The organism is Streptomyces sp. NPDC026515 (genome assembly GCF_055567595.1).
Window position 1 is genome coordinate 186,311 of sequence record NZ_JBVHQD010000008.1, and the last position, 57,671, is coordinate 243,981.

Sequence of the window (57,671 nt, forward strand, 5' to 3'; positions counted from 1 at the left end):
GGGCGAAGAGGTGGTACAAAGAAGGGGGGGAACAAAGAGAAAGGACGACGACGGCCTGCTGCACGGTCCTCCCCCCCCTCTCCCCCCCCACGCCCGCTCGGCCCTACGCCGCTCCCACCAGGCCCTCGGCTGCCTCCACCGGCGATCGCGTCGCCGCTTCCCGCTCCGCCATGGCCCGCAACGGCCCGGCCACCGCGGTCAGTTCGGCGTACGTTCCGCGCTGCACCACCCGTCCCTCGTCGAGCACGATCACCTCGTCCACGGCCTCCAGACCGGCCAGCCGATGGGTGATGAGTACGGTCGTACGGCCCTCGGTGGCGGCCAGGAGATCCGCGGTGAGCGCGTCCGCCGTGGGCAGGTCGAGATGCTCGGCGGGCTCGTCGAGGACAAGCACCGGGAAGTCCGCGAGCAGTGCCCGTGCGAGCGCCAGCCGCTGCCGCTGCCCGCCGGACAGCCGGGCCCCGTGCTCGCCGACGAGGGCATCAAGGCCGTCGGGCAGCCCGTCCGCCCAGTCCAGCAGCCGGGCCCGGGCCAGCGCGTCCCGCAGCTCCTCCTCGGTGGCGTCCTTGCGGGCGAGCAGCAGGTTCTCGCGTACGGAACTGTCGAAGAGGTGCGCGTCCTGGGCACACAGCCCGACGAGCCGGCGTACGTCGTCGCTGTCCACGGCGTGCGCGTCCACGCCGCCGAACGTGTAGGAACCCGCGTCCGGGTCGAGGAAGCGCAGCAGGACCTGGGCGAGGGTCGTCTTGCCGGAGCCGGAGGGACCGACCACGGCGATCCGGCGCCCCTCGTCAAGGGTGAGGTCGAGCCCGGTGAGCGCGTCCCTGCGCTGGCCGCCATGGCGGGCGGACAGGCCCTTCAGGACGACGGGGAAGGGCGTCGCGGGCGCCTGGCGTGGACGCCCGGGCTCGCGCACGGGCTCGGGAGCGTCCAGTACCTCGTAGATGCGCTCCGCGCTCCTGCGCACCCGCTGCCGCTGCCGCACGGCGAGCGGGAGCCCCAGTACGGCCTCGAAGGCGGCCAGCGGAGTGAGCACGACCACCGCCATCGCCACCCCGCTCAGCCGGCCGTCGGCGACCCCCTGGGCACCCACCAGCGCCGTGGCGGCGACGGTCAGGCCCGTCAGCAGCGCGGTCAGTCCGTCGCCGAGCGCGGTGGCCGTCGCCGCCCGCGAGGCGATCCGGGTGAGCGTGCCGTCGGCTTGTCTGACCTCGTCGGTGCGGGCGGGCAGCGCCCCGGCGACGGTCAGTTCGGCGGTGCCGCTGAGCAGGCCGGTCACCCGGGTCGCGAGCAGGCCGCGGGCGGGCGCCAGCCGCTGTTCGGCGCGACGGGCCACGGCGGAGGTCACCAGCGGGACACCGGCGCCGGCCGCCAGCAGCCCCACGGCCAGAGCGGCCCCTGCCTCGGGCAGCAGCCAGGCGGTGAACCCCACGGCCCCGGCGGACACGGCCACCGCGGCCCCGGCGGGCAACAGCCACCGCAGCCAGTAGTCCTGCAGCGTGTCCACGTCGGCGACCAGCCGGCTGAGCAGGTCCCCGCGCCTGGTCGTCCGGAGCCCGGCAGGTGCGAGCCGCTCAAGGCGCCGGTACACGGCGACCCGGGTGTCGGCCAGCATCCGCAGCACGGCGTCGTGCGACACGAGCCGCTCGCCGTACCGGAACACGGCCCGCCCGATCCCGAAGGCACGGGTGGCCGTCACCGCGACCATCAGATAGAGCACCGGCGGCTGCTGCGAGGCCCGCGAGATCAACCACCCGGAGGTCGCCATCAGCCCCACGGCGCTGCCGAGCGCGAGCGCCCCCAGCAGCAGAGCGAGCGACAACCGCCCCCGCCGCGCACCCGAGTCCGCGCGCACCCGCCGCAGAACGCCCTCTCCGTGCAAGGCCTCGTGGACGCGGCGGCCTTGCACGGAGGGAGCAGCCTGCTCCGCGGGGTCGCTCTCCAGCAGAGCCGTCCGTCCGCCCGCCCTGCCGTCGGCCGGCTCAAGGCGCCGCAGATCCACGGGGCGGGGTCCCCCGGTGGCCTCGCCGCCGGAGAGCCTCACCACCCGGTCCGCCGCCGAGAGCAGCGCCGGCCGGTGCACCACCAGCAACACCGTCCGCCCGGCGGCCAGCCGTCGTACCGCGGCCACGACCTCCGCCTCGGTCGCCCCGTCCAAGGCGGCCGTCGGCTCATCCAGCAACAGCACGGGCCGGTCCGCCAGGAACGCCCGCGCCAGCGCCAGTCGCTGCCGCTGCCCGGCGGACAGCCCGGCACCGTCCTCGCCGAGCACGGTGCCCGCGCCGTCCGGCAAGGCATCCACGAACTCCAGCGCGCCCGCGTCCCGCAAGGCCCGCCGTACCGCTTCGTCGTCCGCGTCGGGGCGGGCGAGCCGTACGTTCTCGGCGATCGTCCCGGCGTACAGATGCGGCCGCTGCGGGACCCATGCGATCCGTGACCGCCATGCCTCCAGGTCCAGCGCGCCGAGTTCGGCTCCCCCGATCCGCACCCGGCCCGCTGCCGGCCGCACGAACCCCAGCAGCACGTTCAGCAGCGTCGACTTGCCCACTCCGCTCGGGCCGACCAGTGCGACGGTCTCTCCGGGTGCCACGGTGAACGACACGTCGCTCAGCGCGTCCGTCGAACGCCCCGGGTAGCGGACCGTCACTCCTTCGAAGACCAGGGCGGCCTCGGCGGGCGCCTCGCCCGCGCCGGACACCGGAACCGGCGTCTCCAGCACCGCGAATATCTCCTCCGCCGCCGCGAGCCCTTCCGCCGCCGCGTGGAACTGGGCACCCACCTGCCGCAGCGGGAGGTAGGCCTCCGGTGCCAGCACCAGGATGACCAGCCCGATGTACAGGTCCATGTCGCCGTGCACCAGCCGCATACCGATGGTCACCGCGACCAGCGCCACCGACAGCGTGGCGAGCAGTTCCAGCGCGAAGGACGAGAGAAAGGCGATCCGCAGGGTCCGCATGGTCGCCTGCCGGTACTCCCCGGTGATCCGGCGGATGGAGTCGGCCTGCGCCTTGGCCCGCCCGAACACCTTCAGCGTGGGCAGCCCGGCGACCACGTCCAGGAAGTGACCGGACAGCCGGGACAGCAGTTGCCACTGCCGGTCCGTACGGGACTGGGTGGCCCAGCCGATCAAGACCATGAACAGCGGGATGAGCGGCAGCGTGCCCACGATGATGGCCGCGGAGACCCAGTCCTCGGTGACGATCCGGGCCAGTACCGCGACCGGAACGACCACCGCGAGCCCCAACTGGGGGAGGTAACGCGAGAAGTAGTCGTCGAGGGCGTCGACGCCCCGCGTGGCGAGGGTGACCAGCGACCCGGTCCGCTGACCGCTCAGCCAGCCGGGGCCCAGCGCCACCGCCCGGTCCAGGAGCCGTCCCCGCAGTTCGGACTTGACCGCCGCGCTCGCCCGGTGCGCGGCAAGCTCGGTGAGCCAGGAGATCAGCGCCCTGCCGATGGCGACGGCCACCAACAGCAACAGGGGGGTGCGGAGTTCGGATACGGAGTGGCCGTACTGGAAGGCCCCGACCACCACTTCGGCGATGAGCATCGCCTGGGCGATGACCAGCCCGGCACCGACCGCGCCGAGGCCGACGACCGCGATCAGGAAGAGACGAGTGGCTCGGGCGTAGCGCAACAGGCGCGGATCGATTGGTTTCACGTGAAACATGCCCTTCGGCCCGGAGTGGGTGTTTCACGTGAAACACCCACTCCTTGGTCTCTTGCGGACTCAGTGCGCGGCTTCGGCTGCGATGTGCTGCGTGCCGATCCGCTTGCGGAACACCCAGTACGTCCACCCCTGGTAGAGCATGACGAGCGGTGTCGCGATCGCCGCCAGCCACGTCATGATCTTCAGGGTGTAGGGACTCGACGAGGCGTTGGTGACCGTGAGGTTCCAGTCGGCGTTGAGCGACGAGGGCATGACGTTCGGGAACAGCGCCAGGAAGAGCATCGCCACGGCGGCCACGATGGTGACGCCGGACAGGGCGAACGCCCACCCCTCCCGGCCCCGAAGGTTGGCCCCCAGGGCGGCGACCAGCGCGACGACCGCCACGACCAGAGCCACCAGGCTCTTGCCGTCCCCGCTGTCAACCTGGGTCCACAGCAGGAAGGCCACCGCCAGCGCGGCGGCGAGCAGCCCGACCCTGGTCGCCAGCGTCCGCGCCCGTACCCGGATGTCACCGACGGTCTTGAGTGCGGTGAACACCGTCCCGTGGAAGGTGAACAGGGTCAGCGTGACGAGCCCGCCCAGCAGGGCATGCGGGTTGAGCAGATCCCAGACGGTACCGACGTACTCGAAGTGCTGGTCGATCTTCACTCCCCGCACGATGTTCCCGAAGGCCACGCCCCACAGGAACGCCGGGATCAGCGAGGTCCAGAAGATCGCGGTCTCCCAGGTGCGCTGCCAGTTCTCCTCCGGCCGCTTCGCCCGGTACTCGAAGGCGACACCCCGGACGATCAGACAGACCAGGATGACCAGCAGGGGCACATAGAAGCCGGAGAACAGCGTGGCGTACCACTCGGGGAAGGCGGCGAAGGTCGCGCCGCCCGCGGTGAGCAGCCACACCTCGTTGCCGTCCCAGACCGGGCCGATCGTGTTGATCAGCACCCGCTTCTCCGTCCGGTCACGGGCGAGCAGCTTGGTGAGGATGCCGACCCCGAAGTCGAAGCCCTCCAGGAAGAAGTAGCCGGTCCACAGGACGGCGATCAGGACGAACCAGACGTCGTGAAGTTCCATGACTGCGTCTCCCTCGGCCTAGTACGAGAAGGCCATCGGCTTGTCGGCGTCACGCGCCTCGCCGCCGATCTTCGTGGGCGGGTTGAGGTCGTCCTCGGTGAGCTCGGGCGGGCCGGCCTTGATGTACTTCACGAGCAGCTTGACCTCGACGACGGCGAGGACGGCGTACAGCGCGGTGAAGGTGATCATCGAGATGAGGATCTCGGCCTGGGACACACCGGGGGAGACCGCGTCGCGGGTCTGCAGGACGCCGTAGACGACCCAGGGCTGACGGCCCATCTCGGTGAATATCCAGCCCCAGGAGTTGGCGATCAGCGGGAAACCCAGCGTCCAGATCGCCACCAGCCAGTACAGCCTGCCGAGCTTCGGGCTGAGGGCCTTGTTCTTGAAGAGGACCAGATGCGGCACCTCGTCCTCCCCGACCCGCAGATGCTCGGCCAGCATGAACTTCTTGCGGGTCAGCCAGAGTCCGGCCACGCCGACGGCGAAGGACGCCATACCGAAGCCGATCATCCAGCGGAAGGCCCAGAAGGTGACGGGGATGATCGGGCGGTAGTCGCCGGGGCCGTACTTCTGCTGTTCGGCCTTGTTGGTGTCGTTGATACCGGGGACGTACGAGTTGAAGTCGTCGTCGGCGAGGAACGACAGCACGCCGGGAACCGAGAACTCGACGGTGTTGTGGCCCTTGCTCACGTCGCCGTAGGCGAAGACCGAGAACGGTGCCGAGTTCTGGCCGTCCCACAGGGCCTCGGCGGCGGCCATCTTCATCGGCTGCTGCTTGAACATGACCTTGCCGAGGGTGTCGCCGCTGATCGAGGTGAGCAGGCCGGCGATGACGACGGTGACCAGGCCCAGCCGCAGCGAGGTCTTCATGACGGTGATGTGCTTCTTGCGGAACAGGTGGAAGGCGGCGATGCCGACCATGAAGGCGCCACCGGTCAGGAAGGACGCGGCCAGCGTGTGGAAGGCCTGGGCCAGCGCGGTGTTCTGGGTCAGAACGGCCCAGAAGTCGGTCAGCTCGGCCCGCCCCTTCGCCTTGTCGATCTTGTAGCCGACGGGGTGCTGCATCCACGAGTTGGCCGCGAGGATGAAGTACGCGGACAGGATCGTGCCGATGGAGACCATCCATATGCAGGCCAGATGGATCTTCTTGGGCAACTTGTCCCAGCCGAAGATCCACAGCCCGATGAAGGTGGACTCGAAGAAGAACGCGATCAGCGCCTCGAAGGCGAGCGGGGCGCCGAAGATGTCACCGACGAACCGCGAGTAGTCCGACCAGTTCATGCCGAACTGGAACTCCTGCACGATGCCGGTGACCACACCCATCGCGATGTTGATCAGGAAGAGCTTGCCCCAGAACTTGGTCGCCCTGAGGTACTTCTCCTTCTCCGTGCGCACCCATGCGGTCTGCAGGCCCGCCGTGAGGGCGGCCAGGGAGATCGTCAGCGGGACGAACAGGAAGTGGTAGACGGTGGTGATGCCGAACTGCCAACGCGCCAGCGTCTCCGGCGCCAGAGCCAGGTCCACGTCGTCAGTCTCCTTACGTCGCCGGGACACAGCGGCAATTGCCCCCTTTGCAGCGCACAGAGCGGGGCAAAGAGGACGAGCTTGTGAATGCATTCACATTCACAAGCCATTATGACGCACCGATTTTCGAAGAACCCAGGGGGGGCATGTCTTCTGCGTCACGTCGCCGTGCAGTCCCGGGTTCCACGTGAAACCCCAACGCAACGGGGCCGCCTCAAGGGCGGCCCCGTAGGTGTGGGACTGACCGACTGCCGGAGCTCCGGAGCTCCTCGGGCTAGAGCTCCTTGCGGAAGTTCTCCGCGGCCTTCAGGAAGATGTCGTTCGCCTCGGTCTCCCCGATCGTCACCCGGACGCCCTCGCCCGCGAACGGCCGGACGACCGCGCCGTGCTCCTCGCAGAGGCGCGCGAAGGCCGTCGTAGGCTCTCCCAGCCGCAGCCACACGAAGTTGGCCTGGGTCTCGGGCACCGTCCAGCCCTGGGCACGGAGGGCCCCGACCACCCGCTGCCGCTCGCACACCAGCGAGCCGACCCGGCCGAGCAGTTCGTCCTCCGCCCGCAGCGAGGCGATCGCCGCCTCCTGGGCGAGCTGGCTCACGCCGAACGGCACCGCCGTCTTGCGCAGCGCCGCCGCCACCGGCTCGTGCGCGATGGCGAAGCCGACGCGCAGCCCGGCGAGGCCGTACGCCTTGGAGAAGGTCCGCAGCACACAGACGTTCGGCCGTTCGCGGTAGATCTCGACGCCGTCGGGCACCTCCGGGTCGCGGATGAACTCGCGGTAGGCCTCGTCCAGGACCACCAGCACATCGCTCGGCACCCGGTCCAGGAAGCGCTCCAGCTCGGCCCGCTTCACGACCGTGCCGGTCGGGTTGTTCGGATTGCAGACGAAGATCAGGCGGGTCCGGTCGGTGATCGCGGCCGCCATCGCGTCCAGGTCGTGCACCTCACCGGACGTGAGCGGCACCTGGACCGAACGGGCGCCGCTGATCTGCGTGATGATCGGGTACGCCTCGAAGGACCGCCAGGCGTAGATCACCTCGTCGCCGGGGCCGCTGGTGGCCTGGATCAGCTGCTGGGCGACACCGACCGAACCGGTGCCGGTGGCCAGATGGCCGAGCGGGACACCGAAGCGGTCCGACAGCTCGTTCATCAGGGCCGTGCACGCCATGTCCGGGTAGCGGTTGAAGCTGGCCGCGGCGGCGGTCACGGACTCCATCACGCCGGGCAGCGGCGGATAGGGGTTCTCGTTGGAGGAGAGCTTGTAGGCGACCGGGCCGTCGGCCGCGGCAGGCCTGCCCGGCTTGTAGGTGGGGATACCCTCCAGCTCGGCGCGCAGCTTGGGGCTCGTCTCGCTCACCGCAGTCCTCCTCGCGACCACCGGCGGACCGTCCGCGCCGCCGGCATCCAATACTGCTCACCTTATGAGGATTCGGCGCCGCTGCGTACAGGAGCGGAGCGACCCGGTAGACGCGGACCTGACCTCATCCGTCCCACCGGCATCACGGGCATCACCACACGAAGGCGCATTTTTCGGGGGCGCGCCCTACATATATCTACGCGCCGGTGGCTCACGCCGTAGCGCGCATCACCCGTGAAGGTGAGTTGAGACCTCTTCGAAACATCGAGCACTTGGCAGGCCCATGCGTGCCGACAAGTCACGTCTCGCCATTGGATCGTTCAACTGACTTTCTTTCTAAGGTAGTTGACCCGCTTTGACCTTGCAGAAACGTGCCTGTCAACGCGTGCATATGCGTCCGCACTACCCCACCGCATGAGCCCTACTATCGGCTCGCCATGACAGCAGCAGGGAAGCACCAGGTGAGCCGCGCGGAAACCTCTCGGCGAGGCAGCCGGCCGGGCCGGGCGGGCATCAGAGACGTGGCCGCCGCCGCCGGAGTCTCCATCACGACCGTCTCCGACGCCCTGAACGGCAAGGGCCGGCTTCCGGATGCCACCCGGCGCCACGTCCGCGAGGTCGCCGACCGGCTGGGGTACCGCCCCTCGGCCGCCGCCCGAACCCTCCGTACCGGCAAGTCGGGACTCATCGGCCTGACCGTGACGACATACGGGGATGAACCTTTCACCTTCACCGAGTTCGCGTACTTCGCCGAGATGGCGCGGGCCGCCACCTCGGCCGCGCTCGCCCGCGGCTACGCCCTGGTGATCCTCCCCGCGACCTCACGCCACGACGTGTGGTCGAACGTCGCCCTGGACGGCACGGTCGTCATCGACCCGTCCGACCAGGACCCGGTGGTCAGCGAGCTGGTCCGGCAGGGGCTGCCGGTGGTCTCCGACGGCCGTCCGGCCGGTTCGCTGCCGGTCACCGCCTGGGTGGACAACGATCACGAGGCCGCCGTACTCGGCATCCTCGACCATCTCGCCGCCGCGGGCGCCCGCCGGATCGGCCTGCTCACGGGCACCACGACGGACACGTACACCCACCTGTCCACCACCGCCTACCTGCGCTGGTGCGAACGGGTCGGCCAGGACCCGGTCTACGAGGCCTACCCGGCGCACGACCCCTGCGCGGGTGCCGTCGCCGCCGACCGGCTGCTGGCCCGCCCGGACCGTCCCGACGCCGTCTACGGCCTCTTCGACCCCAACGGCACCGACCTGCTCGCCGCCGCCCGCCGCTACGGGCTGCGCGTCCCCGACGACCTGCTGCTGGTGTGCTGCAGCGAGTCGACCGTGTACGCCAACACCGAGCCGCCCATCACCACGCTCTCCCTGAAGCCGCGCCGTATCGGGACGGCGGTGGTGCAGCTGCTGATCGACGCGATCGAGGGAGTGGAATCGGACCAGCCGGTCGAGCAGGTGATACCGACCGAACTGATCGTGCGTACCTCCTCCCAGCGACGCCCGCCGCGCACCACGGTCAGCCCGCCACGGGCACCGGAGGAGGAGTAGAACGAACGGCCCGCACTCCCGGACGGACGCCCGGCACCCTCGTACGGCCGGTCCGCACTCACCCGCGGACGCTCCGTGCGCCCATCCGGGCCGTCCCTGCCCGCACGGAGGCCGCCGACGCGCCTGCCGGGCGTCGGCGAAAGACGGCCGGGGAGTGGGCGGCGGACGGCCGAACCCCTGCCCAACCGGGGCGAAAGCCGCGCTGAACCGGAGTCCTGTTCCGATTCACCACCCCTGGGTCATCACACGGCGCGACGGGCGTTCCTATGATGGGCGCACGACACCGCGGGCCGCTGCGACCAGGCAGTCCGAAGCGGTGCAGATGCGGCGCGATGGTGGAGGGGTCTGATGACTCAGGGGGCCGGTCAGGGACCCGAGGCGGAACGGACGGCGACGTTGCGGGACTTCCGGGTGCCCGCGTACGTCAACGAGACCGGTCCGTACGCCCAGGACACCCGCCCCGCCGACGCCGCCCCGCCGCTCGACGAGCCGTACCCCGACGGATATCCCGACGGGTACACGCCCACCCAGCGCGATCTGCCCGTCATCAACCGCGGCGACACGATCCAGCCGCCGGTCGACCCGGCCGCCGAACCGGCCGCCCGGACGGCGGCCGGTCCCGGCCCGCTGTTCGTCGTCGGCGACGTGCACGGCTACCTGGACGAACTGATCGGCGCACTGCGCGAGCAGGGGCTGATCGACGCGGAGGGGCAGTGGTGCGCGGGCACCGCCCGGCTCTGGTTCCTCGGCGACTTCACCGACCGGGGTCCGGACGGCATCGGCGTCATCGACCTGGTGATGCGGCTGTCCGCCGAGGCGGCCGCGGCCGGCGGCTACTGCAAGGCCCTCATGGGCAACCACGAGCTGCTGCTGCTCGGCGCGAAGCGGTTCGGCGACACCCCCGTCAACTCCGGCGCGGGCACCGCGACCTTCCAGGCGGCCTGGCTGCTCAACGGCGGCCAGAAGACCGACATGGACCGGCTCCAGGACCACCACCTCCAGTGGATGGCCCGCCTGGACGCGGTCGAGGAGGTCGACGGCTACCTGCTGGTCCACTCCGACACCACCGCGTACCTCGACTACGGCGACTCGATCGAAGCGGTCAACGACACGATCCGCGAGACCATCACCCGTAATGACGCGGACGAGGTCTGGGACCTGTTCCGTAAGTTCACCAAGCGGTTCTCCTTCCGCGACGAAGGGGGTGCGGACGCCGTCCGTTCCCTCCTCGATACGTACGGCGGCACCCGCATCGTTCACGGACACAGCCCGATTCCCTATCTGCTGGGGGAAGTCGGCTCCGAGGACGGCGAGGAGAACAAGGGCCCCGTCGTGGAAGGACCGCACGTCTACGCGGACGGACTCGCCATCGCCATGGACGGCGGAGTGACCATGGCCGGAAAGCTCCTGGTCAGGCAACTTCCGCTGGACGGCTGAGGGTTCGGCGCGCTGTCCTGTCCCCTGATGTCACACGCGGGCCACCCCCCAATTTCCGGCAACCCCCTGTCACCGCGTGCCTTAACGGCTCTACCATCGGTTTATCCGTAGCAGGCTCCCCTCCGTTTCTGCCCGACGGCTCGCCGGCGTGCGAGCCCCAAGCCCTACGGAGCATCGGGGGATGCACATGAACAGCGTTCCGCAGCACCTGCACAGCGAGGACCGCCAGGAATACGAGCGGATCCTCGATGAGGCGCTGCGCTCCGCCCCTTACCGTCCCGAACTGGCCGGCGCCGGCCGGCGTCTGAACACCGAACAGCTGCGCACCATGGCGCTCAACGCCACCGCACTGATAACGGCGGCCGCGGCGACCGAGTACCAGCACTATGTGAAGGTCCGCGAGGAACTGCGCAACCCTGCGCGGTCCACCCCGGCCACCGTCCACGAGTCCGGCTCCCAGGAGTCGGCCACGGGCGGTGCGATGGGGCTCGCCACCACCCTCGGCGAGGCGGCCGAGACCACGGGCGCCGGCGGCTTCGCCCTCGCCCTGGTCCTGGCACCCGTGCTCGCCGGTACCGCCGCCGCGATCTTCCTCCTCGTCGGCTACGTCCTGAGGATGCTGGACCCGGCTCCGGCGTTCGCCCAGACCATGCTCACAGCGGGCTGGGTCTTCGGCGTCGTGGCCGCGGCCGCCATCCTCATGGCCGGGGCGGGACTGCTGCTCACCGCACTGCGCAACAGTCCCTCACTGGAGGCCGGAGCCTACGGCGAACCCGGTGGGGAGGTGGCCAAGGCCCGGGACGCCTGGCGGGACGTCCTGCTGGAACGCGGCATCCTGCCCTTCCTGCGGGAAGCGCTGGCCACCGAGCCCGGCACGGCCGAACTGCGCCGTACGACCCCCTCGGGTCCGGATAGCCGGATGCCGCGCCTGGGCTACGACCGTCCCGGTTTCAGCACCGACGACGGCACCGCCCCAGCCTCCCGGCCGAGCTTCACCAGCCCGGACTACACCAGCCCGGACTTCGGAGGCCCGGAACACCAGCCGGAATAGCCCGGCCTGCGCCCCCGGCCGGGGGCGCAGGCCGGATACCCGGTCCACGCGCGCGGCGCGGATGTCCTCCCCGGTCGGTGATGCCCGAGGGCACCTACGGGCTGGGGTTGCGCAGGATCCCGCTCTCCTGCGGTGGTTTCTTCTCCGCCCATGAGGGCGACGGGGCAGGCGTCAACGCCCGCCCCGCGGTGAGCGCGGGCGGCGGACGAGCGGTCACCATCTCCCTCATCACCACCGCACCGCCCGACCTCGCCGCACCGAACCGCGCGACAGGCGCCGTCGCCGACCATGCCCCGTGCGACAGGCCGCACGGGCCCGTCGGGACCCGGATCGCTCAGAGCAGCCGTAGATCGGGCAGATAGCTGACCACGACCACGACACTCACCGGCTTTCCCGTGCTCGCACGTCCCAGCCACACGGGATACGTGCCGTCCCCGCCTGTGTAGAAGGACACGAGGTCACTGCCGGTTGCCTCGTCCGTGGTGCGCATGTACCCGTCGCTGACGGTCTCTCCGGCGTTGTCCTCCTGCTCCACGAGGTAGCGCCGGTACTTGTCCGCGAGTTCTTCCCACCCCGAGGCATCGGCGAAGGCTCCCGCAGCGCCGTCCGTGTCGAAGCCGAATATCTCGTCCTCACGCAACAGTCTGACGTCGTCCTCCTCCGACAACGCCAGCTCCCACGAAGCGGCCGGCTCTTCCCCCAGCAGGAGACGGACGGCGACATCCTCCTTCACGGGGGTGCGCGTGTCCTCGTACCCCCTTTCGTAGGCAACCACAGCAGCCTGCAGGAGGTACTCGCCCGGAGGGATCCGCTCGGACAGCTCGCGGCCGGCGCCGTGGCCCCCGGTGAGCGGATCCGCGACGACCAGCCTGCCGCTGGGCAGGCGAAGGGCCGCGATGTCCCGGATCGCGCTGACCGTCATCTCCGGCTCGAAGCTCGTCGCGACACGTGTACCCGGCTCGAACAACTCGTCGAGATGGGCTGGTCGGGCCGGACGCGGAGGCGACCAGGGGGAAGGACGGCCGTCGACGACACGGTGTGCGCGCCAGGCGTCGGTCTCGCTCTCGGTAGCGTCCGAGAACTCCGGCTGCCGTCCCGACGGCAACGGCTGCGACAGGAGCAACTGCCTGACCCCGTATACGCCGAACGCCTCTCTCGCACGCCATCGCTTCTCTTCGGGAATGTCCGCGAGCATGTGGCGTGACGGTCCTCTGTCCCCTTCCGGCTCGCTCACCCTGCGCCCCTTTCCGTTCGGAAAGAGATCCACATAGGTGCGCCCGGCTTCGGGGGCGAACTCGGCCTGCTCCTCGGTGTCATAGCGCCATCCTCCGAGGTGGCGCAGGAACAGGCGCCCGGGTTCCAGCAGGCGCCAGTCCCCCTCCATGGTCCGCCGATCCTGATCGTCGTAGGCCCATGCGCCCACGTGAGAATCACCCCAGGCCACCAGGTGCACCTCGACCGGTGAGGCACGGCCCTCCAGCCAGTGCACCATCACATAGCGCTTCCCCGCACGGTCCCGTGCCTCGGCCTCGGAACGCGAGAGCGGGTGGACCACGGTCCGGGAGACAAGGTCCCATCCCTCCGCGAAGGACACCTTCACCGTCTGATCGACATCGCGCATCATGTCTCCCGAACTGCACCGATCATGCTCCCGCTGTTTCGAGGAACCATAGGCGTGGCATGTGACAGCGGCCGACGGCGGTCGTGGATGAGCAGTGCGACAGGCGGTGCCCGGATCAGCCGACCGCGGGCACCGCCCGGAGGTCAGTCGGCGAGCGGCAGGTACACCCGGTTCCCGCCGGCCGCGAACTCCTTCGACTTCTGGAGCATCCCCTCCGCGACCTCCTCCGGTGACGCCCCCTCGGCCGCCGCACCACCGAACCGCTCCGTGATGCTTTGACTGATCTTCATCGAGCAGAACTTCGGCCCGCACATCGAGCAGAAGTGGGCCGTCTTCGCCGGCTCCGCCGGGAGCGTCTCGTCGTGGAACTCACGGGCGGTGTCCGGGTCCAGGGCGAGGTTGAACTGGTCCTCCCACCGGAACTCGAAGCGGGCGTCAGACAGCGCGTCGTCCCATTCCTGCGCGCCGGGGTGCCCCTTGGCGAGGTCGGCCGCGTGGGCGGCGATCTTGTAGGTGATCACTCCGGTCTTGACGTCGTCCCGGTTGGGCAGACCCAGGTGCTCCTTGGGTGTGACGTAGCACAGCATCGCCGTACCCCACCAGGCGATCATCGCGGCACCGATGCCGGAGGTGATGTGGTCGTACGCCGGCGCGACGTCCGTGGTCAGCGGACCGAGCGTATAGAACGGAGCTTCATCGCAGATCTCCTGCTGAAGGTCGATGTTCTCCTTGATCTTGTGCATCGGGACGTGGCCCGGGCCCTCGATCATCGTCTGTACGTGGAAACGCCTGGCGATGCGGTTGAGTTCCCCGAGCGTGCGCAACTCCGCGAACTGGGCCTCGTCATTGGCGTCCGCGATGGAGCCGGGGCGCAGGCCGTCGCCCAGCGAGTACGTGACGTCGTAGGCGGCGAGGATCTCGCAGAGTTCCTCGAAGTTCTCGTACAGGAACGATTCCTTGTGGTGCGCCAGACACCAGGCCGCCATGATCGAGCCGCCGCGCGAGACGATGCCGGTCTTGCGGTTGGCGGTGAGCGGCACGTACGGCAGCCGCACACCCGCGTGGACGGTCATGTAGTCCACACCCTGCTCGGCCTGTTCGATCACCGTGTCCTTGTAGATCTCCCAGGTCAGCTCCTCGGCCCTGCCGTCGACCTTCTCCAGAGCCTGGTAGAGCGGCACCGTGCCGATGGGGACGGGGGAGTTGCGCAGCACCCACTCGCGGGTGGTGTGGATGTTGCGCCCGGTGGACAGATCCATGACCGTGTCGGCGCCCCAGCGGGTCGCCCAGGTCATCTTCTCCACCTCCTCCTCGATCGAGGAGGTCACCGCCGAGTTGCCGATGTTGGCGTTGACCTTCACCAGGAACCGCTTGCCGATGATCATCGGCTCGATCTCCGGGTGGTTGACGTTGGCCGGCAGCACGGCCCGTCCCGCCGCGATCTCCTCACGGACGACCTCGGGGGAGACGTTCTCGCGGATGGCCACGTACTCCATCTCCGGGGTGACCTCGCCCCGGCGGGCGTACGCCAGTTGCGTGACCGCCTCGCCGTCCCGGCTGCGACGCGGCTGGCGGGGGCGGCCGGGGAAGACCGCGTCCAGGTTGCGCAGCCCGCCCCGCGGCGAGGTGTGCTTGATCCCGTCGTCCTCGGGGCGGACGGGGCGGCCCGCGTACTCCGCGGTGTCCCCCCGGCCGATGATCCAGCTCTCCCGCAGCGGCGACAGGCCCCTGCGGACGTCGGTCTCGACGGCCGGATCCGTGTACGGACCGGAGGTGTCGTAGAGCGTGACCGACTGCCCGTTGGTGAGATGCACCTGACGGACCGGCACCCGAAGGTCGGGGCGCGAGCCCTCGACATACCCCTTGTGCCAGCCGATGGACTTCCCGGCCTCCGTGGACGGTTCACCCGCAATGGGCTGTTCGTCCTGGCTGGAGGCAGGCGTGCGTACGTCCTTGTTGGTCATGAGACCTACTCCCTACGCCGGCATTACCCGGTAACAGGTTCGGCGGTCGACGCAGCGGCTTCCGTCGGGCGGCGTTTCCTGTGGAACATTGCTCGTTCCACGTGAAACATCGCGAATACGGAGGTCAGCGCCCTCTCAGCCCGGTGCTCCGAGCTCCCGCGTGTGCAAAGGTGCCTCCACGCTAGCGTCAATTCGGGCGCGGTGAACAGAGGGCCCCTGCCGTTCTTGCGATGATCTGGCGGTGACCACGACACAGCAGCACCCCTACCCGCCCCCCGACCCGAGGCGCGGCAACGGCGCCGCGCAGGGCGGCGGAACCGGCCACGGGGGCGACGGTGCCGGACACGACCACGGGCAGAGCCACCCGTACGGCCAGGGACACGCCCACGGTCACGAGGACGGCCATGCCCACGGCCACCCGCCCGGTGAGGGACCCGGCCAGGGACCCGGCCAGGGCGGCTCCGGGCCAGGCGGCGGACACGGGCACTCACACAGCCACAGCCATGGGCCCGCCGCGCCCGTCTCCCAGCATCTGCGCAAGGTCATCGCGGCGATCCTGATCCCCTTCACCGCCGCGGTCGTGGTCGGCCTCGTGGTGCTGTGGCCCGGTGGCGCCCCGTCGCACGAACGCACCGGTGTCGGCTTCGACCGCCAGACGCAGCAGGCCACCGTCACCGAGGTCGTCTCGGTCAGCTGCAAGTCGGTCAACGCCTCCGGGGGCGGCTCGACCGGCGACACCTCCGCCGAGGAGGGCAACTCGGGGAAGCAGGAGGAGGACGGCACCTGCAAGAAGGCCACGGTCCGAGTCGACACCGGCAAGGACAAGGGCCGTACGTTCACCGAGATCGTCCAGCCCGACCAGTCACGTCAGCTGGACGAGGGCGAGAAGGTCGTGGTCGCCTACGAGCCCTCGGCGCCCAAGGACCTGCAGTACTCGGTCACCGATGTGAACCGGAAGTTCCCGATGGCGCTGCTGGCCGGGATCTTCGCGCTCGCCGTCGTCGTGGTGGGCCGGCTGCGCGGTGTGATGGCGCTCGTCGCACTCGCCGTCAGCTTCATGGTGCTGACGCTCTTCATCCTGCCGGCCATCCTGCAGGGCTCGAATCCGCTGCTGGTGGCGGTGGTCGGGTCGAGTGCGATCATGCTGATCGCCCTGTACATGTGCCACGGCCTGTCGGCCCGGACCTCGGTGGCGGTGCTCGGCACGCTGATCTCGCTGTGCCTGATCGGTGTCCTCGGTTCGGAGTTCATCGACTGGGCCGCACTCACGGGCAACACCGACGACAACACCGGCCTGATCCACGGCCTGTACCCGTCGATCGACATGAGTGGTCTGCTGCTGGCCGGCGTCATCATCGGTTCCCTCGGTGTCCTGGACGACGTGACGGTGACCCAGACCTCGGCCGTCTGGGAGCTGCACGAGGCCAACCCGACGATGGGCTGGCGCGGGCTGTACCGGGCAGGCATCCGCATCGGCCGCGACCACATCGCCTCGGTCGTCAACACTCTCGTCCTGGCCTACGCGGGCGCCGCGCTGCCGCTGCTGCTGCTCTTCTCCATCGCGCAGAGCAGCGTGGCGACCGTTGCCAACAGTGAGCTGGTCGCCGAGGAGATCGTGCGCACGCTGGTCGGTTCGATCGGCCTGGTCGCCTCGGTGCCCGTCACCACGCTGCTGGCGGCCCTGGTGGTGTCGGCCGACCGGCCGGCCAAGGAGGCGGTCGCGCCGGTGGAGGCTCCGGCGCGCGGCGGGCGCGGGCGGCGCCGGAAGCACTGAGGGCTCCGAGTGGGCCGTGTGCGGTGCACGGCGGTGCGCACGGACAGCAGCGTTCCGCCGCCCGCCCAAAGAATCGCAGAAGCGTTCCTGCGCATCCTCATGCGGTTCGGCGGAGCGGCTCGCGGCCGGTGCCGTCGTGTTTCAGCCCGCGCTCTGCTCCTCTGCCAGGATGCGGTCCAGGGCCTCTTCGAGATGGGCGTCGAAGTCGGCGAGCGCCCCTTCCTGCCCCAACGGCACCAGCTTGTCGGTCCGGTCGAGAAACGCCACCAGTGGCGGTGCCGATGACCGGAACACCGCCTGGTCGCCACCGACCTGAAGCCTGATCAGCACCTCGCCCAGCACCTCGGCGTCGGCGGGGGCGATGTGCACATCACCCTCCCCGCACGGCCGGCCCACTCCGTCGATCAGCAGCTCGCGGCCGAAAGCCCAGGTCACCGGCGCGTCCCCGGGCAGGTGGAAAGTGAGCCGCACGGCATACGGATCACAGGTCTCGTAGCGCAACTCCACGGGGATGCGGAAGGAGAGCTCCTCCGAGACGAGAAAGCTCATCATGACTTCTGCTTGTACGGACTCGCGCATCGCCTACCCCGTCATATGACACCGACTGGCCGGGTTTTATCCCTTTGATGGTGGTCAAATCTTGCTGAACGTACACAGCAGATCACAAGGAGTGATTTTTCAGATACTGATAGCGATCGCCAGGGAGCCCAGGTGCCTCCCCACCTCCGCCTGCAACTGCCGGGCGGCGGGCAGCAGCCGGTCGGCCTGGTGGAGGGGGAGGGAGATGGCCACCGTGGCGGCAGTGGTGCCGACGGTGATGGGGACCGCCGCGCACACCGTGCCCAGCGCGTACTCCTGGCGCTCCACCAACGGCACCATCCGCCGTGTCCGCTCCAGCCGCCTCAGCAGCGTGTGGCTGTCACGGACCGTGTACGGGGTGAGGGTCCCCAGGGGATAGCGGTCGAGGTGATCGCGGCGGGCGTTCTCGTCCAGTTGGAAGAGCAGGCACTGGCCGATGGCATGGGCGTGGCCCGTCTCGCGGAAGTCGGCCCACTCCTCGACCGCCGGGGTGCCCGGGGAGTCGGAGACGCACACGACCTCGATCTCGCCGCCTCGGTACATCGCGTAGTACACCGGCGCACCGATCGCGTCCCGCCAGTGGGCGAGGGTGTCGACGACCGCGCTGCGACGTTTCTGCTGCGCCCCGCTGCTGCTCAGCCGCTCGGCGGCCTCACCGAGGAAGAAGAGCCCCTTGTCACGGCGCAGATAGCCCTCATGGACCAGGGTGCGCAGCAGGTGGTAGGCGGTGGGCAGCGCGAGGCCGGTCTCGCGCGCCAGTTGTTTGGCGGGGGCGCCGTGTTCGTGTCCGGCGACACTCTCCAGCAGGCGCATCGCACGCTGCACGGAGCCGATGAGGGTGGCCGAGTGCGACTGCGCGGGGTCGGACGGGGTGGCCGGCCGCTGCACGGGGGGTGTGCTGGACCGGCGTTGAGTGGGGGGTGATGGGTGTTCCGTGGGTGCGGAGGGGGCGTCAAGCGTGGCCAAGGGTCACTCCCGGAGCGCGAGGGGGTCAGCGACTCTAACCGTCCGCCGACGCTCCCGGTCGGCCCCTGCGGGAAACTTCCCTCCCCCGAGGGAACCGGTGATTCCTGTTACCGGTCACCGATTCCCAGGGTCCTCACCAATCGCTCTTCGACGAGGAGTTCGACATGAACTTCCGCACGACGTAGATCAGTCCGCCGACCAGTGCCACGAAGATCAGCAGCTTGAAGAGCAGGTAGGCCAGGAAGCCGACGATGGAGCCGATCAGACCGCCGAACACCACCAGCGCGATGACCGGCACCGCGATCCACTTCACCCACCACGGCAGACCCGTGAAGATCTCTCGCATTGCCCTGCCCTCTGCTTTCCCGTGCGCTTGCGCACGTGCGGTCGGTCTCGTGCGTGCCGCACGATGCGATGTCCTGCACTCGATGCTAGAGCCGCGAGGGGGGCGGGCGGGGGGCTGCCATCCCTTGTCCTCCCCTGACCTCTCCCCTAGGGAACCCCGAGGAAGGGGTCAGGCCTCGGGCGGAGAGAAGACGACCAGAACCCTCAGGTCCTCGCTGATGTGGTGGAACTTGTGGGCCACCCCGGCCGGCACGTACACCACGCTGCCCCGGGCCACCTGCGTGGTCTCCAGGCCGACGGTGATCGCCGCGCGGCCGCTGACGACGAAGTAGACCTCGTCCTGGTTGTGCGGCTTCTGCGGGTCCTGCCCGCCCGCGTCCAGCGCGTAGAGGCCGACCGACATGTTCCGCTCCCGCAGAAACTGCAGGTAGGCCCCGTCGTTGGCGGCGCGTTCCGCCTCCAGTTCGTCCAGCCGGAATGCCTTCATCGCCGTCGTTCGCCCTCGCCTCACTGCTTGCATCCGATCTCGTCTGCCACGATCAGACACATGAAGAATTTCGTAGTCAAGACGATCGCCAACGCGGGCGCCCTCGCCGTCGCCGTGTGGCTGCTCGACAAGATCACTCTGACCGGGGACAGCACCACCAAGAAGGTCTGGACGCTGATCCTGGTCGCCCTCGTCTTCGGCCTGGTCAACTTCCTGGTCAAGCCGGTCGTGAAGATCCTCACCTTCCCGCTGTTCATCCTCACGCTCGGCCTGGTCACCCTGGTGGTCAACGCGCTGATGCTGCTGCTGACGTCATGGGTGTGCGACAAGCTCGACCTGAGTTTCCACGTGCAGGGGTTCTGGACGGCCGTCCTCGGCGGCCTGATCATCTCGATCGTGTCCTGGGCCCTGAACATGATCCTTCCCGACACGGACTGAGCCCCCCATGACCTACCGCGTCTGCTTCGTCTGCACCGGCAACATCTGCCGGTCCCCGATGGCCGAGTCCGTCTTCCGGGCCCGCATAGCCGAGGCCGGGCTCGCCGACCGCGTCGAGGTCGACAGCGCCGGCACCGGCGGCTGGCACGAGGGCGACGGCGCCGACCCGCGCACGGTCCGCGTCCTCCAGGGGCACGGCTACGACGGCGACCACACCGCGCGTCAGTTCCAGGCGTCCTGGTTCGACCGCCTCGATCTCGTGATCGCTCTCGACGCCGGCCACCTCAAGGCCCTGCGCCGTCTCGCTCCCACCGAGGAGGACGCCCGCAAGGTGCGCCTGCTGCGCTCCTACGACCCCGATGCCGCCGACGACCTCGACGTACCGGATCCCTACTACGGCGGTATGGACGGCTTCGAGGAGTGTCTTGAGATGGTGGAGGCGGCGGGCGAGGGCCTGCTCGCCGCGGTACGCGACGAAGTGGAGGGAACGCCGGCATGAGCGAAACGAGCTCGCACTCCGACTGTGGTCCCGTGACGGGTGAGGGCACGCGCGCGGTGCGCGCGGGACTGCCCGAGCCGGTCAGGAACGAGCCGACCCTGCCCGGGCCGGTGTTCGCCGCACACTTCCATCTGCCGGGCGAGGTCAGCGGACCGTACGCCTACGGACGGGACGAGAACCCGACCTGGACCCATCTGGAGCGTGCCATCGGCGAGCTGGAGGCGCCCGGCGAGGACGTCGGGACGCTGGTGTTCGCGTCCGGCGTGGCGGCCATCGCGGCCGTGCTCTTCTCGCAGCTGCGCGCGGGCGACGCGGTCGTGCTGCCGTCCGACGGCTACCAGGTGCTGCCCCTGATCCGCGCCCAGCTGGAGGCCTACGGCATCGAGGTGCGCACCGCGCCGACCGCCGGCGACGCCCAGCTCGACGTCCTGGACGGGGCGAAGCTGCTGCTGATCGAGTCGCCCTGCAACCCCGGGCTCGACGTGTGCGACATCCGGCGGCTCACCGAGGCGGCACACGCACGTGGGGCCCTCGTCGCCGTCGACAACACCCTCGCCACCCCGCTCGGCCAGCGGCCGCTGGCACTGGGCGCCGACTTCTCCGTCGCCAGCGGCACCAAGCAGCTCACCGGCCACGGGGACGTCCTGCTCGGGTACGTCACCGGGCGCGACACGGAGGCCATGGCCGCCGCACGCCGTTGGCGCAAGATCATCGGAGCGATCTCCGGGCCCATGGAGGCCTGGCTCGCCCATCGCTCCCTGGCCACCCTCCAGTTGCGGGTCGACCGGCAGAACGCCACCGCCCTGGTGCTCGCGGAGGCGCTCCGCGAACGGCCGGACGTGACCGGACTGCGCTACCCGGGGCTGCCGGACGACCCTGCGCACAAGATCGCCTCGCAGCAGATGCGGCGCTACGGTTCGGTGATCTCCTTCACGCTGCCCACGCGCGCGCGTGCCGAGCGTTTCCTGGAAGCCCTGCGGCTGGTCGACGACGCGACGAGTTTCGGCGGGGTGCGTTCCACGGCCGAGCGGCGGCGGCGCTGGGGCGGGGACGACGTACCGGAGGGCTTCATCCGGCTCTCGGTCGGTGCCGAGGATCCCGAGGACCTGGTGGCCGATGTGCTCCGCGCCCTCGACGAGTCGGACCGGTGACCGGATTACGGACGCCCACGCCCGATCCGACCACGTATGACGGACGGTCCGAGCCTCCCCCCTCGTGGCTCGGACCGTCCCGGTTCCCGCGCGCCAAGAACCGCGCGACCAAGGCTAGTTGACTCTACGTCAGTGTCCAATCACTGTAGGGACAGAGACCTATCGACTTATTTATAGTTGGGGGCCTGCCCCGAGGGCCGGCACGGGGCAGGGCGAACGAAAGGGCGGACGATGGACCTGGCCTTGCTGCGGACCTTCGTGACCGTGCACCGGGCCGGCTCCTTCACCCGCGCCGCCGCCCTGCTCGGACTCTCGCAGCCGGCCGTGACCTCCCAGATCCGCACCCTGGAAAGACAGCTGGGGCGTCCCCTCTTCCTGCGGCAGGCCCGCGGGGTGACCCCGACGTCCATCGGAGACGAGCTCGCCCACAAAGCCGCCCCGCACCTCGACGCACTGGTCGAGATAGCGGGACGCGGCCTCGACGACGAGTCCTCGGTACGTACCCTGCATCTCGCCGGCCCGCCCGAGTTCACCGCCGAGCGAGCGCTGCCCGCCCTCTCGGAGCTGGCCGGCGACGGCGGCCAGGGATTCGCGCTGCGCGCCTCGTTCGGCAATGCCGAGGAGGCCCTGGAAGGGCTGTCCGCCGGACATCACGACCTCGCCATCAGCACCGCCCGGCCACGTGGCACCCTGCTCACCGCCACCGCCCTCTGCGACGAGGAGCACGTACTGGTCGCAGCTCCCCGCTGGGCCGAGGAGATCGGCACCGAGACGGTCCGCGACAAGGGAGCACCGGTCCTGGACAACCTGCCCGTCGTCGAGGTCCACGAGTCGCTGCCCTTCGTCTCGCGCTACTGGGGTTCCGTCTTCGACGCCCGGCCGGCCGCCTCCGGCACCGTCGTCGTACCCGATCTGCGTGCGGTCCTCGCCTGCGCGGTCGCAGGTGCCGGCCTCGCCGTGCTGCCCCGCTATCTGTGCGCGGCCGCCCTGGACCGCGGCCAGGTCATGGCGCTGCACGAGCCCTCGATCCCCCCGCTGCGGACCTACTTCCTGGTCGTACGGACGGGCACGCTCGCCATGCCGCATGTGGCGCGGGCACACGAGTGGCTCCACCACGCCGCTGCGGACTGGGGCTGAGCGCATCAGGCGGTATTGACGCGATGCAGCCGTACGGTGGCGCTTCGCGATGTTTCACGTGGAACCAGGTGGGCCACATTTCTCCCATGACCGTCCGACCCGTGGTCAAGCGCACCGCACGTGCCGTTCTCCTGGACGGCGACGACCTGATTCTGATCAAGCGCACCAAGCCAGGTGTCGATCCCTACTGGGTCACTCCCGGTGGCGGGGTCGAGCAGGAGGACACCACTGTCGTCGACGCCCTGCACCGCGAGGTGCACGAGGAGCTCGGCGCCAAGATCATCGACGTGGTGCCCTGCTTCGTGGACACCGTGGAACACATCGGCGACAGCGGCAGCACCACCGGCGTGAAGGTGCAGCACTTCTTCGTCTGCCGGCTGGAGTCGATGGACCCGTCCCTGCGACACGGCCCCGAGATCGATGAGCCCGCCGGCGAGTACGAGATCGTGCGCGTCCCCTTCACCCGCGTCGGGATCGCCTCCGTGCACCTCGTACCGCTCTCGCTGCGGCACTACCTCGACGGCAACATCGAGGGAGTACGGGCCATGCACGCCCCCGACCTCGGGTGACGGATCAGTCGCCGACGACGACCAGTTCCTCGACCGAGTCATGCCGTATGCGGTGCGCCGGGATGCCGACGTCCCGCAGTGCGTGCACGCCGTTGCGGATCATGCCGGGCGGGCCCGAGAGGTAGGCGTCGTACTCGCTCCATGACCCGTAGGCGCGGATGGCGTCGGGGAGCTGGAGATGCGCCTGCTGGTCGACGACCGCGCGGACCGAGAGCCAGGGGTGGCTCTGCCGGAGCCGGAGCAGGGTGTCGATGTCGTACAGGTCGTGGTCGGTGCGGGCGCCGTAGAACACCTCGACCGGGCGGCGAGCGCCGCGTTCGGCGATGTCCTCGACCAGCGCCTTGATGGGGGCGATGCCGGTGCCGCCGCCCAGGCAGAGCAGTCCGTTGTCCTTCGTGTGGTCGACGGTCATCGAGCCGACGGGCGGGCCGAGGCGGATGACGTCGCCGGGGCGGGCGCGGTGCACCAGCGCGTTGGAGACCCAGCCCGCCGGGACGGCCTTCACGTGGAACGTCAGGAGCCCGTCCGAGCGGGGCGCTGAGGCAAAGGAGTAGTGCCGCCAGACCCGCGGCCACCAAGGCGTCTCCATGCTCGTGTACTGGCCCGCGAGGAAGGGGTACGGCTGGTCCGGGCGGACCGTGAGCACCGCGACGTCCGCGGTCCTGAGGTCGTGAGCGACGACCTGTGCATGCCACCAGGGCGGTGCGCGCAGTTCGTCCGCCGACGCCGTGTCGATCATCACCTGGGACATCGTCGTGTAGGCCCGCACCCAGGCGGCCTCCGTCTCCCGGTCCCAGACGGCCGAGGCGTACCTGCTCAACGCGCCGATGAGGCATTCGCCGACCGCCGGGTAGTGCTCCGGGCGGGTTCCGTACTTGCGGTGGCCGCGGCCCAGATTCTGCAGGTACTCGACCAGGACGGGGGTGTTGTCGATGTGCTCGGCCGCGGTGAGCAGCGCCTTCAGCAGCCGGTCCCGCTGGGTGTCCATGGCGGCCGGGAACAGTGCGCGCAGTTCGGGATGACGCACGAAGAGCAGGGCGTAGAAGTACGAGGTCACCTTGTCGGCCACCGGACCGACCTCGGCCATGGTGCCGCGGATGCGGACGGCGTCCGGGGAGGCGGCCGTGGCCTGCTCCGCGGGACGCTGCGGCGGGACACGCTGTCCGGCCGCCGGGGGTACCGGCCGTCCCGCCGTGGGTACGAAGAGGCCGGGGGCCGCGTGCTGCCCGGCGGGAGGGGCCTGGGCGGGGTCCTGGAGGCGGGACGCCTCCTCCGCCGGCCGTATTCGCTCCGAGGCCTCTCCGGACGCGGGAGGGTGGCCCTGTGGCGTCTCCCGCCGTCCGCCTGGTGCCACGACCGGATGTTCGGCGGCGGGCTCGACCGAGGTGTTACTGGGGGACGTGAACCAGCTGCTTCCGCCGGCCCCGTCGTTGCCCGCCGACGTGGTGGTCGGAGCATCCATGGTGTGCCTCGCCTCGAACATCTTTCGGTCGGTCTGCGCACTTCACTCGGAAGGTGCTTGTGTTCCCCCGTTGACGGCCGGCTCTTCCCGGTACGGCCTGCGGCCGACACGGCCACATTGAACCCGCGCTTCCTCCGCGTAGGGACAAGTAAGGCGAAAGTGTGACATGGACCGTAGTCACTCCCGCCGGGACGTCTCGTCCCGGCAGGAACCGGAGTCGACCCTACCGGCCGCCGCCCTGCACACAAGTCCCCCCTGTCTCCCCCACCAATCCGACAACGGGCGAACCACAAGGTCCCTCAATTACCGGGTGTCACGCGCCAATTCATAGGCATCCCACAGATCCCGGCCCGTGTACGAGTACGTCGCGAGACCAGCGAGATGTCCGTCCCCGGTGACCGCCGCGGACGCCGGGACCACCGCGAACAGTTCCCTGTCCGACATCGAATCCCCGTAGGCGACACAGTCGACCCGGCCGACCCCGAACTCCGCGCACTGGCGGTCTACGATGGTCACCTTGGCCGCAGGATCAAGGATGCCCGCCGGGTCCACCGGCTCGACGAACGGCACCGCCGAGAAAACGCGATCCGAACGTCGCATGGACACCCCAGCCCCAGTAGCCGTTCCACGAAGAACGAGGGTGAGAGCGAGACCACCGCGCTATGGGCCCCTGCCACCCTTGGCTCGGCCCAGACATCCCGGATACGGGCCAGCCAAGGCGCTCCGTCGAACGCGACGGCCACCTGCGCGTCGGTCAGCTCCGCCCAGAGGGCGTAGACCCGTGCCGCATACTCCCGAGGCGCTGTCCGTCCTGCCGCGATCGCCCGGTCAAGCTCCAGTGTCTCGGCTTCCAGACCGAGTTGACGGGATCTCGATGGGGGCGGAGGTGCCGTGCAGCCGGGTGCCGTCGAGATCGAAGAGATGCAGTCTGGCCATGGGTCCCGAGGCTGGCGGGAAGGTGACACCCCTCCGGAAGGAGTTCTCGGGCGGCGGTTCTGGAGCGATGTTTCACGTGAAACGTCTCCCGTCTGTCCAGAGGCTGTGCGCACGGCTACGGCATGGCCAAAAGCGCGTGCGTCTACCTCGAAACAGGTGGACGCCGTGGGTACCGGTCGGACAGCCTGACCTGCGTGCCCACTCCTGCCGCCTGCTCTCTGCCCATTCGCCGACTGACGCCGCACGATCTCACCGCCTGCGCCGACTTGTCCGAGGACCGGGGGTGGCCGCGCGAGGAACACAAGTGGCGCCTGCTCCTCACGGCCGGCACCGGCTACGGCATCGACGATCCCGGCGGAGGCCTGGTAGCCGCCTGCGTCGTCACGGAGTACGGCTCGGGGGAACGCCCTGAACTCGGCGCGATCGGTATGGTCCTGGTCGCCGCTCGACATGCCCGTCAAGGAATCGGGCGCCGCCTGATGCGCCACATCGTCGCGGCGATGGGCACGACTCCTCTGACCCTGTACGCGACTCCGTACGGGCGTCCGCTCTACGAGGAACTGGGGTTCAAGACCACGGGACACTCGGAGATGCTGACCGGGCACTTCACCCCGGGCGGCGCGGAGCCCCAGGTGCCGACTCGGCCGGCTTCGGCCGAGGACCTCGGCCGCATCGTGCGGCTGGACGAGGAGGTGTTCGGCACCGACCGCACGCCTCTCATCGCCCGCCTGCCCGCGTTCTCGGACCAACTGCGTGTGGCCGTGGACGACGGCCAGGTCGTCGGCTTCGCGGCCGCCTGGCCCAACATGGAGACCCATGTCGTCGGGCCGCTGATCGCACGCGACACGGAGACGGCCAAGTCGCTCATCGCCTCGCTCGCCGCCCACACCGACCGACCGCTTCGCACCGACATCGACGTCCGGCACGAGGAACTGCTGGCATGGTCGAAGAAGCGCGGGCTGGCCTCCGTCGCCGTGAACTCCGTCATGACCTACGGCATCACGGAACTGCCGGGAGACTGGACCCGGCGATTCGCTCCGCTGACCGTGGCGGCGGGCTGAGGCTCCGCCGGTACGGCGAACGCCGGCCCCCTGGGGGGAGCCGGCGTTCCGCGCTGATCGATGCGCTCGGACGAGGGCCGCGGTCAGGCGAGGGCGCGTACGGCCTCCGTGGCGATGCCGTGGTCCTGGTCGGGAGCACCGCCGCCGACACCGACGGCTCCGATCAGCCTGCCGTCGCGGTGGACGGGGACACCGCCCGCGATGAAGAGCAGGGGCCGGTCGAGCGCTGTGGGCAGGGTGTGGAAGAGGCCGCCGGGCTGGACGGCGTCGACGAGGTCGGCGGTGGGACTGTCCAGCTGCAACGCCGTGTAGGCCTTGCGGGTGCTGGTCTCGCCGGAGATCAGCACGGCGCGGTCGTCCCGCCGGAAGGCCAGCAGATGACCTCCGGCGTCCAGGACGGTGACGCTGACGGTGACCCCGGCCGCCTCTGCGGCCCGCCGGGCCTCGCCGATCAGGAGTTCGGCGTCCTGGACGGTGAGGGGGGCGACGGTGGTGCTCATGTGGGTGGTTCTCCTTGGACGGTGCTGAAAAACGGATGGCGGGCCGGGAGGCACCCGGTGGCCCAGGGCTCGGCCGCTGCCGGACCCGCCCCTGTGACCTTGCGGTCGGCTCAGTGGCGGACCGGCTCCGGCTGCTCCGCCCGCCCACCGACGGGGGCCACGGCGCTCGGGGCGCTGTCGCGGCGCTCCAGCGCGGCCGACAGGAAGGCGAGGACCAGGGCGGCCACGGCGAGTGCGGCACCGACCCAGTTGGGGGAGGTGTAGCCGAAGCCCGCGGCGATCACCATGCCGCCGAGCCAGGCGGACAGGGCGTTGCCGAGGTTGAAGGCGCCGATGTTCACCGCCGAGGCCAGGGTGGGGGCACCGTGCGCCTGGTCGAGGACCCGCTTCTGCAGCGGCGGCACGGTCGCGAAGCCCAGGGCGCCGATCAGGGCGACGGTCACGGCGGCCGCGATCTTGTTGTGCGCGGTGACCGTGAAAAGGGCGAGGACGACGGCCAGGGCGCCCAGTGACACGTAGAGCATGGGCATCAGGGCGCGGTCGGCGAACTTCCCGCCGACCAGGTTGCCGCCGACCATGCCGAGGCCGAACAGGACCAACAGCCAGGTGACGGAGCCATCGGCGAAGCCGGCGACATGGGTCATCATGGGCGCGATGTAGGTGATGGCCGCGAAGACCCCGCCGAAGCCGAGGACCGTCATCGCCATGGCGAGCAGGACCTGGGTGTTCTTGAACGCGGCCAGCTCGTGCCGCAGGTGCACGCCCTCCGGCCTGGGCAGCTCCGGCACCAGCCTGGCGATGCCGGCCAGGCCGATCACGCCCAGGGCGGCGACGATGCCGAAGGTGACGCGCCAGCCGACGTGCTGTCCCACCAGGGTGCCGAGCGGGACACCGACGACGTTGGCGACGGTGAGTCCGGTGAACATCATCGCGATGGCCCCGGCCTTCTTGCTCGGAGCGACCAGTTCGGCCGCCACGACCGACCCGATACCGAAGAAGGCGCCGTGGGCGAGGGAGGCGACGACACGGCCGATCAGCATCACGGCGAAGGTGGGGGCGACGGCGGACAGCAGATTGCCCGCGATGAACAACCCCATCAGCACCATCAGCATCCGCTTGCGCGGGACCTTGGTGCCCAGGACGGTCATCAACGGGGCGCCGATCACCACACCGAGCGCGTAGCCGGTCACCAGCAGGCCGGCGGTGGGGATGGAGACCCCGAAGTCGCTCGCGACCTCGGGCAGCAAACCCATGATCACGAATTCGGTCGTTCCGATTCCGAAGGCCCCGATCGCGAGGGCCAGAAGCGCGAGAGGCATGGGGGTACACCTTCCCAGACGATTGTGCAGGTGCGCTTAGCGTGCGACCACATTAATTGCATGCGCGGGCTATGCGCAACCGCAGGATATTGCGTACCTGCTCTATCCTGGTTTCAGCCGCTCCGGGACGGAGGAACACGTCAATGACAGCGACAGACCCCGCGCTCACCGCCCTTGCCCAGGGCTGGTGCGCCCTCTCCCTGCTCCACGGGAGGATCGAGGCACACATCGAGCGCGCCCTCCAGGGGAAGCACGACCTCAGCGTGCGCGAATACTCCCTGCTGGACGTCCTCAGCCGGCAGCACGACGACGAAGGGGGCCACCTGCAGATGAAGCAGGTCGCCGACGCGGTCGTCCTGAGCCAGAGCGCCACCACCCGACTGGTGACACGGCTCGAAGACCGGGGCCTCCTGGAGCGCTACCTCTGCCCGACCGACCGGCGCGGCATCTACACCAACGTCACGGAGACGGGGCTGCGGCTGCTCGAAGAGGCTCGCCCCACCAATGACAGCGCCCTGCGTGAAGCGCTCGACGAGGCGGCCAGAAACCCCGAGCTGGCTCCCCTGGTGCGGGTCGTGGAATCGCTGAACGTGCCCGCATAGGCTGGCAGGCATGGGAGATCTTGACATACGCGCCGCGGTCCCCGATGACGTCCCGGCCATCGTCGGCATGCTCGCCGACGACCCGCTGGGCGCCCGGCGGGAATCGCCGGACGACCTGGCCCCCTATCTCCGCGCCCTGGAGCGGCTCAGCGCCGACCCCAACCAGCAGGTGGTGGTCGCCGTACGCGAGGGCCGTGTCGTCGGCACGCTCCAGCTCACGATCATTCCCGGGCTGTCGAGGCGCGGCGCCACCCGGTCGATCATCGAGGCCGTACGCGTCCATGCGGACGAGCGCGGCGGCGGTCTGGGCACCCGGTTCATCGAGTGGGCGATAGAGGAATCCCGCCGTCAGGGCTGCCAGTTGGTGCAGCTGACCTCGGACGCGTCGCGCACCGACGCCCACCGCTTCTACGAGCGGCTCGGTTTCACCGGTTCACACCTCGGTTTCAAGCTTGAGATCTGACGGCCGGGAACCGACGGGCCACGCGTTCCGGTTGTGGCGTTTCACGTGAAACGCCACCCCCGCCCCGTCTAGCCGATCCCCCGCCATCCCTCGGGGTCCACCCCGCCGGGCACAGGAGCCGCCTCCTCGTACGGCTGACGCGTGAACACGAACGAGCCCAGGTCCAGGTGGCTCACGGTGCCCTCCGGTCGCCGTACGGGCCGCAGAACCTCTCCGGCGTAGTAGCCCTCAAGGCCAATCCACGTGCCGTCGCCGTTGGCCCGGAAACGCGCGCGGCGGCCCGCGCCCGACAGCGGCCCGAGCGAGACCAGCCCGTCGGCCGTCACCCGCAGGGCGAAGGGGTGCGTACCCCAGTACCACTGGCCCGCCAGTTCCAGGACCGACGGCTCGACCTGGGCCAGGGGCCGCCAAGGTTCGGGGATACGCGGTTCGGCCTCCGCGACGATACGGACGAGGTCGGCGCCGAGAGCGGACAGCGCCGGCCCCGAGGTGCAGTTGGCGAGCACCACCGCCGCCACGTCGTCGTCCACGCTGATGGTGAGGTTGGCCAGAAAGCCGGGCAGAGACCCGGAGTGCCCGCACAGCAGCCGGCCGTCACGACGCTGGACCTGGAGACCGAGGCCGTACGTGGCACCGTCCAGCACATCGGCAGGCTCGGCAGGGGCCGCCGGAATACGCATCTCCCGCACGGACTCCGCACTCAGAACACGGTCGTCACCGGCCGCCAGGAACACGGCGAACCGGGCGAGGTCATCGGTGGTCGACCAGAGCTGTCCTGCCGGTGCCATCCGGCCGAGATCTTCCAGCGGCTCCGGGAGCATCGCGTCGGCCCACGGATGCACCGCCCAGCCGCCCGCGTGCGGCGCCTGTGGCTGGGCGCTCGTACGGTCCAGACCCAGCGGTTCGAGCACCTCCCGCCGGAGCACCTCCTCCCAGGGGGCCCCGCGGACTTCCTCGACCAGGGCGCCGAGCAGGGTGTAGCCGGGGTTGGAGTAGTGGTGCCGACGGCCGACCGGGTGCAGGAGAGGCTGCTCACCGAGGACATCACCGAGCTCCGGCCGCAGCGAGCCCGGAGTGCGCTCCCACCAGGGTCCGGGCGACTCGGCCGCCAAACCGGCGGTGTGCGCGAGCAGTTCGGCGATCGTCGCCTCCCCCGCGCCGGTGCCCGGCAGGTACTTCTCCAGTGGATCGCCGAGATCGAGCAGCCCTTCGTCGCGCAGCCGGAGCACCAGAACGGCCGTGAACGTCTTGGTGATCGAGCCGATCCGGTACTGCACGTTCCCGTCCGGCTCATGCCCGGACACCGAGGTCCGCGCCCCGAGCCAGACCGCCCGCCCGCCCCGCACGACCGCCGCCACCAGGGACGGCGCCCGCCCCTCGGCCTGGGCCACGGCGATCCGATGCAGCAGCGCCCGCCGGGTGGCGGGCAGCAGCTCTTCCTGAGATGTCGTCATGGGCCCAGTCCACCCGGTGGGCTGAGCTGCGTCGAGTTCATTTCGGTGGGGCGGATCAGGTCTGTGCCATGTCCACGAAACGGGAGTAGTGGCCCTGGAAGGCCACGGTGATCGTCGCGGTCGGACCGTTTCGGTGCTTGCCGACGATGATGTCGGCCTCGCCCGCGCGCGGTGACTCCTTCTCGTAGGCGTCCTCGCGGTGAAGCAGGATGACCATGTCGGCGTCCTGCTCGATGGAGCCGGACTCACGCAGGTCGGACACCATCGGCTTCTTGTCCGTGCGCTGCTCGGGACCACGGTTGAGCTGTGACAGCGCGATCACCGGGACCTCCAGCTCCTTCGCCAGCAGCTTGAGGTTTCGCGACATGTCCGAGACCTCCTGCTGACGGCTCTCGGAGCGTTTGCCTCCGGACTGCATCAGCTGGAGATAGTCGATGATCACGAGCTTGATGTCGTTGCGCTGTTTGAGCCGTCGGCACTTGGCCCGGATCTCCATCATCGACAGGTTCGGGGAGTCGTCGATGTAGAGCGGCGCGGCCGATACGTCCGGCATCCGACGGGCGAGCCGGGTCCAGTCGTCGTCGGTCATCGTGCCGGAGCGCATGTGGTGCAGCGCGACCCGGGCCTCCGCGGACAGCAGGCGCATCGCGATCTCGTTGCGGCCCATTTCGAGGGAGAAAATGACGCTGGGCAGGTTGTTCTTGATCGAAGCGGCTCGGGCGAAGTCCAGTGCGAGGGTGGACTTACCCATGGCGGGCCGGGCGGCGATGACGATCATCTGGCCCGGATGCAGGCCGTTGGTGAGCGAGTCCAGGTCTGTGAAACCGGTGGGAACACCGGTCATCTCACCGGTGCGGGAGCCGATCGCCTCGATCTCGTCGAGAGCGCCTTCCATGATGTCGCCGAGCGGCAGATAGTCCTCACTGGTCCGCTGCTCGGTGACGGCGTAGATCTCGGCCTGGGCACTGTTGACGATCTCGTCGATGTCACCGTCGGCCGCGTATCCCATCTGCGTGATGCGTGTTCCGGCCTCGACCAGCCGGCGCAGCACAGCCCGCTCGTGGACGATCTCCGCGTAGTACTCGGCGTTCGCCGCCGTCGGCACCGTCTGGACGAGGGTGTGCAGATAGGAGGCCCCGCCGACCTTGTTGATCTCGCCGCGCTTGGTGAGCTCGGCGGCGATGGTGATCGGGTCGGCCGGCTCACCCTTGGCATAGATGTCGAGGATCGCCTGGTAGATCGTCTCGTGGGCGGGCTTGTAGAAGTCGTGGCCCTTGAGGATCTCGACGACGTCGGCGATGGCGTCCTTGGACAGCAGCATGCCGCCGAGCACGGACTGTTCGGCGTCGAGGTCCTGCGGGGGGACCCGCTCGAAGGGGGTCCCCCCGCCGTCCCAGTCACCGCTGTCCCGGCCGCGGTCGTGACGGTCGTCCCGTCCTCGGCCGCTCTCGCCGCGTCCGCGGGAGGCGGGCAGGCGATCGCTGGGACCGGCCTCGGCCCACGGATCGTCCAAGGGCTCGGAAATACTCACCGAGCCACCTCCTCCCGTCCGCCCGGCGGACCTCGCCGTGGCCTCATTTCTACGGCACGGCACTGACATACCTGGACGCCCCGTTCCGGTTCCGGGCGCGTCGGTTTTGTGAGGTTTCCGAGGCCATGAGGAGGAGTGGGCGCCGGACCACGGTAGGCCCGCGGGCACCGTCAGCCAATCTGGTTATCCACAGGCCATGTGGACGACGGCCCGTATGCTGTGGAGAACCTGCCGAAACCTGTGCACGACCCGGTGGACAGCCCTGTGAACAAGCCCTCGATCTTTCGCCGCCAGTGGCCCTGACCTGCCCATTTCCCATCCACCGGCTGTGCAGAAGAAAAACTTTCCCAGTCGGATCAAGATCCCTTCGAACGCTCCGTGAAAGCATGGCGCACACAAGCTTCAGTAAGGGTCAGTATGTAATTGCATCTCTTACCTGTGGACGATTACATTAGTGCCCATGTCACAGGCTCCCGCGATCCCCGAGGCCACCCGGCGGCAGCACGACCGAGAGATCGTCGCACTGGCGGTCCCGGCCTTCGGCGCACTGGTCGCCGAGCCGCTTTTCGTCATGGCCGACAGCGCGATCGTCGGCCATCTCGGCACCGCACAGCTCGCCGGTCTCGGTGTCGCCTCCGCGCTCCTCACCACCGCCGTGAGTGTCTTCGTCTTCCTCGCCTACGCCACCACGGCGGCCGTCGCCCGGCGGGTCGGAGCGGGCGATCTCCCGGCCGCCATCCGTCAGGGCATGGACGGCATCTGGCTGGCGCTGCTGCTCGGCGCCGGCGTCATCGCCGTCGCCCTGCCCCTGGCACCGGGCATCGTGGACATCTTCGGAGCTTCGGCCACCGCGGGTCCCTACGCGACGACCTACCTGAGGATCTCCTCACTGGGCATCCCGGCCATGTTGATGGTGCTCGCCGCCACCGGCGTTCTCCGTGGCCTCCAGGACACCCGGACCCCGCTGTACGTCGCCGTCGCCGGTTTCGTCGCCAACGCCGGTCTCAATGCCGGGCTGGTCTACGGTGCAGGGCTGGGCATCGCGGGCTCCGCCTGGGGCACCGTCATCGCCCAGTACGCGATGGCGGCGGTCTATCTGACCGTCGTCGTGCGGGGAGCCCGCAAGCACGGAGCATCCCTTCGCCCCGACGGCGCCGGGATACGGGCGTCAGCACAGGCCGGCGTCCCTCTGCTCGTCCGGACTCTCTCGCTACGCGCCATCCTCATGATCGCTACGGCCGTGGCTGCCCGGCTGGGCGATGCCGACATCGCGGCCCACCAGATCGTGCTGTCGCTGTGGAGCCTGCTGGCCTTCGCCCTGGACGCGATAGCCATCGCCGGGCAGGCCATCATCGGCCGTCATCTCGGCGCGGGCGACACTGCCGGTGCCCGTGAGGCCTGCCGGCGCATGGTCCAGTGGGGCATCGCCGTCGGGGTGGTCCTGGGACTACTCGTGGTGGCCGCCCGACCGCTCTTCCTGCCGCTGTTCACGAGCGATCCGACCGTGCAGGACATCGCGCTGCCCGCGCTGGTCATCGTGGCACTCTCCCAGCCGATCTCCGGCGTGGTCTTCGTCCTCGACGGCGTTCTGATGGGTGCGGGAGACGGGCCGTACCTGGCCGGGGCCATGGTCGTGACACTCGCGGTCTTCACACCGGTGGCGCTCCTGGCCCCCGGGCTCGGCGGCGGGCTCACGGCGCTCTGGGGAGCCATGACCGTAATGATGGCCACCCGGATGCTGACCCTCTGGCTGCGTACCCGCTCGGGCCGCTGGATCGTGACCGGCGCAACGCGCTGACCCGTCCGGCCCACCGGGTGTTTCACGTGAAACGTGAAACACCACGAGCCGTCACGTTTCACGTGAAACACCCGCCGTGCCCCCCCTCGTCGGCAGCTGAGAGGGGCCGCACCCTCACGGGTACGGCCCCTCTCAGCTACTGCTCGGTCCGAACACGGCCTCAGGCCGCGACGACCTCGATGTTGACCTTGGCGGCAACCTCGGGGTGCAGACGCACGAACGTCTCGTGGGCGCCCAGTGTCTTGATCGGCGAGCCCAGCTCAATGCGGCGCTTGTCGACCTCGGGGCCACCGGAAGCCTTGATCGCCGAAGCGACGTCAGCCGGGGTGACGGAACCGAAGAGACGACCGGCGTCGCCGGAGCGGACCGCCAGGCGGACCTTGACACCCTCGAGCTGGGCCTTCACGGAGTTGGCCTGCTCGATGGTCTGGATCTCGTGGATCTTGCGAGCACGACGGATCTGCTCGACGTCCTTCTCGCCACCCTTGGTCCAGCGGATAGCGAACTTCCGCGGGATCAGGTAGTTGCGAGCGTATCCGTCCTTGACGTCCACGACGTCGCCGGCGGCACCGAGGCCAGAGACCTCATGGGTGAGGATGATCTTCATGTGTCGGTCACCCTTCCCTTATCGCGCGGTGGACGTGTAGGGCAGCAGCGCCATCTCACGGCTGTTCTTGACGGCCGTGGCGACGTCACGCTGGTGCTGCGTGCAGTTGCCGGTCACGCGGCGGGCACGGATCTTGCCGCGGTCGGAAATGAACTTCCGCAGCATGTTCGTGTCCTTGTAGTCCACGTACTGGACCTTGTCCTTGCAGAACGCGCAGACCTTCTTCTTAGGCTTGCGCACAGGCGGCTTCGCCATGGTGTTTCTCCTGTGTGATCAAGAAGTGGGGATGCGAGCCCGATTCCCTAGAAGGGGGGCTCGTCCGAGTAGCCGCCGCCACCGCCGCTGCCGCCGGAGGCACCGCCCCAACCGCCGCCACCCTGGTTGCCGCCGCCGGCGGGAGCGCCGGAGGCCCAGGGGTCGTCGCTGGGGGCGCCGCCCTGCTGGCCGCCACCGGAGCCGCCGCCCCAGCTGCCGCCACCCTGGCCGCCACCGCCGCCGAAACCGCCGCCCTGGCCACCGCGGCCGCCACCACCGGCGGTCTTGGTGACCTTGGCCGTGGCGTTCCGCAGGCTGGCGCCGACTTCCTCGACGTCCAGCTCGTAGACCGTGCGCTTGACACCCTCACGGTCCTCGTAGGACCGCTGCTTCAGCCGGCCCTGCACGATGACGCGCATGCCTCGCTGGAGCGACTCGGCGACGTTCTCCGCCGCCTGACGCCAGACCGAGCAGGTCAGGAAGAGGCTTTCGCCGTCCTTCCACTCGTTCGTCTGGCGGTCGAAGGTGCGGGGAGTGGACGCGACGCGGAACTTCGCGACCGCCGCACCGGACGGGGTGAAGCGCAGCTCGGGGTCGTCGACAAGATTGCCGACGACCGTGATGACGGTCTCGCCTGCCATGGGGGAACCTCTCGGCGGGTTTGCTGCTGGCTGCTTGCTGCTACTCGAAACCCGAGATCAGCTGAGCTGGAAGCTCAGTGGGTCTCGGGACGGAGGACCTTGGTCCGGAGGACCGACTCGTTCAGGTTCATCTGGCGGTCGAGCTCCTTGACGACCGCAGGCTCGGCCTGCAGGTCGATGACCGAGTAGATGCCCTCGGGCTTCTTCTTGATCTCGTACGAGAGACGACGACGGCCCCAGGTGTCGACCTTCTCCACCTTGCCGTTGCCCTCACGGACGACGGAGAGGAAGTTCTCGATCAGAGGGGCGACAGCGCGCTCCTCCAGATCGGGGTCGAGGATGACCATCACCTCGTAGTGACGCATGTGGAACCCACCTCCTTTGGACTCAGCGGCCACGGTCGTTCCGTGGCAGGAGGGTTGTGATGCGTACGCAACGGTATCGGCCGCCACTGACATGCGGGGGGCTTCCCTCGGGATCCCCGGCCGCGGGCCTGGGCAGACACCGGTGCAGAGGGTACACACTACCCGCACACCTGCTTCCGGTTGAAATCCGGCCGCCGCGGCCCTCAATCTGTACACATCGGGTGTGTACGGCGCTACCATGCGCCGCTTTCCGCAGGAGGTGCCCTATGGCACAGGCATTGCGACCCAACACCGCCGGATCCCTGTTCGCCACCGACGGCAAGACCCATCCGCTGCAGGACTCGCTGATGGCCGTGACGCTGGCGCTCGGGCTGATCGCCTTCATCACGTCGTTCTTCCACAGCCTGCACCTGCTCAGCTCGTGGGCAGGTCTGATCGGCATCTTCACCGGCCTGTACGGGCAGTGGGTCTCGATCACCACACGCGAGCGCTTCGGCACGATCCTGGGTCTCGGTGCCGCGGGCATCGGTTTCTTCATCGGCATGGCACACGGCGGCCTGTTCGGATAGGCCCCCGGGCCCCTTCCGTACCACCGCGCCACGCCCCGGCCGCAACGGTGCCGGGGCGTAGGTGGTGTACGCCCAGTCGGGCCGCGGGCAAGGCGCAGTAGGCTTCGGCGCGAGAGCCGGAGCCCCTGTACCCATGGGGACACACCAGCCCGAGGAGCGCCCCGACATGAGCCTGACCCTGCGGACCATCAGCCGCGAACAGCATCTGGCATACATCCAGAGCCTGCCTGCGGCTAGCCACATGCAGGTCCCGGCCTGGGCGGATGTCAAGGCGGAGTGGCGTTCGGAGAACCTCGGCTGGTTCGACGAACGCACCGGCGAAATGGTCGGCGCGGGCCTGGTGCTGTACCGCCAGCTGCCCAAGATCAAGCGCTACCTGGCGTACCTTCCCGAGGGCCCGGTCATCAACTGGTACGCGCCCAATCTCGACGAGTGGATCCAGCCGATGCTGGCCCACCTCAAGCAACAGGGCGCGTTCTCCGTGAAGATGGGCCCGCCTGTGATCATCCGGCGCTGGGAGGCCAACTCCATCAAGGCCGGCATCCAGAACCCGGACGTCAAGCGCCTGCGCGACATCGAGGCCGACTTCATCGAGCCGCGTGCCTTCGAGGTGGCCGACAAGCTGCGCCGGATGGGCTGGCAGCAGGGCGAGGACGGCGGCGCCGGATTCGGTGACGTGCAGCCGCGCTACGTCTACCAGGTGCCGCTGGCGAACCGTTCCCTGGAAGAGGTCCACCGGAACTTCAACCAGCTGTGGCGGCGCAACATCAAGAAGGCCGAGAAGGCCGGCGTCGAGGTCGTCCAGGGCGGCTACCAGGACCTCGCGGAGTGGCAGCGGCTGTACGAGATCACGGCCGTGCGCGACCACTTCCGGCCGCGACCGCTGTCGTACTTCCAGCGCATGTGGACGGCCCTCAACACCGAGGACCCCAACCGGATGCGGCTCTACTTCGCCCGGCACAACGGGGTCAACCTGTCCGCGGCGACCATGCTGATCGTGGGCGGCCACGTCTGGTACTCCTACGGGGCCTCCGACAACATCGGCCGCGAGGTGCGTCCGTCCAACGCCATGCAGTGGCGGATGCTGCGCGACGCCTACGCGCTCGGCGCCACCGTCTACGACCTGCGCGGCATCTCGGACTCGCTGGACGAGACCGATCACCTCTTCGGCCTCATCCAGTTCAAGGTGGGCACCGGTGGCCAGGCCGCCGAGTACCTCGGCGAATGGGACTTCCCGCTGAACAAGCTGCTCCACAAGGCGCTCGACATCTACATGTCGCGCCGCTGACGTCACGCTCCGTGCTTCTATAGCCCTTACACACCCCAGCCATCCAGAAAGGTCCCAGGTCCGGCCATGGCGCTCACCCTCTACGTCGACACCGCGCGCTGGCGGGCGCACCACAAGCACGTGCAGGAGCAGTTCCCGGGTCTCGTCCCGGTCTGCAAGGGCAACGGCTACGGCTTCGGGCACGAACGCCTGGCGGAGGAGGCCACGCGTCTCGGCTCGGACGTCCTCGCCGTCGGTACGACGTACGAGGCCGCGCGCATAAAGGACTGGTTCGGCGGCGACCTGCTGGTGCTGACGCCGTACCGGCGCGGTGAGGAGCCCGTGCCGCTGCCCGACCGGGTCATCCGCTCGGTGTCGTCGATCGACGGAGTGTACGGCCTGGTCGGCGCACGTGTGGTCATCGAGGTGATGTCCACGATGAAGCGGCACGGCATCAGCGAGCAGGACCTGCCGCAGCTGCACTCGGCCATAGAGAACGTCCGGCTGGAGGGCTTCGCCATCCATCTGCCGCTGGACCGCACCGACGGCTCGGACGCCGTCGAGGAGGTCATCGGCTGGATGGACCGGCTGCGCGCGGCCCGGCTGCCGCTGCACACGATGTTCGTCAGCCACCTCAAGGCCGACGAACTCGCCCGGCTGCAGCAGCAGTTCCCGCAGACCCGGTTCCGGGCCCGGATCGGCACCCGGCTGTGGCTGGGGGACCACGACGCCACCGAGTACCGCGGGGCGGTCCTGGACGTCACCCGCGTCGCCAAGGGCGACCGGTTCGGCTACCGGCAGCAGAAGGCGGCCTCGGACGGCTATCTGGTGGTCGTGGCGGGCGGTACGTCGCACGGGGTGGGCCTGGAGGCCCCGAAGGCCCTGCACGGCGTCATGCCGCGCGCCAAGGGCGTCGCACGGGCCGGCCTGGCCACGGTGAACCGGAACCTTGCGCCGTTCGTCTGGGGCGGCAAGCAGCGCTGGTTCGCGGAGCCGCCGCACATGCAGGTCTCGATCCTGTTTGTGCCGATCGATGCTCCGGAGCCGACGGTGGGCGAGGAGCTGGTGGCCCATCTGCGGCACACCACCACCCAGTTCGACCGCATCGTGGACCGCTGACGCGTTCTCAGGACGCCAGAAGGGCCGTACACGGAGTTCCGTGTACGGCCCTTTCCTTCAGTCTCGGATGATCACTCACCGGCCCTGTTCGCTCAGAGCGAACTGTCCTCGGCGGCTCGGCTGCCCCACTCCACCTGCGGCCCCTCGAACGGGGCGGCATGGCGCGGCGGACGGCCGGCCGCGCCGAGCACGAAGGCGTCCTCGGCGCCGTCCAGCACCCCGCCCGAGGGGTCGTCGTCACCGGAGCGGCGCACCACGTCCCGCTCGGGCATGAGGATGTCCCGTACGACCATCGCGCAGAGGTAAAGCGTGCCGAGCAGGTGCACCGCGATGGCCCAGTGGTAGCCGTGGGTCGGCAGGCCCTTGTGAGCGTCACCGCTGGTCGTGTACGCGAGGTACATCCAGATCCCCAGGAAGTACGCCACCTCGCACGCCTGCCAGATCAGGAAGTCCCGCCACTTGGGCCGGGCGAGCACGGCCAGCGGCACCAGCCACAGGACGTACTGCGGGGAGTAGACCTTGTTGGTGAGGATGAACGCCGCCACCACCAGGAAGGCCAGCTGGGCGAAGCGCGGTCGCCGCGGGGCGGTGAGGGCCAGGGCCGCGATGCCCAGGAAACAGAGCACCACCAGCGCCATCGCCGCGTTGTTCACGAAGCCGGTGCTGGGCGGGGTGGTCGTGTTCTGCGCCCAGATCAGCCAGAAGGAACCGAAGTCGACGCCTCGTTCCTGGCTGAACGTGTAGAACTTCGACCAGCCGTCGAAGGCGAAGATCATCACCGGCAGGTTCACGACGAGCCAGGCGACGACCGCGCCCCCGGCAGCGGTGAAGAAGTCCCGCCATTTGCCCGCACGCCAGCACAGCAGGAACAGCGGCCCCAGCAGGAACACGGGATACAGCTTGGCGGCCGTAGCAAGCCCCAGGAGGACACCGAAGGCGAGAGGACGGCTCCGGGACCACATCAGCATCGCCGCGGCCGTCAGAGCGACCGCCAGGAGGTCCCAGTTGATGGTGGCGGTCAGGGCGAAGGCGGGTGCCAGGGCGACCAGCAGGCCGTCCCAGGGGCGCCGGCGGTGCGTACGGACCACGCACACCGCGATCACGGCGGCGCAGATCATCAGCATCCCGGCGTTGACGAACCAGTACACCTGCTCCTGGAGCTGGATGCTGCCGCTGCCCGGCGCGAGCCAGGCGGCCACCTCCATGAACACACCGGTGAGCACCGGGTACTCGAGGTAGTCCATGTCGCCGGGGAGCTTGTCGAAGTACGGCACCAGACCGTCGGCGAAGCCCCGCCCCTGGTAGAGGTGCGGGATGTCCGAATAGCAGGCGTGCGTGTACTGCGAACTCGCGCCGAAGAACCAGCCGCCGTTGTAGCACGGCGCCTTCTGGATCAGGCCCAGGGCGAACATGCCGATCGCCACGAGAACCACCACCCGCAGTGGCGTCCACCAGGACGTCCCGAGCAGCGCTCGCCGCCCGATGGGGCCACCGATCAGCTCACTGCCGGCCGCGGCGACCGAGTCTTCCCTGGTCGGCCGCACCGGCTCCGGCTCGCGCACGCCCGTGGGCGTCGTCTCTGCACTGGGCATGGGGCCCATCCTGCCGTACCTCTCTAGGAATACGCCGAGGGCCGCCGCACCTCGTCGGATGCGGCGGCCCATGTTTCACGTGAAACACACGTCGGCGGGCGAAATGGTCACCTACCGGTCAGATCGAGCGGCTAGCCGCTCGATCCGCCGAAGAGGCTCCCGTTGCCTCCACCGTTGCCTCCACCGTTACCTCCACCGTTGGCGTTGCCTGTGCCGGTCGAATCCGTGGCCGACGGCGAGGACGTGGTTCCCGAGGTGCTGCCACCGGTGTTACCGCCGCCGGTCGAGCAGTTCCAGGCGAACCGGCAGCTCTCGCTCACGGTCGGCGAAGGTGAGGTGGCCGTCTCGCTGGGCGTGGCGCTCGGCGTCTCGCTGGGCGTCTCGCTGGGCGTGATGCTCGGGGACGGCGTCGGGGACGGCGCCCCCGCCTCGTTGGCGATCGCACCGATCTTGGTGGCGTCCGGGAAGCCCAGGTCGTTCTTGCCCTTGAGAGCGGCCTTCATGTACTCGGTCCACACCGAGGTCGGGATGTCACCACCGTGGATGGACGCCACGCCGGCGGTGCCGTTCATGGAGAGCAGTTCCGCGTCCTTGGGGTTCTCACGGAACATCGCCACCGAGGTCGACAGCTGCTGGGTGTAGCCGACGAACCAGGCCGACTTGTTGCTGTCGGTGGTACCGGTCTTGCCCGCCGCCGTACGGCCCAGGGCCTTGGCGTTCGTACCCGTACCGTTCTGGATCACGTTCTGGAGGGTGTCCGTGACGTTGTTGGCCACGTTCTCGGGCATCGCCGAGGTCACCTTGGGCTTGGAGAAGCCGCTCAGCTCCTGACCGTCCTGCTTGACGGCGGTCACCGAGTAGGGGTCCGTGTGCTCGCCGGAGGCCGCGAAGGTCGCGTAGGCGTCGGCCATGCGGATCGCGCTGGGAGTGGAGGTACCGATGGCGAACGACGGGTTGAGGTCCTGCGACATGCTGTCCGGCAGGATGCCGGACGCCTGGGCCACGTCCCGGACCTTCGTCATGCCGACATCCACGCCGAGCTGCACGAACGGCGTGTTGATCGACTGCTCCATCGCCTTGCGCAGACTGATGTAGCCCCAGTGGTAATCGCTCTCGTTTCTCTGCCGGAAGATCGAGTTGTCCTTGTTCAGGTAGTACGTACCGTCCGGCCGCCGCACCTTGAGGTTGTCGTCACCGTTGTACTTGCTCAGCGGTGAGACCCCGACCCCCTCCGTCTTGTACGTGCCGTACTCCATGGCCGCGGCCAGGACGAACGGCTTCCACGTCGAACCGACGGGGACACCCGAGGTGTCGGCGTTGTTGGTGAAGTGGTTGTTCTCGTAGCCGGCGCCGCCGTACAGGGCGACGATCGCGCCGTCCTTGGGGACCACCGAGGCCGCACCGAACTGGACGTACTTGTCCTTCTCACGGTTCTTCGGATCCAGCCGGGCCTTCTGGACCTTCTGCACGGCCGCGGTCAGGGCGTTGACCTTGTCCTTCTGGAAGGTCGTGTAGATCTGGAAGCCGCCCTGGTCGAACTGCGCCTCGGTGATGTTGGAGTGCGAGAGAACGTACTTCTTGGCCGTGTCGGCGAGGTAGCTGATCTGCCCGGTCATGCCCTTGACGGCCTTGCGGCCCTGGGGCAGCGGGTACTTCTTGATGGCCGTCTGGTATTCGGCGTCGGTGAGATGCCGGTCCTTGTGCATCTCCTCGAGAATCCAGCCCCAGCGATCGTGCGACCGCTTGAGGTTGGCTTCCCTGGAGGCCGCGCGGTCGATGTCCGGGTTGCCCGCGGGGTCGTAATACGTCGCGCCCTTGAGCAGAGCCGCCAGGACCGCGCACTGGCTCGGCGTGAGGTTCTTCGCGTCCACGCCGTAGTAGGTCTGGGCGGCGGCCTGGATGCCGTATGCCCCACGACCGAAGTACGAGGTGTTCAGGTAGCCCTGGAGGATCTCCGGCTTGGTGAACTTGGTGCCCACCTTGACGGAGATGAACATCTCCTTGAACTTACGGGTGACCGTCTGGTCCTGGCTGAGGTACGTGTTCTTCACGAACTGCTGGGTGATCGTCGAACCACCCTGCGTCTCGCCGCCCTGGGCCATGTTGACGAGGGCGCGGGCGATGCCCTTGAAGTCGACACCAGGGTCCGTGTAGAAGCTCTTGTTCTCCGCCGAGATCACCGCGTACTGCATCGCCTCGGGGATCTGGTCGATGGTGACGTTCTGCCGGTTGGCGCCGGTGCCCGTCGCGACCATCTGCTTGCCGTCGGCCCAGTAGTAGACGTTGTTCTGGGACTTGGCCGCGGTGTTCTCGTTCGGGACGCCCACCATGGCGTACCCGACGCCGACCAACGCCACCAGGCTGCCGAAGAACGTGATGCACAGCCCGGAGACGAGCTTCCAGGACGGCACCCAGCGGTGCCAGCCGAACCTGTTCGCCCTCGGGTAGTCGACCAGGCGCTTCTTGCCGGGCGCCGTCGACGCCCGTCCTCTGCCACGCCCCGGCCCGGCAGGACCACCGGGACCACGGCTTCCGTTGTCGGGCGTTCTGCGGCGGCCTCCGGTGTTCTTCTGCGCCGCCCGGCGTGCCTCGGCTCGGCCGCCGTAGGGGCGCTCTTCACCCCCCGAGTCCTGGGGATCCGACCCGTAGGAACGGGACCCATAGGAGTCGGAAGGAGACCCGGTGGCGCCTCGCGGGGCCGCACGGCGGCCGGCGGACGGGTCGGACTGGCCGCGTCGGGCCGCGGCACGTCCGCCTCCCTGCGGCTGCTGCGGTTTGCGACGGTGCTCGCTCATCGAACGATTACTCCTCGGGCAGGCGCACCCGTGCGCGCCTGGAAACGGCGGCTGGTTTCCGGTCCCCCCGAAGTACGGATGTGGTCGGTCCTGCATTCACCCGTACTGCACCGGGGACGGAGACGCCCCCCAGGCGTCACTTGGTTCCCGGTGGTGTGCATGCCGCACAGACTACGCACCGCCAAAACCCGCCGAGCTCCGAAGTTCACCCCAAATCAGGCAAGTTGCCTCCTACGAATCGGTGATGTGATCCCGTTCACCGTCGTTCCTCTTGTCGCACCGGGATCGCCGATCTATCGTCGGGATGTATCGAGCCGATACATCAGAGCGAGATAAGCGCGTCAGCGACGAGAGGAGGCGACCATGAGCCGACGGTCCGGCATTCTTGAGTTCGCCGTACTCGGTCTGCTCCGCGAGTCCCCGATGCACGGCTATGAGCTGCGGAAACGACTCAACACCTCACTGGGTGTCTTCCGGGCGTTCAGCTACGGGACGCTCTACCCCTGCCTCAAGACGCTGCTCGCCAACGGCTGGTTGATCGAGGAACCGGGGAACACCAGTGAGGACGCCCTCGCCGCGCCGCTCTCCGGTCGCCGCGCCAAGATCGTCTACCGGTTGACGGCCGAAGGTAAGGAGCATTTCGAGGAGCTCCTCTCCCAGACCGGCCCCGACGCCTACGAGGACGAGCACTTCGCCGCACGGTTCGCCTTCTTCGGGCAGACCTCCCGCGACGTGCGGATGCGCGTGCTGGAGGGCCGGCGCAGCCGCTTGGAGGAGCGCCTCGAGAAGATGCGCGGCTCGCTGGCACGCACCAGGGAACGCCTCGACGACTACACGCTTGAGCTCCAGCGCCACGGAATGGAGTCCGTGGAGCGCGAAGTGCGCTGGCTGAACGAGCTCATCGAGAGCGAGCGGGCCGGACGGGACACGAAGAGTCCCGCCTCCGGCGGATCCGCTCAGCAGAACACCACCAATGGAGCGCCGGGCAACCTGCCCCGGTCCGGGGAGACCCGGCCGGATTTGTCCGACGACACCACCACGTGAGACCCGGTCAGGGCCTCACTCATACACACAGGGAGCAACCGGAATGGGTTCGGTTCGCGTAGCCATCGTCGGCGTGGGCAACTGTGCCGCATCGCTGGTGCAGGGCGTCGAGTTCTACAAGGACGCTGACCCGGAGACCAAGGTCCCCGGCCTCATGCACGTTCAGTTCGGCGACTACCACGTCGGTGACGTCGAGTTCGTCGCCGCGTTCGACGTCGACGCGAAGAAGGTCGGCCTCGACCTCGCGGACGCCATCGGCGCCTCCGAGAACAACACCATCAAGATCTGCGACGTCCCGAACACGGGCGTCCAGGTCCAGCGTGGCCACACGCTCGACGGCCTGGGCAAGTACTACCGCGAGACGATCGAGGAGTCCGCCGAGGCCCCGGTCGACGTCGTCCAGATCCTCAAGGACAGGCAGGTCGACGTTCTCGTCTGCTACCTGCCCGTCGGTTCCGAGGACGCGGCGAAGTTCTACGCCCAGTGCGCCATCGACGCCAAGGTCGCCTTCGTCAACGCCCTTCCGGTCTTCATCGCCGGCACCAAGGAGTGGGCGGACAAGTTCACCGAGGCGGGCGTCCCGATCGTCGGCGACGACATCAAGTCGCAGGTCGGCGCGACCATCACGCACCGCGTGATGGCCAAGCTGTTCGAGGACCGCGGTGTCCGTCTTGAGCGCACCATGCAGCTCAATGTCGGCGGCAACATGGACTTCAAGAACATGCTCGAGCGTGACCGCCTCGAGTCGAAGAAGATCTCGAAGACGCAGGCCGTCACCTCGCAGATCCGCGACCGTGAGCTGGGCGAGAAGAACGTCCACATCGGCCCGTCCGACTACGTCGCGTGGCTCGACGACCGCAAGTGGGCGTACGTCCGCCTCGAGGGTCGCGCCTTCGGCGAGGTCCCGCTGAACCTGGAGTACAAGCTCGAGGTCTGGGACTCCCCGAACTCCGCGGGTGTCATCATCGACGCCCTGCGCGCCGCGAAGATCGCCAAGGACCGCGGCATCGGCGGCCCGATCCTCTCCGCGTCCTCTTACTTCATGAAGTCCCCGCCGGTGCAGTACTTCGACGACGAGGCCTACGAGAACGTGGAGAAGTTCATCCGCGGCGACGTCGAGCGCTGACGTCCCCTCGCTCGTAAAAAACGCTCCTGCCAGGGCTGTGAGAGTCCCCGGGTCCCCCGACCCGGGGACTCTCCCCGTGTGTGAGGCTGTGCCCCATGCCCGTCGTCCGCGACCTGCGGGTCCTGCTGCGCCTGCGGGACTTCCGCCACCTGCTCGCCGTCCGTCTGCTCTCCCAAGGGGCGGATGGCGTCTACCAGGTCGCGCTCGCCGCCTATGTCGTCTTCTCACCGGAGAAACAGACCTCCCCCGTCGCGATCGCCTCGGCCATGGCGGTCCTGCTTCTCCCGTACTCCCTCGTGGGTCCCTTCGCCGGCGTCCTGCTGGACCGCTGGCGCCGACGCCAGGTCCTCCTCTACGGCAATCTGTTGCGCGCGCTGCTGGCCGCGGTCACCGCCGTCCTGATCGCCTCCCATGCCCCCGACTGGCTCTTCTACGTCTCCGCCCTGTGCGTCACGGCCGTCAACCGCTTCGTTCTGTCAGGGCTGTCCGCCGCCCTTCCGCGTGTGGTCGACACCGAGCGTCTGGTACTGGCCAACTCCCTGTCCCCGACCGCAGGGACCCTCGCCGCGACGATCGGCGGCGGACTCGCCTTCGGTGTACGGCTGCTGGCCGCGGACTCCGATGCCGCGGTGGTGCTGCTGGGCGCCACGTTGTACCTGTGCGCGGCCCTCACTGCCTTGACCATGCCCCCCGGGCTCCTCGGTCCCGACCAGCACCCCGCACGGCCGAGCCTGGCAACGGCCGTCATCACCATCGCACGCGCCCTCCTGGAAGCGCTACGGCACCTGGCCGCACCACCGCGTCGCGAGGCGGTCCGGGCACTGCTCTCCATGACGGTGATGCGCTTCTGCTACGGCGCCCTGCTCGTCCTGGTGCTGATGCTGTGCCGCTACGCGCTCTCCTCGGACCCGGACGACGGGCTCGGGCTGCTCGGACTGGCCTTGGCGATCTCCGGCGCCGGTTTCTTCGCGGCGGCCGTGGTGACGCCGTGGGCCGCGGGACGGCTCGGTCCCGGACGCTGGATCGCGGTGTGCGCCGCGTCAGCCGCCGTACTGGAGCCCGCTCTGGGTCTTCCATTCACGACGGTCCCCATGCTCGTCTCCGCATTCGTTCTGGGACTGATCACCCAGGGCGCGAAGATCGCCACCGACACCATCGTCCAGTCGTCTGTCGACGACAGCTTCCGGGGCCGGATCTTCTCCGTGTATGACGTGCTCTTCAACGTGGCCTTCGTGGGAGCCGCCGGCGTCGCCGCCCTGATGCTCCCACCGGACGGCCGGTCCGTGACCCTCGTCATCACCGTCACCCTCATCTACGCAGCGGTGGCGAGTGTCATGACCCGCTTCGAGTGCCGCTGAGGCTCAGCCGCACCGGCGGTGATGGAGCGAGGGTGATGTTTCACGTGAAACATCACCCCTCTTCACGTTCCGGCCGGGCCGTGTTTCACGTGAAACATGACCGGTCCCCGCGCTCAGCCTTGCTCGGCCCACCACTCCTTGAGTGCTGTCACGGCAGCGTCATGCCCCATCGGGCCGTTCTCCAGCCGGAGCTCCAGCATGTGCTTGTAGGCCTTGCCGACCTCCGGACCGGGCCGGATTCCCAGGATCTCCATGATCTGGTTGCCATCGAGGTCCGGGCGGATGGCGTCGAGCTCCTCCCGTTCCTGCAGTTCGGCGATCCGCTCCTCCAGGCCGTCGTAGGCGCGGGAGAGCGCCACTGCCTTCCGTTTATTACGGGTGGTGCAGTCGGACCGGGTCAGCTTGTGGAGCCGTTCGAGCAGCGGACCGGCGTCACGGACATAGCGACGCACCGCCGAGTCCGTCCACTCCCCGGCGCCGTAGCCATGGAAGCGCAGATGGAGCTCCACCAGGTGTGAGACGTCCTTCACCAGTTCGTTCGAGTACTTCAAGGCCGTCATGCGCTTCTTGGTCATCTTCGCGCCGACCACCTCGTGGTGATGGAACGAGACCCGGCCGTCCTTCTCGAAACGGCGAGTGCGCGGCTTGCCGATGTCGTGGAGCAGCGCGGCAAGGCGGAGGGTGAGGTCAGGACCGCTCTCCTCCAGCGCCATGGCCTGTTCCAGGACGATCAGCGTGTGGTCGTAGACGTCCTTGTGCCGGTGGTGCTCATCGCTCTCCAGGCGCAGGGCCGGGAGCTCGGGCAGGACGTGGTCGGCGAGGCCCGTGTCGACCAGCAGGGTCAGTCCCTTACGGGGATGAGCGGAGAGGATCAGCTTGTTCAGTTCGTCCCGGACCCGCTCGGCCGAGACGATCTCCAGACGCCCCGACATGTCCTTCATCGCGGCTACCACCTCGGGCGCCACCTCGAAGTCCAGCTGGGCCGCGAACCGGGCGGCGCGCATCATCCGCAGCGGATCGTCCGAGAAGGACTCCTCAGGCGTCCCCGGGGTGCGGAGCACACGAGCCGCCAGGTCGTCCAACCCGCCGTGCGGGTCGATGAACTCCTTCTCCGGCAACGCCACCGCCATGGCGTTGACCGTGAAGTCACGCCGGACGAGGTCCTCCTCGATCGAATCGCCGTAGGACACCTCGGGCTTGCGTGAGGTGCGGTCGTACGCCTCGGACCGGTACGTGGTGATCTCGATCTGAAAGGCCCTGACAACGCCTCCGACGCGGGCTTCCTTCTGCGCCCCGACCGTGCCGAAGGCGATACCGACCTCCCAGAGGGCGTCCGCCCAGGGCCGGACGATCTTCAGTACGTCCTCGGGGTGGGCGTCGGTCGTGAAGTCCAGGTCGTTACCGAGCCGGCCCAGCAGCGCATCCCGGACCGAGCCGCCGACCAGGGCAAGCGAGAACCCGGCCTCCTGGAATCGGCGGGCGAGTTCGTCGGCGACAGGCGCCACCCGCAGCAGTTCGCTCACCGCGCGCTGCTGCGCCTGGCTCAGGGCAGAGGAAGGACTGTCTTCATTGGCGTTCGGCACAACAGAACAGGGTACGTGCCCCGAGCAGCCCGAGGCTCCTCCGTATTCCGGCAGCGCTCCACACGCGGTCTCCCCACAAGCGGCGTGGGACAGCTCACTCCATACCCGCACAAGGGCAGCGCTCGGCGCTTACATGAGCCTCCCGGCGATACTGGATATAGGGGACGGCCCGGGCTGCTCTCCCGATCTTGTAGAGCAGACCGCGGCACTTCCGCTCAGCGCACCTCGTTACCATGCGTGGACGCACATTCCGACGACCACTGACCATGACGAGGGACGGACGAGCGCGTGGCCGAGGCGGCAGACTTCCAGGGGACGCCCTCACCTGCCCGTCGCTGGCTGCGGCGCACCGGGGCACTGCTCGCGGGTGCGCCTCTGCTGGCCGCACTGGTGCAGCTGCCCGCCGCGGTGCCGGCGCAGGCGGCCGACTCGGACACGGTGTCCGTCGCCCTTGACTCGCTCAGCCCCAGTGCCCCCAGTGACGGGGACACGCTGACGGTCTCCGGCACCGTGACCAACAACGGCAAGCAGGCCGTCACGGACGCCCATGTGGACCTGCGGGTGGGATCCCAGCTCACCGCGCGCTCCGCGATCGGCTCCGCGGCCCGGCATCCCGACGACCTCCAGTCGAGCCTCGGCACCGCGGTAGGCGGCAAGTACACCGAGGACTTCGACTCGCTCGCTCCGGGGGTCGCCGAGCACTTCACCATCTCCGTGCCGGTCGACAAGCTCGACCTCGGCCAGGACGGCGTGTACCCGTTCGGCGTCTCACTGTCCGGCCAGACCTCCGCGCAGCCGTGGGACCAGGTCCTGGGCATCCAGCGGACGTTCCTGCCGTGGCAGTCCTCCGACGCGGACACCCAGACCAGGACGACGTATCTGTGGCCGCTGATCTCCACCGTCCACGTGACGGCGAAGACGGGCGCGGGCGAGCTGCAGACGCCGGTCTTCCTCGATGACGACCTCGCCAAGGAGATCTCGCCCGGCGGCCGACTGGCGCAGATGCTGGCGCTCGGCAAGGACCTGGACGTCACCTGGGTGATCGACCCGGACCTGCTGGCCTCCGTGGACGCGATGACCCGCAGCTACCGGGTCCAGGGCGCCGGGGAGACCACCACGGCGGGCACCCACCAGGCGGTGGCCAAGCAGTTCCTGGCCGACCTGCAGAACGCGGTGGCCGACAAGGAGGTCGTGGCCCTTCCCTTCGCCGACCCGGACCTGGCCTCCCTCGCCCACAACGGCACCAGCGTGACCGGATCGCTGAGCCACCTCAAGGACGCCACCGACGTCGCCGCCACCACCGTGCAGACTGTGCTTCATGTCACACCGAGCACGGACTTCGCCTGGCCCGTGAACGGTGCCGTCGACCCGTCGATCATCAAGGTCGCCACCTCCGCCGGCGCCGACAAGGTGATCGCCCGCAGTGACAGCCTCCAGGAGACGGGCGGACTGCCCTACACGCCCTCGGCGGCGCGCCCGATCGGCGGCGGAACGACAGCGGTGGTCGCGGACGCACGCCTGTCCACGGCGTTCCAGGGCGATCTCACGAACGCCGACGCGGCCACCCTCGCGGTACAGCAGTTCCTGGCCCAGAGCCTGGCGCTGAACACCCAGACCGACAAGCAGCGCAGCATCGTCGTCGCCCCGCAGCGCATGCCGTCGGCCAGTCAGGCCCAGGCGATGGCGACGGCGATCACGGCGTTGCAGGGCAGCAACTGGTCGCAGTCCCAGGACCTCGCCACGGCGGCCAAGGACAAGCCCGACCCCGGCGCGACGACGAAGATCCCCTCGTCGTCCGCCTACCCCTCCTCGCTGCGGAAGCAGCAGTTGCCCCGGACGGCCTTCGAGCAGATCGCCCGCACCCAGGACAAGCTCGACAACTTCCAGGTTGTCCTCACCAACCAGTCCCGGGTCGTGACCCCCTTCGGGCGAGCCATAAACCGCGAGATGTCCACGTCGTGGCGGGGCTGCGGCACCGAGGCCGACAGCTTCCGCACGGGTGTGGAGTCCTGGCTCGACAGCCTCACCGGCCAGGTCAAGCTGATCGACAAGTCCGAGACGAAGCTCTCCGGCCGCAGCGCCACCATCCCGGTGACGGTGCAGAACAACCTGGTCCAGGGCGTCGGCCACCTCATGCTGCGGCTCACCTCGACGATGCCGACCCGCCTGGAGATCGGCGGCAAGGCCTACTACGAGCAGCCGGTCGAGGTCTCCGGGGGCCACACCCAGTCCGTGAAATTCTCCACGTCGGCCAACGCCAACGGCCGGGTGGAGGTCTTCGCCCAGCTCTACACCGAGGACGGCCAGGAGTACGGCGACCCGGTGCGGTTCGATGTGAAGGTCACCGAGGTCACACCCACCGTCATGCTGGTCATCGGCGGCGGCGTGCTGCTGCTGGTGCTCGCCGGGTTCCGGATGTACACCCAGCGCAAGCGGGCCGCCGCCCGCCGCGCCGAGGAGGGCGGCGGCCCCGACGAGGCGGGAGAGGACACCCCGCAGGGCCCGGACGCTCCGCAGACCCCTGAGACTCCCCAAGCCCCGGAGGACACGGGCTCCGAGGGCACCGGCCGGCCGGGGAACCCCGATGCCGGTGAGGATCGTCTCCAGGAAGAGTCCGCGGCCCGCTCCCGGGCAGACGACCCTGAGCAGCCGAGTGACCCGACACCGGACACCGCACCGGAAAGCGCCGACCCGTCCGGAACGGGTGAGAGAGTGGACCGTTGAGCGATGTCGTGGCCGGTGTGGCCCGGGACGATGAGGTGGGGTAACCATGAACGCGCCGTACGACGGTGAACGCGGCCAGGGCGCGGCCGGTTCGGGCTACCCCGAGCCGCCGCCGGAGGCCGGCCAGGTCCCGCCGCAGCAAGCGGCTGACATGTACCTCCAGGACGCCTACGACCAGGATCCCTACCGAGCACAGGACCTCTCCGCCCAGGACCCGGTCGCCGAGGCGCTCTACGACCGTGCCGCGCACCCCCCGCCGCCGCCCGGCACGTACCCGCAGCAGCCGCTGTACGACCGGCCCGCCCAGTCGCCATATGCCCCCGACCCGCACGTGTGGGCCCAGACGCCGGCACCGGAGCCGGCGGGCCCGACCCAGTACCTGCCCTTCGGTGACAATCCGCGCACGACCCAGTTCGTCGGCGTGGACGATCTGGTCACGCACTCCGGTGAGGAGCACCACGAGCCGGACGCCTTCGCGCACCTGTTCCGGGACCAGCAGCAGGGCGGCAGCAATCCGCAGACGGACCCCCGGTCCGTTCCCGGTCCCGCCGGCCACCGCCCGCCCGCCGGCGGCCAGTACCCGCCGTCCCCCGGCCAGTACCCCCCCGGCCAGTACCCCCCGGGCCAGTACCCCCCGGCGCCGCAGGCCCCCGCTTCCCAGAACCAGTACGCGGTTCCCCAGTACGCGCCGCCCGGCATCCCGCGGACCCCGTCCGCGCCCGAGAACCCCGTCACCGAAACGGTGCCCGCCGCTTCGGCGGTCCCCACGGCGTCCTCGTCTCCCGCGGCCAAGAAGGGCGGGCGGGCCTCCGGGCTGATGAAGTCCAGTGCCGTGATGGCGGCCGGCACGATGGTCTCCCGCCTCACGGGTTTCGTCCGTTCCGCGCTGATCGTCTCCGCGCTGGGCGTGGGTCTGCTCGGTGACACGTTCCAGGTCGCCTACCAGCTGCCGACGATGATCTACATCCTGACCGTCGGCGGCGGCCTCAACTCCGTCTTCGTACCGCAGCTCGTGCGGGCCATGAAGGAGGACGACGACGGCGGCGAGGCCTTCGCCAACCGTCTGCTGACGCTCGTGATGGTCGCGCTGGGCCTGCTCACGGCGGCCACGATCGCGGCCGCGCCGCTGCTGATCCGCCTGCTGTCCGACCCGGTGGCCAGCGACCCGGCGGCCAACGACGTCGCCGTCACCTTCGTCCGTTACTTCCTGCCCTCGATCTTCTTCATGGGCATCCACGTGGTGATGGGTCAGGTCCTCAACGCGCGCGGCAAGTTCGGCGCGATGATGTGGACCCCGGTCCTCAACAACATCGTCATCATCGTCACCCTCGGACTGTTCATCTGGGTGTACGGCACCGCCGCGCACTCCGGCATGAAGGTCACCACGATCCCGCCGGAGGGCCAGCGGCTGCTCGGCCTCGGCGTCCTGCTCGGCCTCGTGGTCCAGGCCCTGGCGATGATCCCCTACCTGCGCGAGACCGGCTTCCGGATGCGGCTGCGCTTCGACTGGCGCGGCCATGGACTCGGCAAGGCGGCGACGCTCGCCAAGTGGACCATCCTGTTCGTCCTCGCCAACCAGGCGGGCGCGATCGTCGTCTCCCAGCTGTCGACCTCGGCCGGCAAGAGCTCCCCGGTCGACGGCACCGGCTTCGCCGCCTACGCCAACGCCCAGCTGATCTGGGGCCTGCCGCAGGCCATCATCACCGTCTCACTGATGGCGGCCCTGCTGCCGCGGATCTCCCGCTCGGCCGCCGAGGACGACACCGGCGCCGTCCGCGACGACATCTCCCAGGGTCTGCGGACCACCGCCGTGGCGATCGTGCCCATCGCCTTCGGCTTCGTGGCGCTAGGCATCCCGATGTGCACCCTGATCTTCGGCTCCTCGGGCACCAGCGAGGCCACCAACATGGGCTTCATGCTGATGGCCTTCGGTCTCGGCCTGATCCCGTACTCGGTGCAGTACGTGGTCCTGCGCGCCTTCTACGCCTACGAGGACACCCGCACGCCCTTCTACAACACGGTGATCGTCGCCGCGGTCAACGCGGGTGCCTCGGTCGCCTGTTACGTCCTGCTGCCGTCCCGCTGGGCGGTGGCCGGCATGGCCGCCTCCTACGGCCTCGCCTACGCGATCGGTGTGGGCGTCGCCTGGAAGCGGCTGCGCAAGCGCCTCGGCGGCGACCTGGACGGCTCCCGCGTCACCCGCACCTACGCGCGGCTGTGCATCGCGTCCGTGCCGGCCGCTCTGCTCAGTGGTGCGGCTTGTTTCGGCATCGGCCACACTCTGGGGCAGGGCGTGATCGGTTCCTTCGCCGCGTTGCTGGCCGGCGGGGCCGTTCTGCTCGGCGTCTTCTACGTAGCCGCGCGCCGCATGCGGATCGAGGAGCTCAACTCCCTCGTAGGTATGGTGCGCGGGCGTCTGGGGCGCTGAGGTAGGGGTAGGCGCACAACCATCGTCCGCCGCCGCGTGTCGTGCATAGCGGCAGACTGTGGGCACAATTGGTTTCGGCGTCGGACAGCGTGCAACGGATGGGGAGGCAGGGAACGACGGTGGCGGAACGGAGCACGGCTGCCGTCGACGTGGCAGACAACAGCGGTGACAAGCCGCTGACCGCCAAGGCGGTCCAGTCCACGGCCGACGGGGTGGCCCAGAACCCGGAGCGGGACACGGACAGCGAAGAGGCACAGGGGAGCGGCACGGACGCGGGTCCAGGACAGAAGGCCTCACCGCCTGAACTGCACAGCGGTCACAAACTCGCCAGACGTTACCGTCTTGAGGAGTGCGTCACCCGTCTGGACGGATTCAGCAGTTGGCGTGCGGTCGACGAGAAACTGCGGCGTGCCGTCGGCGTGCACATCCTGCCGGCCGACCATGTGCGGACCCGCGCCGTACTGGCCGCGGCCCGTTCCGCCGCGCTCCTCGGGGATCCCCGTTTCGTCCAGGTCCTGGACGCGGTCGAGGAGAACGACCTCGTCTACGTGGTGCACGAGTGGCTCCCCGATGCCACCGAGCTGACCGCGTTGCTCGCGGCCGGCCCGCTGGAGCCGCACGACGCCTACCAGATGGTCAGTCAGATCGCCTCCGCGATGGCGGCCGCGCACCGTGAGGGGCTGGCCCATCTCCGGCTCAACCCCAACGCCGTGCTGCGTACCTCCACCGGTCAGTGGCGTATCCGGGGCTTGGCGGTGAACGCGGCGCTGCGCGGTATCAGTTCCGACACCCCGCAGCGCACCGACACCGAGGCGATCGGCGCCCTGCTGTACGCGGCGCTCACCCAGCGCTGGCCGTACCAGAGCGACGCCTACGGTCTGCCGGGGCTGCCCAAGGACGTCGGCCTGATCGCCCCCGACCAGGTGCGGGCCGGTGTCCACCGCGGCCTGTCGGAGCTCGCCATGCGGGCCCTGGTCAACGACGGCGCCACCGCCTCCCGCCACGAGTCCGCGTGCACCACGCCGGAGGAGCTGGTGAAGGCGATCGGCGAGATGCCCCGTATCCGCCCGCCGGAGCCGTCGTTCACCGCGCCGCCCGAGTACCAGCGCACCACCTACCAGCAGGGCACCTACGGCCGCTCCGCGCCTCCTGGTGCGACCCAGGTCCTCCAGACCCCGCCGCCCCCGCTCCAGAGCCGTACCGGCAAGGCCCTCAAGTGGGCGGTCTCCGCCCTGCTGATCGCCGCGCTGGGACTGGGCAGCTGGCAGCTCGCGGACGCCCTGATGGACCAGGGCGACAAGTCCGGTGACACCACCAAGACCCAGACGACGGACGACGGCGACAAGAAGGCACCGACGACGGCCGGCAAGCCGATCGCCATCAGCGGTGCCCGGGACTTCGACCCGTTCGGGGACGGCTCCGAGAAGCCGTCCGACATAAGCAAGGTCTACGACAACAGTCCGGCGACCTACTGGCAGACCGACTACTACAAGGGCGCCACTTTCGGAAACCTGAAGCCCGGTCTCGGCGTCATCCTCGATCTCGGCAAGGTCCAGCAGATCGGGAAGGTGACCGTTACCTTCGTGGGAGACACGTCCGTGGAGTTGCGTGCCGCACCCAGCGGCGCCGACTCGGAGCCCACGTCCTTCGCCGGGTACACGAAGGTCGCCGACGGCTCGGGCACGAGCGTGACCCTGAAGCCGAGCAAGGCCCTCAAGTCCCGCTATCTGCTGGTCTGGCTGACCAAGCTGCCGCTGACGGACGAAGGTACCTATCGCGGACGGGTGGCAGACATCAAGGTGACCAGCTGACAGCAGGGCGGAGCGAGCAGATGGCGGAGGGGGCCGGATACGACGGAGTGAGCGATCAGGATCTGCTCGCCCGCCATGTGGAAGGCGACCCCGACGCCTTCGGGGAGCTCGTGCGCCGCCACCGGGACCGGCTCTGGGCAGTGGCGCTGCGGACCCTGGGGGACCGCGAGGAGGCCGCGGACGCCGTCCAGGACGCCCTCGTCTCCGCCTACCGGGCCGCCCACACCTTCCGGCGCCAGTCGGCCGTCACGACCTGGCTGCACCGGATCACGGTCAACGCCTGCCTCGACCGGGCCCGCAAGGCGGCCTCACGGAAGACGGCCCCCGTGGACGACACCGAGCGGCTGGAGCAACTGCTGGAGCCGCATGAATCGGCGTCCGCCCCGGCCGAGCGCAACGATCTGCACCGCCAGCTCCTCAAGGCCCTCGGCACCCTCCCGCACGATCAGCGCGCCGCTCTCGTTCTGGTCGACATGCAGGGCTATCCGGTCGCGGAAGCGGCCCGGATCCTCGACGTGCCCACAGGCACGGTGAAGAGCCGCTGTGCCCGTGGCAGAGCGAGACTCCTGCCGCTGCTCACCCATCTACGGCCGGAAAGCCCCGCCGACCCGAACGAGCCGGACCCGGCACGGAACCGGGCGGAGGGGACATCCGTCCCACCGGCAGCGAACTCTCGGGACGGGGGCTCGCGGAAGTCCGGGCCGAGCGATTCAGCCGCAGTGAAGGGCGGAGGTGGGCGAGCGTGACCGCCACGACAGACACGACCGGGCACCCGGACGTCGCGGAGATCTCCGACCTCACCGAAGGCCTCCTCTCGGATGCCCGGACCACGGAAGTACAAGAGCACCTGGACACGTGCGAACTCTGTAGCGACGTCCACGCTTCACTGACGGAGATCCGGGGCCTGCTGGGCACACTGCCGGGACCGCCGCGTATGCCGGCGGACGTCGTGGGCCGGATCGACGCCGCTCTCGCCGCCGAGGCACTGCTCGACGCCACGGCACCCGAGACGCATGTTTCACGTGAAACATCGACTCCCTCATCCCCGGTGGACCGTCCCGCCGGACGGCCGACCGCTTCGACCGGTCCCGGCCGCAAGGACCGCGCACAGGGACGCGGACAGGGACCGGGCCGGCGCCGGCGGACCGTGGCGCTCGGAGCCGTTCTCACCGCGGCCGTCCTGGGTGCCGGTTCGTTCTTCCTCCACTCGCTCGGCGGCAATGGGCCGACCGCCGCCCAGGGCAACCCGACGAACTCCGCCGCGGGCTTCTCCAAGGGAACTCTCCAGACCGAGGTGGAGAACCTTCTCGACTCGAAGACGAACCTGCATGGCTCCAAGAAGCCGGAGATGGGGATCCAGGGCGAATCCACTTCGTCCGGCTCGACGGACTCTCCGTACACCACCCGGATCCAGCCCTCCGTGTCGGTACCGGAGTGCGTCCGGCAAGGCGTCAGCCCCGCCGATGAAGACGTCCTCGGTGCGAAGAAGGGGACGTACGAGGGGAAGGACGCCTTCCTCGTCGTGCTCCCCGATGTGTCCGACAGCAGCCGTGTGACGGTCTTCATCATCGACGCCACCTGCGCGAGCCGGCCGTCCGCCGCGCCCGGCAAGGTTCTGCTGACGGAGTCACTGGCACGCCCCTGAGCGGCCCCTCGAGTGCCGCCGGAGCGGCCCTACGCGACGCGGGACGCATCGTCCGTCCTGGCGTGGAAATCCGTACGGTGGGGGATGCCCGTGTGCCCGGACACACCGGGAATGCGCGCCCCGTAGGATCCGTTGGGTGGGGTGAGAGCTTCTGAGAAGAACTCTCACCGGTCGAAATGACGTAGACCAGAGACGAGGAACCAAGCCGTGAGCGACGTCCGTAACGTGATCATCATCGGCTCCGGGCCCGCCGGTTACACGGCGGCGCTCTACACCGCACGCGCGTCGCTGAAGCCCCTCGTGTTCGAGGGCGCCGTCACCGCGGGCGGTGCGCTGATGAACACCACCGAGGTGGAGAACTTCCCGGGCTTCCGCGACGGCATCATGGGCCCCGACCTCATGGACAACATGCGCGCCCAGGCCGAGCGCTTC

Annotated in this window: 47 protein-coding genes and 1 pseudogene (1 of these 48 cut by a window edge); 25 read left to right on the forward strand and 23 right to left on the reverse strand. The window is 69.2% G+C overall.

Annotated features, from left to right (window positions below; all coding sequences use genetic code 11):
• Window positions 1–103: 103 nt before the first annotated feature.
• The 4 genes from cydD to hisC form a co-directional block, all read right to left on the reverse strand.
• Complete coding sequence (gene cydD, locus ACZ4O3_RS18520) at window positions 104–3,667, reverse strand: thiol reductant ABC exporter subunit CydD (RefSeq protein ID WP_467723010.1); 3,564 nt, start codon at window positions 3,665–3,667, stop codon at window positions 104–106.
• A gap of 60 nt (window positions 3,668–3,727) precedes the next feature.
• Window positions 3,728–4,735 carry a cytochrome d ubiquinol oxidase subunit II gene (gene cydB / locus ACZ4O3_RS18525; RefSeq protein ID WP_362719443.1) on the reverse strand — a complete coding sequence of 336 codons (1,008 nt, stop codon included), beginning with the start codon at window positions 4,733–4,735 and terminating at the stop codon, window positions 3,728–3,730.
• An 18-nt stretch (window positions 4,736–4,753) separates the two neighbouring features.
• On the reverse strand, window positions 4,754–6,262 hold the full coding sequence (locus ACZ4O3_RS18530; protein ID WP_362719440.1) for a cytochrome ubiquinol oxidase subunit I: 1,509 nt from the start codon (window positions 6,260–6,262) through the stop codon (window positions 4,754–4,756).
• A 274-nt stretch (window positions 6,263–6,536) separates the two neighbouring features.
• Window positions 6,537–7,616 (reverse strand): histidinol-phosphate transaminase, encoded by a 1,080-nt coding sequence (gene hisC / locus ACZ4O3_RS18535; protein ID WP_362719437.1) that lies wholly within the window; start codon window positions 7,614–7,616, stop codon window positions 6,537–6,539.
• A 437-nt stretch (window positions 7,617–8,053) separates the two neighbouring features.
• Here hisC and ACZ4O3_RS18540 point away from each other — a divergent pair, with 437 nt between their 5' ends.
• From ACZ4O3_RS18540 to ACZ4O3_RS18550, 3 genes are all read left to right on the forward strand, one after another.
• Window positions 8,054–9,166: a LacI family DNA-binding transcriptional regulator gene (locus ACZ4O3_RS18540; protein ID WP_362719434.1), complete on the forward strand. Its 1,113-nt coding sequence runs from the start codon at window positions 8,054–8,056 to the stop codon at window positions 9,164–9,166.
• A gap of 348 nt (window positions 9,167–9,514) precedes the next feature.
• A complete protein-coding gene (locus ACZ4O3_RS18545) occupies window positions 9,515–10,603 on the forward strand; it encodes a metallophosphoesterase (protein WP_362719432.1) in 1,089 nt (362 codons plus the stop codon).
• Window positions 10,604–10,784: 181 nt separating this feature from the next.
• Entirely contained in the window at window positions 10,785–11,654 is an 870-nt protein-coding gene (locus tag ACZ4O3_RS18550; protein WP_362719429.1) for a hypothetical protein, read from the forward strand.
• Window positions 11,655–11,988: 334 nt separating this feature from the next.
• Here the strand turns inward: ACZ4O3_RS18550 and ACZ4O3_RS18555 are convergent, their stop codons facing one another.
• Together ACZ4O3_RS18555 and thiC are read right to left on the reverse strand one after the other, a co-directional pair.
• Window positions 11,989–13,107 carry a DUF4241 domain-containing protein gene (locus ACZ4O3_RS18555; RefSeq protein ID WP_467723012.1) on the reverse strand — a complete coding sequence of 373 codons (1,119 nt, stop codon included), beginning with the start codon at window positions 13,105–13,107 and terminating at the stop codon, window positions 11,989–11,991.
• Between the two features lie 311 nt (window positions 13,108–13,418).
• The gene (thiC, locus tag ACZ4O3_RS18560; RefSeq protein WP_467723013.1) at window positions 13,419–15,239 is read right to left on the reverse strand and encodes a phosphomethylpyrimidine synthase ThiC; all 1,821 of its coding nucleotides are present in this window, start codon (window positions 15,237–15,239) and stop codon (window positions 13,419–13,421) included.
• 241 nt (window positions 15,240–15,480) lie between these two features.
• Between thiC and ACZ4O3_RS18565 the strand changes: the two genes are divergently transcribed.
• Window positions 15,481–17,013, forward strand: coding sequence for a YibE/F family protein (locus tag ACZ4O3_RS18565; RefSeq protein ID WP_362717579.1), 1,533 nt, complete (start codon window positions 15,481–15,483; stop codon window positions 17,011–17,013).
• Window positions 17,014–17,154: 141 nt separating this feature from the next.
• Here the strand turns inward: ACZ4O3_RS18565 and ACZ4O3_RS18570 are convergent, their stop codons facing one another.
• From ACZ4O3_RS18570 to ACZ4O3_RS18585, 4 genes are all read right to left on the reverse strand, one after another.
• Entirely contained in the window at window positions 17,155–17,592 is a 438-nt protein-coding gene (locus ACZ4O3_RS18570; protein ID WP_362717576.1) for an SsgA family sporulation/cell division regulator, read from the reverse strand.
• A gap of 99 nt (window positions 17,593–17,691) precedes the next feature.
• On the reverse strand, window positions 17,692–18,480 hold the full coding sequence (locus ACZ4O3_RS18575; RefSeq protein WP_362717574.1) for an IclR family transcriptional regulator: 789 nt from the start codon (window positions 18,478–18,480) through the stop codon (window positions 17,692–17,694).
• Between the two features lie 211 nt (window positions 18,481–18,691).
• The gene (locus ACZ4O3_RS18580) at window positions 18,692–18,904 is read right to left on the reverse strand and encodes a DUF5326 family protein (RefSeq protein WP_351748160.1); all 213 of its coding nucleotides are present in this window, start codon (window positions 18,902–18,904) and stop codon (window positions 18,692–18,694) included.
• Between the two features lie 168 nt (window positions 18,905–19,072).
• Entirely contained in the window at window positions 19,073–19,390 is a 318-nt protein-coding gene (locus ACZ4O3_RS18585) for a cupin domain-containing protein (protein ID WP_362717571.1), read from the reverse strand.
• Window positions 19,391–19,450: 60 nt separating this feature from the next.
• On the opposite strand from ACZ4O3_RS18585, the gene ACZ4O3_RS18590 reads away from it, so the two are divergent.
• From ACZ4O3_RS18590 to ACZ4O3_RS18610, 5 genes are all read left to right on the forward strand, one after another.
• Entirely contained in the window at window positions 19,451–19,828 is a 378-nt protein-coding gene (locus ACZ4O3_RS18590) for a phage holin family protein (protein WP_362717568.1), read from the forward strand.
• 7 nt (window positions 19,829–19,835) lie between these two features.
• The gene (locus ACZ4O3_RS18595; RefSeq protein WP_467723016.1) at window positions 19,836–20,327 is read left to right on the forward strand and encodes a low molecular weight protein-tyrosine-phosphatase; all 492 of its coding nucleotides are present in this window, start codon (window positions 19,836–19,838) and stop codon (window positions 20,325–20,327) included.
• Window positions 20,324–21,478: a cystathionine gamma-lyase gene (locus ACZ4O3_RS18600; RefSeq protein ID WP_467723018.1), complete on the forward strand. Its 1,155-nt coding sequence runs from the start codon at window positions 20,324–20,326 to the stop codon at window positions 21,476–21,478. The genes ACZ4O3_RS18595 and ACZ4O3_RS18600 overlap by 4 nt, the downstream gene beginning before the upstream one ends.
• Before the next feature lie 231 nt (window positions 21,479–21,709).
• A complete protein-coding gene (locus ACZ4O3_RS18605; protein WP_467723020.1) occupies window positions 21,710–22,615 on the forward strand; it encodes a LysR family transcriptional regulator in 906 nt (301 codons plus the stop codon).
• A gap of 86 nt (window positions 22,616–22,701) precedes the next feature.
• A complete protein-coding gene (locus ACZ4O3_RS18610; RefSeq protein WP_467723022.1) occupies window positions 22,702–23,184 on the forward strand; it encodes an NUDIX domain-containing protein in 483 nt (160 codons plus the stop codon).
• A gap of 4 nt (window positions 23,185–23,188) precedes the next feature.
• Here the strand turns inward: ACZ4O3_RS18610 and ACZ4O3_RS18615 are convergent, their stop codons facing one another.
• Both ACZ4O3_RS18615 and ACZ4O3_RS18620 read right to left on the reverse strand, forming a co-directional pair.
• Window positions 23,189–24,667 carry a globin domain-containing protein gene (locus ACZ4O3_RS18615; RefSeq protein WP_467723023.1) on the reverse strand — a complete coding sequence of 493 codons (1,479 nt, stop codon included), beginning with the start codon at window positions 24,665–24,667 and terminating at the stop codon, window positions 23,189–23,191.
• A gap of 282 nt (window positions 24,668–24,949) precedes the next feature.
• A pseudogene (locus tag ACZ4O3_RS18620) lies at window positions 24,950–25,582 on the reverse strand (haloacid dehalogenase-like hydrolase).
• A 194-nt stretch (window positions 25,583–25,776) separates the two neighbouring features.
• Here ACZ4O3_RS18620 and ACZ4O3_RS18625 point away from each other — a divergent pair.
• Window positions 25,777–26,643 (forward strand): GNAT family N-acetyltransferase, encoded by an 867-nt coding sequence (locus ACZ4O3_RS18625; protein WP_467723025.1) that lies wholly within the window; start codon window positions 25,777–25,779, stop codon window positions 26,641–26,643.
• 83 nt (window positions 26,644–26,726) lie between these two features.
• Here ACZ4O3_RS18625 and ACZ4O3_RS18630 read toward each other — a convergent pair whose 3' ends face one another.
• Window positions 26,727–27,143, reverse strand: a complete 417-nt coding sequence (locus ACZ4O3_RS18630; RefSeq protein ID WP_362726833.1) for a GlcG/HbpS family heme-binding protein — start codon at window positions 27,141–27,143, stop codon at window positions 26,727–26,729.
• Window positions 27,144–27,253: 110 nt separating this feature from the next.
• Window positions 27,254–28,462: an MFS transporter gene (locus tag ACZ4O3_RS18635; protein ID WP_467723027.1), complete on the reverse strand. Its 1,209-nt coding sequence runs from the start codon at window positions 28,460–28,462 to the stop codon at window positions 27,254–27,256.
• A gap of 143 nt (window positions 28,463–28,605) precedes the next feature.
• Between ACZ4O3_RS18635 and ACZ4O3_RS18640 the strand changes: the two genes are divergently transcribed.
• Together ACZ4O3_RS18640 and ACZ4O3_RS18645 are read left to right on the forward strand one after the other, a co-directional pair.
• Complete coding sequence (locus ACZ4O3_RS18640; RefSeq protein WP_362726827.1) at window positions 28,606–29,064, forward strand: MarR family winged helix-turn-helix transcriptional regulator; 459 nt, start codon at window positions 28,606–28,608, stop codon at window positions 29,062–29,064.
• A 10-nt stretch (window positions 29,065–29,074) separates the two neighbouring features.
• Window positions 29,075–29,527 carry a GNAT family N-acetyltransferase gene (locus ACZ4O3_RS18645; RefSeq protein ID WP_467723029.1) on the forward strand — a complete coding sequence of 151 codons (453 nt, stop codon included), beginning with the start codon at window positions 29,075–29,077 and terminating at the stop codon, window positions 29,525–29,527.
• Between the two features lie 68 nt (window positions 29,528–29,595).
• Here ACZ4O3_RS18645 and ACZ4O3_RS18650 read toward each other — a convergent pair whose 3' ends face one another.
• Together ACZ4O3_RS18650 and dnaB are read right to left on the reverse strand one after the other, a co-directional pair.
• Window positions 29,596–30,981, reverse strand: coding sequence for a serine hydrolase domain-containing protein (locus ACZ4O3_RS18650; protein ID WP_467723031.1), 1,386 nt, complete (start codon window positions 30,979–30,981; stop codon window positions 29,596–29,598).
• 55 nt (window positions 30,982–31,036) lie between these two features.
• A complete protein-coding gene (dnaB, locus tag ACZ4O3_RS18655; RefSeq protein WP_384991059.1) occupies window positions 31,037–32,512 on the reverse strand; it encodes a replicative DNA helicase in 1,476 nt (491 codons plus the stop codon).
• Between the two features lie 460 nt (window positions 32,513–32,972).
• On the opposite strand from dnaB, the gene ACZ4O3_RS18660 reads away from it, so the two are divergent.
• Window positions 32,973–34,310, forward strand: a complete 1,338-nt coding sequence (locus ACZ4O3_RS18660) for an MATE family efflux transporter (RefSeq protein WP_467723033.1) — start codon at window positions 32,973–32,975, stop codon at window positions 34,308–34,310.
• Window positions 34,311–34,470: 160 nt separating this feature from the next.
• Here the strand turns inward: ACZ4O3_RS18660 and rplI are convergent, their stop codons facing one another.
• The 4 genes from rplI to rpsF all read right to left on the reverse strand — a co-directional run bounded on the left by rplI (window position 34,471) and on the right by rpsF (window position 36,178).
• Window positions 34,471–34,917 (reverse strand): 50S ribosomal protein L9, encoded by a 447-nt coding sequence (rplI, locus tag ACZ4O3_RS18665; RefSeq protein WP_351934107.1) that lies wholly within the window; start codon window positions 34,915–34,917, stop codon window positions 34,471–34,473.
• Between the two features lie 18 nt (window positions 34,918–34,935).
• Complete coding sequence (gene rpsR / locus ACZ4O3_RS18670) at window positions 34,936–35,172, reverse strand: 30S ribosomal protein S18 (protein WP_006381652.1); 237 nt, start codon at window positions 35,170–35,172, stop codon at window positions 34,936–34,938.
• 47 nt (window positions 35,173–35,219) lie between these two features.
• Window positions 35,220–35,813 (reverse strand): single-stranded DNA-binding protein, encoded by a 594-nt coding sequence (locus ACZ4O3_RS18675; RefSeq protein ID WP_362716882.1) that lies wholly within the window; start codon window positions 35,811–35,813, stop codon window positions 35,220–35,222.
• A gap of 74 nt (window positions 35,814–35,887) precedes the next feature.
• Entirely contained in the window at window positions 35,888–36,178 is a 291-nt protein-coding gene (gene rpsF / locus ACZ4O3_RS18680; protein ID WP_005482942.1) for a 30S ribosomal protein S6, read from the reverse strand.
• A 266-nt stretch (window positions 36,179–36,444) separates the two neighbouring features.
• Between rpsF and ACZ4O3_RS18685 the strand changes: the two genes are divergently transcribed.
• The 3 genes from ACZ4O3_RS18685 to ACZ4O3_RS18695 all read left to right on the forward strand — a co-directional run bounded on the left by ACZ4O3_RS18685 (window position 36,445) and on the right by ACZ4O3_RS18695 (window position 39,133).
• Entirely contained in the window at window positions 36,445–36,747 is a 303-nt protein-coding gene (locus ACZ4O3_RS18685; RefSeq protein WP_362716879.1) for a hypothetical protein, read from the forward strand.
• A 166-nt stretch (window positions 36,748–36,913) separates the two neighbouring features.
• Window positions 36,914–38,035 carry a peptidoglycan bridge formation glycyltransferase FemX gene (gene femX / locus ACZ4O3_RS18690; RefSeq protein ID WP_362716876.1) on the forward strand — a complete coding sequence of 374 codons (1,122 nt, stop codon included), beginning with the start codon at window positions 36,914–36,916 and terminating at the stop codon, window positions 38,033–38,035.
• Window positions 38,036–38,101: 66 nt separating this feature from the next.
• A complete protein-coding gene (locus ACZ4O3_RS18695) occupies window positions 38,102–39,133 on the forward strand; it encodes an alanine racemase (protein WP_362716873.1) in 1,032 nt (343 codons plus the stop codon).
• Between the two features lie 92 nt (window positions 39,134–39,225).
• Here the strand turns inward: ACZ4O3_RS18695 and ACZ4O3_RS18700 are convergent, their stop codons facing one another.
• On the reverse strand, window positions 39,226–40,725 hold the full coding sequence (locus ACZ4O3_RS18700) for a glycosyltransferase family 87 protein (RefSeq protein WP_467723036.1): 1,500 nt from the start codon (window positions 40,723–40,725) through the stop codon (window positions 39,226–39,228).
• A 131-nt stretch (window positions 40,726–40,856) separates the two neighbouring features.
• Window positions 40,857–43,520, reverse strand: a complete 2,664-nt coding sequence (locus ACZ4O3_RS18705; RefSeq protein ID WP_362716868.1) for a transglycosylase domain-containing protein — start codon at window positions 43,518–43,520, stop codon at window positions 40,857–40,859.
• A 363-nt stretch (window positions 43,521–43,883) separates the two neighbouring features.
• Between ACZ4O3_RS18705 and ACZ4O3_RS18710 the strand changes: the two genes are divergently transcribed.
• The 3 genes from ACZ4O3_RS18710 (at window position 43,884) to ACZ4O3_RS18720 (ending at window position 47,048) form a co-directional block, all read left to right on the forward strand.
• Window positions 43,884–44,564 (forward strand): PadR family transcriptional regulator, encoded by a 681-nt coding sequence (locus tag ACZ4O3_RS18710; protein ID WP_362716865.1) that lies wholly within the window; start codon window positions 43,884–43,886, stop codon window positions 44,562–44,564.
• 43 nt (window positions 44,565–44,607) lie between these two features.
• Entirely contained in the window at window positions 44,608–45,690 is a 1,083-nt protein-coding gene (locus ACZ4O3_RS18715; RefSeq protein WP_362716862.1) for an inositol-3-phosphate synthase, read from the forward strand.
• A 95-nt stretch (window positions 45,691–45,785) separates the two neighbouring features.
• A complete protein-coding gene (locus tag ACZ4O3_RS18720; protein WP_467723039.1) occupies window positions 45,786–47,048 on the forward strand; it encodes an MFS transporter in 1,263 nt (420 codons plus the stop codon).
• A 113-nt stretch (window positions 47,049–47,161) separates the two neighbouring features.
• Here ACZ4O3_RS18720 and ACZ4O3_RS18725 read toward each other — a convergent pair whose 3' ends face one another.
• Window positions 47,162–48,631: a CCA tRNA nucleotidyltransferase gene (locus ACZ4O3_RS18725; protein WP_467723041.1), complete on the reverse strand. Its 1,470-nt coding sequence runs from the start codon at window positions 48,629–48,631 to the stop codon at window positions 47,162–47,164.
• Between the two features lie 288 nt (window positions 48,632–48,919).
• Here ACZ4O3_RS18725 and ACZ4O3_RS18730 point away from each other — a divergent pair, with 288 nt between their 5' ends.
• The 6 genes from ACZ4O3_RS18730 to trxB form a co-directional block, all read left to right on the forward strand.
• Complete coding sequence (locus tag ACZ4O3_RS18730) at window positions 48,920–51,355, forward strand: DUF6049 family protein (RefSeq protein WP_467723042.1); 2,436 nt, start codon at window positions 48,920–48,922, stop codon at window positions 51,353–51,355.
• A 46-nt stretch (window positions 51,356–51,401) separates the two neighbouring features.
• Window positions 51,402–53,783, forward strand: coding sequence for a murein biosynthesis integral membrane protein MurJ (murJ, locus tag ACZ4O3_RS18735; RefSeq protein WP_467723044.1), 2,382 nt, complete (start codon window positions 51,402–51,404; stop codon window positions 53,781–53,783).
• Between the two features lie 119 nt (window positions 53,784–53,902).
• Window positions 53,903–55,594 carry a protein kinase family protein gene (locus ACZ4O3_RS18740; protein ID WP_362716846.1) on the forward strand — a complete coding sequence of 564 codons (1,692 nt, stop codon included), beginning with the start codon at window positions 53,903–53,905 and terminating at the stop codon, window positions 55,592–55,594.
• A gap of 20 nt (window positions 55,595–55,614) precedes the next feature.
• Window positions 55,615–56,340: an RNA polymerase sigma factor SigM gene (gene sigM, locus ACZ4O3_RS18745; protein WP_362716843.1), complete on the forward strand. Its 726-nt coding sequence runs from the start codon at window positions 55,615–55,617 to the stop codon at window positions 56,338–56,340.
• Window positions 56,337–57,239, forward strand: coding sequence for an anti-sigma factor family protein (locus ACZ4O3_RS18750; protein WP_362716840.1), 903 nt, complete (start codon window positions 56,337–56,339; stop codon window positions 57,237–57,239). Before sigM ends, ACZ4O3_RS18750 begins: the two co-directional genes overlap by 4 nt.
• A 207-nt stretch (window positions 57,240–57,446) precedes the next feature.
• Window positions 57,447–57,671: the 5' end (the start) of a thioredoxin-disulfide reductase gene (gene trxB / locus ACZ4O3_RS18755; protein WP_362716837.1), read on the forward strand. It continues 744 nt past the right edge of the window; only the first 225 of its 969 coding nucleotides appear in the window; its start codon is at window positions 57,447–57,449; its stop codon lies beyond the right edge, outside the window.

Coding starts and splice junctions, on each gene's coding strand:
- cydD (WP_467723010.1), bottom strand. CDS start 3,667: ATGTTTCACGTGAAACCAATCGATCCGCGCCTGTTGCGCTACGCCCGA.
- cydB (WP_362719443.1), bottom strand. CDS start 4,735: ATGGAACTTCACGACGTCTGGTTCGTCCTGATCGCCGTCCTGTGGACC.
- ACZ4O3_RS18540 (WP_362719434.1), top strand. CDS start 8,054: ATGACAGCAGCAGGGAAGCACCAGGTGAGCCGCGCGGAAACCTCTCGG.
- ACZ4O3_RS18545 (WP_362719432.1), top strand. CDS start 9,515: ATGACTCAGGGGGCCGGTCAGGGACCCGAGGCGGAACGGACGGCGACG.
- ACZ4O3_RS18550 (WP_362719429.1), top strand. CDS start 10,785: ATGCACATGAACAGCGTTCCGCAGCACCTGCACAGCGAGGACCGCCAG.
- thiC (WP_467723013.1), bottom strand. CDS start 15,239: ATGACCAACAAGGACGTACGCACGCCTGCCTCCAGCCAGGACGAACAG.
- ACZ4O3_RS18570 (WP_362717576.1), bottom strand. CDS start 17,592: ATGCGCGAGTCCGTACAAGCAGAAGTCATGATGAGCTTTCTCGTCTCG.
- ACZ4O3_RS18580 (WP_351748160.1), bottom strand. CDS start 18,904: ATGCGAGAGATCTTCACGGGTCTGCCGTGGTGGGTGAAGTGGATCGCG.
- ACZ4O3_RS18585 (WP_362717571.1), bottom strand. CDS start 19,390: ATGAAGGCATTCCGGCTGGACGAACTGGAGGCGGAACGCGCCGCCAAC.
- ACZ4O3_RS18590 (WP_362717568.1), top strand. CDS start 19,451: ATGAAGAATTTCGTAGTCAAGACGATCGCCAACGCGGGCGCCCTCGCC.
- ACZ4O3_RS18595 (WP_467723016.1), top strand. CDS start 19,836: ATGACCTACCGCGTCTGCTTCGTCTGCACCGGCAACATCTGCCGGTCC.
- ACZ4O3_RS18600 (WP_467723018.1), top strand. CDS start 20,324: ATGAGCGAAACGAGCTCGCACTCCGACTGTGGTCCCGTGACGGGTGAG.
- ACZ4O3_RS18605 (WP_467723020.1), top strand. CDS start 21,710: ATGGACCTGGCCTTGCTGCGGACCTTCGTGACCGTGCACCGGGCCGGC.
- ACZ4O3_RS18610 (WP_467723022.1), top strand. CDS start 22,702: ATGACCGTCCGACCCGTGGTCAAGCGCACCGCACGTGCCGTTCTCCTG.
- ACZ4O3_RS18615 (WP_467723023.1), bottom strand. CDS start 24,667: ATGTTCGAGGCGAGGCACACCATGGATGCTCCGACCACCACGTCGGCG.
- ACZ4O3_RS18630 (WP_362726833.1), bottom strand. CDS start 27,143: ATGAGCACCACCGTCGCCCCCCTCACCGTCCAGGACGCCGAACTCCTG.
- ACZ4O3_RS18635 (WP_467723027.1), bottom strand. CDS start 28,462: ATGCCTCTCGCGCTTCTGGCCCTCGCGATCGGGGCCTTCGGAATCGGA.
- ACZ4O3_RS18640 (WP_362726827.1), top strand. CDS start 28,606: ATGACAGCGACAGACCCCGCGCTCACCGCCCTTGCCCAGGGCTGGTGC.
- ACZ4O3_RS18645 (WP_467723029.1), top strand. CDS start 29,075: ATGGGAGATCTTGACATACGCGCCGCGGTCCCCGATGACGTCCCGGCC.
- ACZ4O3_RS18650 (WP_467723031.1), bottom strand. CDS start 30,981: ATGACGACATCTCAGGAAGAGCTGCTGCCCGCCACCCGGCGGGCGCTG.
- ACZ4O3_RS18660 (WP_467723033.1), top strand. CDS start 32,973: ATGTCACAGGCTCCCGCGATCCCCGAGGCCACCCGGCGGCAGCACGAC.
- rplI (WP_351934107.1), bottom strand. CDS start 34,917: ATGAAGATCATCCTCACCCATGAGGTCTCTGGCCTCGGTGCCGCCGGC.
- rpsR (WP_006381652.1), bottom strand. CDS start 35,172: ATGGCGAAGCCGCCTGTGCGCAAGCCTAAGAAGAAGGTCTGCGCGTTC.
- ACZ4O3_RS18675 (WP_362716882.1), bottom strand. CDS start 35,813: ATGGCAGGCGAGACCGTCATCACGGTCGTCGGCAATCTTGTCGACGAC.
- rpsF (WP_005482942.1), bottom strand. CDS start 36,178: ATGCGTCACTACGAGGTGATGGTCATCCTCGACCCCGATCTGGAGGAG.
- ACZ4O3_RS18685 (WP_362716879.1), top strand. CDS start 36,445: ATGGCACAGGCATTGCGACCCAACACCGCCGGATCCCTGTTCGCCACC.
- femX (WP_362716876.1), top strand. CDS start 36,914: ATGAGCCTGACCCTGCGGACCATCAGCCGCGAACAGCATCTGGCATAC.
- ACZ4O3_RS18695 (WP_362716873.1), top strand. CDS start 38,102: ATGGCGCTCACCCTCTACGTCGACACCGCGCGCTGGCGGGCGCACCAC.
- ACZ4O3_RS18700 (WP_467723036.1), bottom strand. CDS start 40,725: ATGCCCAGTGCAGAGACGACGCCCACGGGCGTGCGCGAGCCGGAGCCG.
- ACZ4O3_RS18705 (WP_362716868.1), bottom strand. CDS start 43,520: ATGAGCGAGCACCGTCGCAAACCGCAGCAGCCGCAGGGAGGCGGACGT.
- ACZ4O3_RS18710 (WP_362716865.1), top strand. CDS start 43,884: ATGAGCCGACGGTCCGGCATTCTTGAGTTCGCCGTACTCGGTCTGCTC.
- ACZ4O3_RS18715 (WP_362716862.1), top strand. CDS start 44,608: ATGGGTTCGGTTCGCGTAGCCATCGTCGGCGTGGGCAACTGTGCCGCA.
- ACZ4O3_RS18720 (WP_467723039.1), top strand. CDS start 45,786: ATGCCCGTCGTCCGCGACCTGCGGGTCCTGCTGCGCCTGCGGGACTTC.
- murJ (WP_467723044.1), top strand. CDS start 51,402: ATGAACGCGCCGTACGACGGTGAACGCGGCCAGGGCGCGGCCGGTTCG.
- sigM (WP_362716843.1), top strand. CDS start 55,615: ATGGCGGAGGGGGCCGGATACGACGGAGTGAGCGATCAGGATCTGCTC.